At 42.5% G+C, this 46694-nt stretch carries 42 protein-coding genes, 1 tRNA gene and 2 pseudogenes; 26 read left to right on the top strand and 19 right to left on the bottom strand.

What is annotated here, in order from left to right:
• From K0O23_RS20625 to K0O23_RS18480, 4 genes and pseudogenes are all read left to right on the top strand, one after another.
• Nucleotides 1–113: pseudogene (locus tag K0O23_RS20625) on the top strand (IS1 family transposase); the annotation flags it as partial.
• A 66-nt stretch (nucleotides 114–179) separates the two neighbouring features.
• Entirely contained in the window at nucleotides 180–557 is a 378-nt protein-coding gene (locus tag K0O23_RS18490) for a DUF1622 domain-containing protein (protein WP_219878937.1), read from the top strand.
• Between the two features lie 107 nt (nucleotides 558–664).
• The gene (locus K0O23_RS18485) at nucleotides 665–2776 is read left to right on the top strand and encodes an ABC transporter substrate-binding protein (protein WP_219878936.1); all 2112 of its coding nucleotides are present in this window, start codon (nucleotides 665–667) and stop codon (nucleotides 2774–2776) included.
• Nucleotides 2777–2919: 143 nt separating this feature from the next.
• On the top strand, nucleotides 2920–3333 hold the full coding sequence (locus K0O23_RS18480; RefSeq protein ID WP_219878935.1) for a DUF6334 family protein: 414 nt from the start codon (nucleotides 2920–2922) through the stop codon (nucleotides 3331–3333).
• A 130-nt stretch (nucleotides 3334–3463) separates the two neighbouring features.
• Here the strand turns inward: K0O23_RS18480 and arsC are convergent, their stop codons facing one another.
• Nucleotides 3464–3805, bottom strand: coding sequence for an arsenate reductase (glutaredoxin) (gene arsC, locus K0O23_RS18475; protein ID WP_219878934.1), 342 nt, complete (start codon nucleotides 3803–3805; stop codon nucleotides 3464–3466).
• A gap of 112 nt (nucleotides 3806–3917) precedes the next feature.
• Here arsC and K0O23_RS18470 point away from each other — a divergent pair, with 112 nt between their 5' ends.
• A complete protein-coding gene (locus tag K0O23_RS18470; RefSeq protein WP_219878933.1) occupies nucleotides 3918–4691 on the top strand; it encodes a LolA-like protein in 774 nt (257 codons plus the stop codon).
• 292 nt (nucleotides 4692–4983) lie between these two features.
• Here K0O23_RS18470 and ung read toward each other — a convergent pair whose 3' ends face one another.
• Complete coding sequence (gene ung / locus K0O23_RS18465; RefSeq protein WP_219878932.1) at nucleotides 4984–5646, bottom strand: uracil-DNA glycosylase; 663 nt, start codon at nucleotides 5644–5646, stop codon at nucleotides 4984–4986.
• A gap of 84 nt (nucleotides 5647–5730) precedes the next feature.
• On the opposite strand from ung, the gene apaG reads away from it, so the two are divergent.
• Nucleotides 5731–6117, top strand: coding sequence for a Co2+/Mg2+ efflux protein ApaG (apaG, locus tag K0O23_RS18460; protein ID WP_219878931.1), 387 nt, complete (start codon nucleotides 5731–5733; stop codon nucleotides 6115–6117).
• Nucleotides 6118–6336: 219 nt separating this feature from the next.
• Complete coding sequence (locus K0O23_RS18455; protein WP_317195711.1) at nucleotides 6337–7116, top strand: O-methyltransferase; 780 nt, start codon at nucleotides 6337–6339, stop codon at nucleotides 7114–7116.
• On the opposite strand, the gene K0O23_RS18450 is transcribed toward K0O23_RS18455, so the two are convergent.
• The 3 genes from K0O23_RS18450 to K0O23_RS18440 form a co-directional block, all read right to left on the bottom strand.
• Nucleotides 7113–7880, bottom strand: a complete 768-nt coding sequence (locus K0O23_RS18450) for a DUF695 domain-containing protein (RefSeq protein ID WP_219878930.1) — start codon at nucleotides 7878–7880, stop codon at nucleotides 7113–7115. The two genes, K0O23_RS18455 and K0O23_RS18450, sit on opposite strands and share 4 nt — an antisense overlap.
• A 33-nt stretch (nucleotides 7881–7913) precedes the next feature.
• The gene (gene kdsA, locus K0O23_RS18445; RefSeq protein ID WP_219878929.1) at nucleotides 7914–8723 is read right to left on the bottom strand and encodes a 3-deoxy-8-phosphooctulonate synthase; all 810 of its coding nucleotides are present in this window, start codon (nucleotides 8721–8723) and stop codon (nucleotides 7914–7916) included.
• A gap of 190 nt (nucleotides 8724–8913) precedes the next feature.
• Complete coding sequence (locus tag K0O23_RS18440; RefSeq protein WP_219878928.1) at nucleotides 8914–9501, bottom strand: methyltransferase domain-containing protein; 588 nt, start codon at nucleotides 9499–9501, stop codon at nucleotides 8914–8916.
• A 204-nt stretch (nucleotides 9502–9705) separates the two neighbouring features.
• Between K0O23_RS18440 and K0O23_RS18435 the strand changes: the two genes are divergently transcribed.
• On the top strand, nucleotides 9706–10551 hold the full coding sequence (locus K0O23_RS18435; RefSeq protein WP_246597209.1) for a hypothetical protein: 846 nt from the start codon (nucleotides 9706–9708) through the stop codon (nucleotides 10549–10551).
• Between the two features lie 600 nt (nucleotides 10552–11151).
• Here K0O23_RS18435 and cphA read toward each other — a convergent pair.
• The 9 genes from cphA to tsaD all read right to left on the bottom strand — a co-directional run bounded on the left by cphA (nucleotide 11152) and on the right by tsaD (nucleotide 21467).
• Entirely contained in the window at nucleotides 11152–13779 is a 2628-nt protein-coding gene (cphA, locus tag K0O23_RS18430) for a cyanophycin synthetase (RefSeq protein WP_219878926.1), read from the bottom strand.
• Between the two features lie 366 nt (nucleotides 13780–14145).
• Nucleotides 14146–14216, bottom strand: a tRNA-Cys gene (locus K0O23_RS18425).
• Nucleotides 14217–14477: 261 nt separating this feature from the next.
• Nucleotides 14478–14747, bottom strand: coding sequence for a hypothetical protein (locus tag K0O23_RS18420; protein ID WP_219878925.1), 270 nt, complete (start codon nucleotides 14745–14747; stop codon nucleotides 14478–14480).
• 68 nt (nucleotides 14748–14815) lie between these two features.
• Nucleotides 14816–16705 (bottom strand): 30S ribosomal protein S1, encoded by a 1890-nt coding sequence (gene rpsA / locus K0O23_RS18415; RefSeq protein ID WP_219878924.1) that lies wholly within the window; start codon nucleotides 16703–16705, stop codon nucleotides 14816–14818.
• A 964-nt stretch (nucleotides 16706–17669) separates the two neighbouring features.
• Nucleotides 17670–18182, bottom strand: coding sequence for an HNH endonuclease (locus K0O23_RS18410; protein ID WP_219878923.1), 513 nt, complete (start codon nucleotides 18180–18182; stop codon nucleotides 17670–17672).
• 81 nt (nucleotides 18183–18263) lie between these two features.
• On the bottom strand, nucleotides 18264–19040 hold the full coding sequence (locus K0O23_RS18405) for a C40 family peptidase (protein ID WP_317195710.1): 777 nt from the start codon (nucleotides 19038–19040) through the stop codon (nucleotides 18264–18266).
• Between the two features lie 170 nt (nucleotides 19041–19210).
• Entirely contained in the window at nucleotides 19211–19678 is a 468-nt protein-coding gene (gene smpB / locus K0O23_RS18400; protein WP_219878922.1) for an SsrA-binding protein SmpB, read from the bottom strand.
• Nucleotides 19679–20098 carry a thioesterase family protein gene (locus K0O23_RS18395; protein WP_246597208.1) on the bottom strand — a complete coding sequence of 140 codons (420 nt, stop codon included), beginning with the start codon at nucleotides 20096–20098 and terminating at the stop codon, nucleotides 19679–19681.
• 361 nt (nucleotides 20099–20459) lie between these two features.
• On the bottom strand, nucleotides 20460–21467 hold the full coding sequence (gene tsaD / locus K0O23_RS18390) for a tRNA (adenosine(37)-N6)-threonylcarbamoyltransferase complex transferase subunit TsaD (RefSeq protein WP_219878921.1): 1008 nt from the start codon (nucleotides 21465–21467) through the stop codon (nucleotides 20460–20462).
• A 3-nt stretch (nucleotides 21468–21470) separates the two neighbouring features.
• Here tsaD and K0O23_RS18385 point away from each other — a divergent pair, with 3 nt between their 5' ends.
• The 6 genes from K0O23_RS18385 (at nucleotide 21471) to K0O23_RS18360 (ending at nucleotide 29685) form a co-directional block, all read left to right on the top strand.
• Nucleotides 21471–26015: a translocation/assembly module TamB domain-containing protein gene (locus K0O23_RS18385; protein WP_219878920.1), complete on the top strand. Its 4545-nt coding sequence runs from the start codon at nucleotides 21471–21473 to the stop codon at nucleotides 26013–26015.
• Nucleotides 26016–26119: 104 nt separating this feature from the next.
• A complete protein-coding gene (locus tag K0O23_RS18380; RefSeq protein WP_219878919.1) occupies nucleotides 26120–27016 on the top strand; it encodes a cell division protein FtsX in 897 nt (298 codons plus the stop codon).
• Nucleotides 27017–27018: 2 nt separating this feature from the next.
• Complete coding sequence (locus tag K0O23_RS18375) at nucleotides 27019–27237, top strand: DUF3098 domain-containing protein (protein ID WP_219878918.1); 219 nt, start codon at nucleotides 27019–27021, stop codon at nucleotides 27235–27237.
• A complete protein-coding gene (locus K0O23_RS18370; RefSeq protein WP_219878917.1) occupies nucleotides 27238–28071 on the top strand; it encodes an undecaprenyl-diphosphate phosphatase in 834 nt (277 codons plus the stop codon).
• 2 nt (nucleotides 28072–28073) lie between these two features.
• The gene (gene truB, locus K0O23_RS18365; protein ID WP_219878916.1) at nucleotides 28074–28769 is read left to right on the top strand and encodes a tRNA pseudouridine(55) synthase TruB; all 696 of its coding nucleotides are present in this window, start codon (nucleotides 28074–28076) and stop codon (nucleotides 28767–28769) included.
• Nucleotides 28753–29685, top strand: coding sequence for a bifunctional riboflavin kinase/FAD synthetase (locus K0O23_RS18360; RefSeq protein WP_219878915.1), 933 nt, complete (start codon nucleotides 28753–28755; stop codon nucleotides 29683–29685). Before truB ends, K0O23_RS18360 begins: the two co-directional genes overlap by 17 nt.
• A gap of 78 nt (nucleotides 29686–29763) precedes the next feature.
• On the opposite strand, the gene K0O23_RS20440 is transcribed toward K0O23_RS18360, so the two are convergent.
• On the bottom strand, nucleotides 29764–29922 hold the full coding sequence (locus K0O23_RS20440; protein ID WP_317195709.1) for a GxxExxY protein: 159 nt from the start codon (nucleotides 29920–29922) through the stop codon (nucleotides 29764–29766).
• Nucleotides 29923–29929: 7 nt separating this feature from the next.
• A complete protein-coding gene (locus K0O23_RS20435; RefSeq protein WP_317195708.1) occupies nucleotides 29930–30157 on the bottom strand; it encodes a GxxExxY protein in 228 nt (75 codons plus the stop codon).
• A gap of 322 nt (nucleotides 30158–30479) precedes the next feature.
• On the opposite strand from K0O23_RS20435, the gene K0O23_RS18350 reads away from it, so the two are divergent.
• The 3 genes from K0O23_RS18350 (at nucleotide 30480) to K0O23_RS18340 (ending at nucleotide 33560) form a co-directional block, all read left to right on the top strand.
• Complete coding sequence (locus K0O23_RS18350) at nucleotides 30480–31178, top strand: CoA transferase subunit A (protein WP_219878914.1); 699 nt, start codon at nucleotides 30480–30482, stop codon at nucleotides 31176–31178.
• A gap of 11 nt (nucleotides 31179–31189) precedes the next feature.
• Complete coding sequence (locus tag K0O23_RS18345; RefSeq protein ID WP_219878913.1) at nucleotides 31190–31846, top strand: CoA transferase subunit B; 657 nt, start codon at nucleotides 31190–31192, stop codon at nucleotides 31844–31846.
• Nucleotides 31847–32009: 163 nt separating this feature from the next.
• Nucleotides 32010–33560 carry a carbon-nitrogen hydrolase family protein gene (locus tag K0O23_RS18340; protein ID WP_219878912.1) on the top strand — a complete coding sequence of 517 codons (1551 nt, stop codon included), beginning with the start codon at nucleotides 32010–32012 and terminating at the stop codon, nucleotides 33558–33560.
• Nucleotides 33561–33615: 55 nt separating this feature from the next.
• Here the strand turns inward: K0O23_RS18340 and K0O23_RS18335 are convergent, their stop codons facing one another.
• Nucleotides 33616–34524: a chain length determinant protein gene (locus K0O23_RS18335; protein WP_219878911.1), complete on the bottom strand. Its 909-nt coding sequence runs from the start codon at nucleotides 34522–34524 to the stop codon at nucleotides 33616–33618.
• Nucleotides 34525–34973: 449 nt separating this feature from the next.
• Between K0O23_RS18335 and K0O23_RS18330 the strand changes: the two genes are divergently transcribed.
• From K0O23_RS18330 to K0O23_RS18290, 9 genes are all read left to right on the top strand, one after another.
• Nucleotides 34974–36284 (top strand): flippase, encoded by a 1311-nt coding sequence (locus K0O23_RS18330; RefSeq protein ID WP_219878910.1) that lies wholly within the window; start codon nucleotides 34974–34976, stop codon nucleotides 36282–36284.
• 7 nt (nucleotides 36285–36291) lie between these two features.
• Nucleotides 36292–36975 (top strand): FkbM family methyltransferase, encoded by a 684-nt coding sequence (locus K0O23_RS18325; RefSeq protein WP_219878909.1) that lies wholly within the window; start codon nucleotides 36292–36294, stop codon nucleotides 36973–36975.
• Between the two features lie 251 nt (nucleotides 36976–37226).
• Entirely contained in the window at nucleotides 37227–38165 is a 939-nt protein-coding gene (locus K0O23_RS18320) for a nucleotide-diphospho-sugar transferase (protein ID WP_219878908.1), read from the top strand.
• A 4-nt stretch (nucleotides 38166–38169) separates the two neighbouring features.
• Entirely contained in the window at nucleotides 38170–39423 is a 1254-nt protein-coding gene (locus tag K0O23_RS18315; RefSeq protein WP_219878907.1) for a glycosyltransferase family 4 protein, read from the top strand.
• A gap of 200 nt (nucleotides 39424–39623) precedes the next feature.
• Complete coding sequence (locus tag K0O23_RS18310) at nucleotides 39624–40466, top strand: glycosyltransferase family 2 protein (protein ID WP_246597207.1); 843 nt, start codon at nucleotides 39624–39626, stop codon at nucleotides 40464–40466.
• A gap of 46 nt (nucleotides 40467–40512) precedes the next feature.
• Complete coding sequence (locus tag K0O23_RS18305) at nucleotides 40513–41700, top strand: O-antigen ligase family protein (RefSeq protein WP_219878906.1); 1188 nt, start codon at nucleotides 40513–40515, stop codon at nucleotides 41698–41700.
• Entirely contained in the window at nucleotides 41666–42706 is a 1041-nt protein-coding gene (locus K0O23_RS18300) for a glycosyltransferase family 4 protein (RefSeq protein ID WP_219878905.1), read from the top strand. Before K0O23_RS18305 ends, K0O23_RS18300 begins: the two co-directional genes overlap by 35 nt.
• A gap of 1 nt (nucleotide 42707) precedes the next feature.
• Nucleotides 42708–43538, top strand: a complete 831-nt coding sequence (locus K0O23_RS18295) for a glycosyltransferase family 2 protein (RefSeq protein ID WP_246597206.1) — start codon at nucleotides 42708–42710, stop codon at nucleotides 43536–43538.
• Nucleotides 43528–44853, top strand: a complete 1326-nt coding sequence (locus K0O23_RS18290; RefSeq protein WP_219878904.1) for an O-antigen ligase family protein — start codon at nucleotides 43528–43530, stop codon at nucleotides 44851–44853. The genes K0O23_RS18295 and K0O23_RS18290 overlap by 11 nt, the downstream gene beginning before the upstream one ends.
• Before the next feature lie 37 nt (nucleotides 44854–44890).
• On the opposite strand, the gene K0O23_RS18285 is transcribed toward K0O23_RS18290, so the two are convergent.
• Both K0O23_RS18285 and K0O23_RS20620 read right to left on the bottom strand, forming a co-directional pair.
• On the bottom strand, nucleotides 44891–46372 hold the full coding sequence (locus K0O23_RS18285; RefSeq protein WP_246597205.1) for a sugar transferase: 1482 nt from the start codon (nucleotides 46370–46372) through the stop codon (nucleotides 44891–44893).
• Nucleotides 46373–46592: 220 nt separating this feature from the next.
• Nucleotides 46593–46694, bottom strand: a pseudogene (locus tag K0O23_RS20620) (IS982 family transposase); the annotation flags it as partial.

The raw sequence follows: 46694 nt of genomic DNA, 5'->3' as shown, positions 1-46694 counted from the left end.
GAACAAGAAACAGGAGAATAGTCAGGAAAACGGCCTGCTTCTCTAAAAAAGAGCAAAACCACTACGATGCTATGAAGCTAATATTCTATTACCGAAATCATCATACATTGTAGACCACAACCTAAATTTAATTGTATAGTCAACTCTATAAAACTGTATCTACTCGCCAGCGCTAACATATGGAAGGCATCAGGCATTACTTTGAATACATAGCTATAGCAATTGAGGCATTTGGTGTTCTAATTATTGCGATCGGGGCTGTTGTTGCATTGCTCCGTTTTATGGTCCCGATCTGGAACTCAGAGGTTAGGTCGTACAGGCAACTGCGCCAGGACCTGGGCAAGGCCATATTGCTGGGCCTGGAAATGTTGGTAGCTGCCGATATTATTGCCACTGTGGTAACGGAGCCAACCATGGAAAAAGTGCTCACCTTAGGCCTTATCGTTCTCATCAGAACATTCCTGAGCTTTTCGTTGCAGGTGGAACTGGAAGGCAAGTTCCCATGGCAAAACTATAAGTCCCCGGACAGATCTGACCACCTCGAGAAAGGGCCTTAACAGATTATTACTGCTTTTTATACCCATATTCGTATACTATGTAAATAATGGTCTGTTATGCTTTAAAGTATAACAGACCCTATTCCATACGTTTTTATTTGCCGATAATGCCCCGTATTAACCTACGCTTAAAACAGGTTGCAATTATTATTGCAGGGGTAATTCTTATTGGCTTTATACTTTACAACCATTATTACTCCCGGCCTTCGCTTAAGGGCCACTATACCATTGGGGTTATACTTAACAACATCGAGCTTACCCCAAACGACATGGAAGTGGTGCGGTATGTCGTTAAAAGAAAAACAGACCTGATAAACCAGCAGGGTGGCGTAAACGGAAGAGAACTCAGAGTTAAATACCTGGATGACAAAGGCAACCCGGAAGTTGCAAAACAGGTGGTGCAGGAAACCATTTCGGACAAAAACATGATCGGCTATGTGGGTTGCTGGAGCTCTACCAGATCCAAAGCCATATCTGAAATAGTTGGCCCTGCCCGGATGCCATTTATCGGAGGCTACGCCCTTACTACCCTTTTCGTGGATTTCCCAACCATGTTTACAGCAGAACAGAGTATAAAAGATGTATCGGCACGCTTCGACCTGCTGCTTAAATCTAAGTATAAGCGACCTGCCTTTATAGGTAAAACCAACGACCTTTACTCTATTGTCCTGCTCGAGCAACTAAGGGAGCTTCAAAAATCAGATCCTACTGTAAAAGTGGTGCTGGAGAAATGGTATCCAGCAGAGTATAACTTTACCCAAGCTAATTACGACTCCATCTCTGACATGCTTGCTAAGGAAGCCGATTTTTTACTACTTTCTTTTGAGAGCGGAATTACATCAGCCATTGTTAAAGAAATCCGTAAAGCCGGCATAACAGTTCCGGTCTTTACTGCCCTTGGCGACCTTGGTTTTGTAGTATCGCAAACGGATGGCAAGTATGCCGGCGAACTCTTTGATTTAAACGTGGTAGGCATACCCGGCACTTTTAACCTGAGGCTACAGGAACAGATACCAACCTTTATGAACGAGATAAGCGCCAGCGAAACACTGGAACTGCAGCTGAGTTTCAGTGCACGGCTGGCAGACAGCATCGGTATTATTGCAGAAGCTGCCAAAACAGGAGATGTAGAAATCGAAAATATAAGGGAGCGTATTAACAACGGAATGCAGAAATACATAGGAGGAGGGCGCATTTACCGCGGCTGGTTTGATGATTGGTACTTTACCCCGGACAGAGCCATAGCCGGTGATGTTTTGCTTGCCTGGAAACCTCCGCTTTTACCGCGCCCTATTCTGGCACCCGACCAGTACATGCGGGTAAACGATACGCTTGTGAAGATACCCGTTTTTTACACCCACATGAACATGGTGCAGATTAACAGGGTAAGCGACACAGAAGGAAGCTTTTATGCCACTTTTTACCTAGAAATTACCTCGCCCAGCAAAGTATCGGTGCAGCAAATAGACTTTACCAATGCGGCACGTAGCGAAACAAGCCACGAATACCTGTTAGATATCAAACCCATACGTACACAAGAGTTGCCAGGCGCACCGCCCTTGTATAACTATATGTATAAGATATCAGGCAAGTTCCTTTTCGAGCCAGACCTTAAAAACTACCCTTTCGATAAACAGAAATTTTCCATTCATTTTCAGCCAGCCAGCGCGGTGCAGCCGTTTTTGGTCCAACCCTCTACCACTGCCCTCAACGATTCTGTTTTTGATGTAAAAGGATGGCACTACCGCAACCAGTATGTAGGCTACGACCACGACATTATTAGTTTTGTGAACACCTTTACCGATAAGCAGCAAACCCTGCCGTTTTACAAGTTTAGTTACACATATGTGCTGGCCAGGGCGCGGGTAGATTTCTTTTTGAAGGTGCTCACCCCGTTGCTGGTTATACTTATCGTTACCTATTTTTCAATTTTTATACCCTTGCACCGCTTCGAAACCATGGAAGCCATGCAGGTAACCTCGTTGCTGGCCTCTATTGCCTTATACTTCTCGGCCTACAAACCCGAAATGGAATACGCCACCATTTCTGATAAGATCTTCATCTTCACCTACATTATGATCACCTCGCTTATCGGCACCTCTATACTACAGTTTGTGAAACGCAAAAAGTATAACACCGAAAGCCGGATTGCCAAAATTTACCAGCACTACATTTTCCCGATCATTATACTTTTGATTACCCTGGTGATTGTCTCGTGAGGTAGGTATAGTTTTTATAAGGTATTTGCTATATTTGATAAAGAACTTACCGGAAATAGTATGAAGAAGTATTACTCCATATATAGTGCAGATAGTGGGAGTAAGTACTCCTGCTAGCTGGTAGTTGGCGGTGAGTTAAATTTATGGAAGCACCCTTCAAAACAGATAATATTGCTGGAGAGAAAATAGAAGCAATCGCCATAGAGGTATGGGACCAGAATAACAATGGGCTTGACTGGGTAACGAAGGTATTCATTCAAACCACTAAAGAAACCTTAGTTATTTCTGTGAATCCAGACCTAGATAAATTGGAGCTAAAAACTGAAAGTGCTATCAATAAACCTATAGCAAGTGACAAGGAAACTTCAATTGTAAGTGTAGACGCAACAGCTCCATTCTCAAATTTGCTTGACAAGAGAATCGTATGGATCTGGACGCTAACTAATAATCAGGGCTATCAAGATGATGCTCAAATAGAAGTGGCTGACGGACAGTATAGGAAACGAATACAGTTTATGGCCGAAGGCTCTCAAATAAAGGTATACAGGCTAAAATAAAAGAAAACCCTACGCCGATAAGGTGCAGCTTTAACCCTTGCTGCGCTGCGGGCTTCTGCTGCACGAACACGTTACACTTCTACTCAAAAATATCATAAAGTCTCAAACTCCAACCTCCTCCCCTACAGTACTAAAGTATACTTAGCACATTTTCTGGAGGGCGTCCCAGTACGGCTTTGTTATCCTTTACCACAATAGGCCGCTCAATCAGCACAGGGTTTTCAGCCAATACCTGTATCAACTCCTCATCCGATAACTGCTGGCTTTTATACTTGTCTTTGTAGAGCTGTTCGCCTTTTCTAAGTATCTGCTCTGGTTTCAGGTTTAGTTTCTGCAGCAGCTCTTTCAGCTCAGTGGCAGTTGGCGGGGTTTTAAGATACTCCACTACTTCGGGTTGCTGCCCGGCATTTTGAATAAGCTCTAAAGTTTGGCGGCTTTTGCTGCAACGGGGGTTATGGTATATTCGGATCATAAGGCTTGAGTTTATCCGGACTAATTTACAAAATATGGAACAGGCTTAGCAAAAAAGTATAGCTATAGCCCTGCATTTTTTAGTAATTTGGCCGCTTAATCTACTAAACACTATGAAAAAAACATTACTTAGCTGGGCTGTAGCTATACTTTGCATAAGCCTGGCCAGCCTTAGCTTCTGGGGCTTCACCTCTCCCGGAAAAAACAAGACCATCACGAACGGCACCGACCTCGTAAAAGCCATGTACAGCCGCTGGCACAAAAAGTGGTATCCTAATTTTGCTTTCGATCAACGTGCTATTTTTTACGAAGGTGAAACCGTAACCAAAGAAGAAGTATGGCAGGAAGTATACAGCCAGCCGGGTTACTTGGGCATCCGTTTCAATGGCTTTGAGAGCGGCAACGGTGTAATTTTCAGGAATGACTCGCTGTATACTTTTAAAGACAACCAACTGCAGGGCAAAACCCCTCAGTTGCACCCGCTCCTGCTGCTGTGTTTCGATGTATACTTTCTGCAGCCTAATGTAAGTGCTGAAAAGCTGCAGAAATTAGGCTTTAACCTTACTAAAATGACAGAAGCTAAATGGCAGGGCCGCGATGCCTACGTTATCGGCACTACCGATGCTACAGACAATACAACTCCCCAGTTTTGGGTAGATAAGGAACGTCTTTACATTTTAAGGGTGCTTACCAACCCTAAAGGCACGCCACGCGATGTAGAAATAGGCAACTACCAGAAAATTGAAGGCAAATGGGTAGCAACAGAAGTAATCTTTAAAACATATGGCAAAACAACCATGCGCGAAGAATACTATAACATGCGCTTCCCGAAGGTTATGAACAAAGCCTGGTACGATCCGGCACAGTTTGTCAACACAACCTGGTAGGCTAAAGCTTTACTTTACCAACTGCCCCTCTCCCGAAACAAGTCCGGGATCGATGGCTTAACTAAGGCGGGGAGTTCTTGCCATTTCAAAATTCCCCTCTTGAGAGGGGTAGGGGTGTGTTTTTGCTCTGTAGCCGTTGCTTAACCTCCCTTCTACCAAGATCTTTTCAAGATGACAAAACGGGGAATGCCAAAACTATTAAGATGGCAGAAGAAGCAGTAGTAGCAGGCTCCCCTCCTTGGTTAAGTCAAAGATCCCAGACTTATTTCGGGGCAGGGGTGGTTGGTATTTACTACCAGTCAATCGGCTCTTTGTCATGCTCAACCAGGTAGTTGTTGGCCTTGCTGAAATGCTTGTTCCCGAAAAATCCCCTGTCGGCGGCAAACGGTGATGGATGGGCTGATTTTAGTACGAGATGCTTTTTCTCATCAATAAAAGCGCCTTTTTTCTGGGCATAAGCTCCCCAAAGCATAAACACCACATGCTCCTTTTTATCGTTAACCTGCTTTACCACGGCGTCTGTAAACTCTTCCCAGCCCTTTTTCTGATGCGACCCTGCATTGCCGGCCCGTACCGTTAGTGTGGCATTCAGCAATAATACACCTTGTTTTGCCCAGCGCTCCAGGTTACCGGTAGCCGGTACATCCTTACCCAGGTCACTTTTTATCTCTTTAAAGATGTTAATGAGCGAGGGTGGCGTACGAACCTGGTCACTCACAGAAAAAGCCAGTCCGTTAGCCTGGTTTGGGCCATGATAAGGGTCTTGCCCAAGTATGACAACCTTTACCTCATCGAAGGGGCACATTTGAAAGGCATTAAAGATCTGGTTGCCTGCCGGGTAAACTTTTTGAGAAGTGTATTCGTCTTTAACAAAAGAGACAAGATTTTTGAAATACGGTTTTTCAAATTCATCTTGCAGCACATTTTGCCAGCTTTCTTCTATCTTTACATTCATGAGCGTTAGGAATAGTGAGTTTGGTAAAATTATGGAACCATCGCTTTCCTTAATGGTTTCTAAGTATACAAAAAACTCTGTAACATGGATACAAAAACAACAGAAGGTGTAAAAGTTACCGTTACCACAAATTACCTTCCAGACTATTCCAGTCCTGTACAGCAGCATTATGTATTTGCCTACAAGATAAGTATAGAAAATAACTCTGAGTTTACAGTAAAGCTACTACGCCGCCATTGGTATATACACGATGCCACTGGTATAGTGCGTGAGGTAGAGGGCGAAGGCGTAGTAGGACAGCAACCAACCCTGGAGCCTGGCGAATCGCATGAGTATGTGTCGGGTTGCAATCTGAAAACAGGAATGGGTAAAATGCGCGGCACTTACCTAATGGAGCGGCTGGTAGACGGTAAAAAGTTTGACGTAACAATTCCGGAATTTAACCTAATCGTGCCTTACAAGCTGAATTAGAGATTGAATTGTTGAAGGTTAAATTGCTGCGGGTTGTAATATAAAATATTGAACACACCCCTACCTCTCTCAAGAGGGGAATCTTTTACCTGGTCTCTAAAAATTGATTTTCGAATAAAAATCCTCTGGACAACCCAACGGAGTATATAGTGATTAGGCCACTAACAATTAGCAATCAACAATTTAACCTCCAACCATTTAACAATTCAACAATTAAAAGTGCTTCACCTCGCTGCCCACTACCCTGTTTACAGAGCAAAATCCTTTAAGCTGCATGGCGTGCATTCGCCGTTTATTTTTGAGCTGTACCACAATGTCATTCTGCATGATGGCTTTTATGTGGCCTATGGTAACGTGGAAGCCCTAAGAAGCGAACTGTTACAGGATAATACAGAACTTGAGGTAACTGATTTTGGCGCTGGTCCTAAAGCAGGAAAAAAGCGAAAAAGGCTGTTAAAAGATATCGCCGCATCTTCAGCAAAACCGGCAAAGTATGGACAGCTGCTGTTCAGGCTGGTGAATCACTTTCAACCTACTACCATTTTTGATCTGGGTACCTCGCTGGGTATCACTACCAGTTACTTGGCCTCTGCGCGTAAAAATGGCAAGGTTTATACTTTTGAAGGATGCCCTAACATCACCAATACTGCACAGCAGAACTTTAAAAAGCTGGGGCTTGAAAATATAGAATTGGTGCAGGGCAACCTCGACGAAACGCTGGAAAAGCAGGTTAATCAAGTGCAGCAACTGGACTTTGTATTTTTTGACGGCAACCACCGTTATGAGCCTACGATGCGTTACTTTAACCTCTGCCTTACTAAAAGCCACGAGTACAGCGTGTTTGTGATCGACGACCTTTATTGGTCAGCGGAAATGAAACGTGCCTGGCAGGAAATAAAGAAGCACCCGAAGGTGCTTCAAACTGTTGATCTTTTTTATGTAGGGTTGGTTTTCTTCAGGACTTCGCAGCCAAAGGAGAACTTTACCTTATATTTTTAATCGTTCTCCTGCACGATCTGCGTCTCCCAACCATCATACTCGCCATCGTACTTTATGGCCAGTTGCATCAGCATTTCGGTGGTAAGATAAATGGTTTCCTCGTTGGCTTTGCTTTGGTTTGAAAGTATCAGCCTGTGAGGCAATTCCTCCTTCTCCTGATCACTCTCATCTTCTACTTCAAAACCGGCACCTTTTATTTCCTGTAGTGCCTCAGCCCTGTCTTTAGAGGTTCTAAAGTATAAGGTGTAGGTTATTTTGCGGGGAATATAGGCCTGGTCACCCTGCTCCTCCAGTAACTGCAGTATTTTGTTGTTCTGTATGCGCAACAGGCTTTCCTCATCCGGGAAAAGGTATTCAAAGTATACTTCCCAGTTTGGGTCTTCGGTAAGCTGATGTTCAAAAGTATATTCCGGAAAATGGCTGCGAAGTTCATCTACCATCTGCTCTACCAGCAAGGTATCGCCACTATAAAAGTATAAACCCCTGCGTCCACTGTTCAGCGTTTTACCTACAAATACAGCTTCCAGCTTCTCTTCAAAGCTGTTTACAAGCATGTCCTCAATCTCCTCCAGCTTGGTCCACTCCTCATTATCCGGAAAACCGTCTTCATTGGTAGTTTGTAACCTGGCAACAACCTCTATCAGGTTAGGTTTACCAGGCAATGGCGCCAGGTTATACAGCCCCAGGTCAACGGTAATAAAGGCCGGCGTATCTTCCAGGTAACAGAAATATACATCCCAATCGGCTTGGTGGGCGTTGCTCATAGGTGTGCAGTTTATACTTTAAAACTATACTGCTTAACGAATAGCCTCTCTGATCCGAATAAGCTTCGTAAGCAAATTCTCCAACTGGTCTAAGGGCAGCATGTTGGCGCCATCCGATTTTGCAATGCTCGGCTGCGGGTGCGTTTCAATAAACAAACCGTCAGTGCCAACGGCAATGGCTGCTTTGGCAATTGTCTCGATCAAAGCTGGTTTACCACCTGTAACCCCCGAGCTTTGGTTAGGCTGCTGCAGCGAGTGCGTCACATCCATTACCACCGGCACATTGTTAGCCTGCATTTCCGGCAGATTCCTAAAGTCTACCACCAGGTCGGAGTAGCCAAAGCTGTTACCCCTGTCGGTAAGTATAACCTTATCGTTACCAGACTGGCGTATTTTATCTACGGCAAAACGCATGGCCTCACCCGATAAAAACTGGCCTTTTTTAACGTTTACTACTTTGCCGGTATTAGCAGCAGCCACTAACAGATCAGTTTGGCGGCAAAGGAAAGCCGGTATCTGTAGCACATCCACAAAAGCAGCAGCCATCGCAGCCTCTTCTGTTTCGTGAATATCGGTAACAGTTGGCAGATCAAACTCCTGCCCTACTTTCTGAAGTATACGCAGTGCTTTTTCGTCGCCGATACCGGTAAAGGAGTCCAGCCTGGAACGGTTAGCTTTGCGATAAGAACCTTTAAAGATCAACGGAATCTGAAGCTTATCTGATAAAGCGGCTAATCTTTCTGCGATCTGCATAGCCATTTCCTCGCCTTCTATGGCACATGGTCCCGCCATCAGGAAGAAGTTGCCGCTGGCTGTATGTTTTAATTTAGGTATCTCGAACATAATTTTATACTTGGTTTACTGCCTTTCGGCACTGCAAAGGTAGCTAGAATTTAGAAAGAGTTAGAGAGTTTGTGTGTTAGAAAGTTAGAGAGGTAGAGAGGTGTAAAAGCCTCATAGTTTGAGGCTACACTTTTTCTGCCGCAAATTTAGCGGCAGAAAAAGTGTAGATGTGAAGTATTACCTTTTTACTTTACTTAACTTCCAAAAGTATAAACAGTTCGTTGCCCTGTCGTGGCGGAATGGAGTTATAAGCCAATTCGAAATGAAGGAAGTTAAAGTATGGCTCAAAGTATAACCTGTACTCTTCACGATTGCCCCCAAACGGTGGACCCGGTTTTTGAAAAGTAGTATTAAACAGAAGTCCTGCTAATTTACCGCCAGGCTTTAGCAATGAGGCTGCTTTCCTGGCATATTCAGGACGTAGGGCGGGATTTAGCGCGCAGAAAAAGGTCTGCTCCACAATAAGATCATACTCTCCCTCCAGCTCAAAAAAATCCTGGTGAAGCAGTTGCTCTACTGGAAAATCTGGTACTCTTTGTGCAAAGTTCTGCAGTGGACCCGGGGCAAAATCAACCAGGAAAACATTCTTAAATCCGTTTTGATAAAGATACTCTGCTTCATACGCATTACCACAACCTGGAATTAGTATGCGCAAAGCTTTGTTTTCCAGTTGATCGAAATAATCTTTGAGGGGAGTCGTTATGCTACCTGTATCCCACCCAGTATTATGCTGCGTATAACGTTGTTGCCAGTAATCGGCGTTAAAATCTTGCTTCATGCTAATTTGTTTATAGCGCAAATGTTTTATATTTGAAACTTACATAATACAGTATCGCCCAAAATACATTTTTTTCTTAAAAAACTAATTTAAACTAAACCCTTACTTATGTCAGTGAACACTCCTGAAAATAGAAGCAACCGCAAACTGTTAATCGGGGGCCTTCTTGTTGTCCTACTGAGCATCAATGGTATACTCATTTATATGAATTACCAGAAAAAAGAGAAAACAGAAGAGCAGGAAGAAATTATCCGGGTAAAAAATAGCGAGCTTGAGAATCAGATCAAAGTATACGAGGCCCTTAAAGCTGATTTTGAGCGCCAAAGCCAGGAACTTCAGGCTATGGGCCTTGAAAATGATTCGCTGGAAGCCAAAATCGCAGCTATTAATACTGATCTTAACCAATTGCGTGGCTTCAGAAAGAGCAGCTATAGTTTAGCAGACCAGCGCCGTTTCCGCGACAGGGCCAGTGCCTTTGAAAAACAGCTGAAGGAGAAGGACGCTGAAATTGCCAAACTAAAAGAGGACAACGAAGTTCTGTACACAGAAAACACCGGCCTGAAAGTTACGCAAAACCGTTTGTCGGATAGCCTTACCACCATGAAGACCACTAACCTGGATCTTTCTGAAAAGGTAAAAGTGGCATCCAGGCTGGAGGCGCAGAACATTAACGTTAACATTATAAACCAGCGCGGCAAAGAAAAAGAAGACAGCGATAGTGAGTATCGTGCCAAGCGTGTAGACAAGATCAGGGTAGTTTTTAAACTTGGTAAAAATGATGTTGCCACTAAAGAACCTAAGACTATCTATATGCGTTTAATTGAGCCTGACGGCGCTGCGCTATACAACCTTTCTATGGGTTCGGGCACGTTTGAAATCGACGGTGATGATATGTATTATACTGCCAAGCGTGATTTCGTTTTCGATAACACGCAGCAGCAGTTAAGCTTTTTATATGATAAGAACGCTGAGTATAAAAAAGGCCAGCATACTATCGAGTTATATGCTGATGGCTTTATGATAGGTAAAGCAAACTTTGTTCTTAAATAACAGCTTTAAACCTTAGTTCAGGAAAGCCTCTGCTCATAGCAGGGGCTTTTTTCGTTATTGTACTTTGGCTTACGGTTCGCAGAATTTTACCTTTATTTTTGTAGGGACAGGTCGTGACCTGTCCGCGCAAAAGGCCTGCCGATGTAACAACTGAGGTGAGAGCACCTTCAAACGTACTATCTGAAACAAATTTTCGCCTCGTACCAATCACTTCCCAACTTTTATACTTGACTTCCTTCAACAGGGGTTTTTGCTTTAGCCAATTGTGCTGTTTTATCGAAAGGCCGATCTGCGGACAGGTCACGACCTGTCCCTACAAAGGCACTACCTATAGAACTATTGTTCAATCAGCATCTCAGAAACTCTCTCTTGTAGGGTCCCTCGAATAAAGAGAGGGGCAGGGGTGTGTTAATACACCCACTACAAAAAACACCTCCCTACCCTCCTCAAGGAGGGAATTTTCCTTTAAGTCTTAGCTCCCTCTCCTGTTTTTAGGAGAGGGCTAGGGTGAGGTAAATCCATAAAAAAAGCCCCACTCCTGAGGGTGAGGCTTTAGTCCATCGTTCACATGTAAAAACAGCTCTAACGCGGACGTTAGAATTAATCAACAAGTATTTTACGGTCCTGTATTACTTTAAAGCTTTCAACCATCTTAACCGATTCGTGAACATCTTCGGTAAATATGGCGATAAATGAACCCGGCTCGCCATGCTCTAATGCATAGGCAATGGCTCGCATTTCTTCCGGTATTAGTTTTACAAGCTTATCAGGAGCAACATCTTCTATGCCCTGTAATATTGGCCCTGATATCTCCTCTGCGGTTTTCCCGCGCAGGTCATTATCCAGCCTTACAATAATTTCATCGAACGCCTCTCCTGCCACACGTCCAATCTCATAAAAGTCTTCGGTGCGTCTGTCGCCTACCCCGGCCACAATACCTACCTTCTTTGTCACATCCAGTGCACTCATAAAATCACCAATGGCTCTAAGTCCGCCGGCATTGTGCGCATAATCCACCAGCACCTCAAAATTAGGGAACTTGAACAGGTTCATACGGCCCGGCGTCTTGCTCGGTGATGGTATAAACGTGCGAAGTGAGGTTTTAATATCCTGAACATCGAAATGTGAAATATATCCTGCTAATGTTGCAGCTAAAATATTTTCGATGTTAAATTTGGCCTTCCCTCCAAAGGTTAAAGGCACATCTGCTACCCTGTCTATCCTGATCTTATAGCTGTTTTTGAAAATGGAGATGTAGCCGTTCTCGAAAACAGCAGCAAGGCCGCCTTTGGAGATGTGCTTTAAGATGCGCGGGTTATTTTCGTCCATACTAAAGAACGCTACCTTGCATTCTACTTCCTCTGCCATGGCGTACACCAGGTCATCGTCGGCATTAAGTATGGCATAGCCGTCTTTCCGCACACTTCTAGGGATAACCGATTTAAGCTTTGCCAGTTCTTCAAGGGTATCTATATCGCCAATCCCCAAGTGGTCCGAGCTTACATTGGTTACAATACCGATATCGCACTGTTGAAAGCCCAGTCCGGATCGAAGCAAGCCTCCACGGGCACATTCCAGTACAGCAAAGTTTACGGTTGGGTCTTTTAATACGAACTCGGCGCTGTAAGCACCGGTTGTGTCGCCTTTCTCAAGCAACTTGTCCTGTATATAAATACCGTCGGTAGTGGTATAACCAACCTGGTAGCCTTTAGCCTTCACCATATGTGCCACAAGCCGTGTAGTAGTAGTTTTACCGTTAGTGCCAGTTACAGCAATAATCGGGATGCTGCCCGGAGTACCTCTCGGAAACAGCATATCAACTACGGGCTCTGCTACATTTCGTGGCAGACCATACGTTGGTGAAATGTGCATCCTGAAACCTGGTGCCGCATTTACTTCCAGCACTGCACCGCGTGCCTCATTCAGAGGTATGGCAATATCAGTGGTCATTACGTCGATGCCGCAGATATCTAACCCTATAAGCCCTGCGATGCGCTCTGCCATCAGAATATTGTATGGGTCGATCAGATCGGTAACGTCGGTGGCGGTGCCACCAGTGCTAATGTTGGCAGTTGTTTTCAGAAACAGTTCTTCCCCGGCCGGCAATACAGATTGCGTGGTCAGGTTCAGGCTTTTGAGTATATTCTGTGTGTGCTTGTCTATTTTTATTTTGGTTAGCACCTTCTCGTGGCCGATACCGCGCCTTGGGTCTTTGTTTTCTTTATCGATAAGTTGCTTGATGGTTGATGTGCCATCTCCTGTTATCATGGCAGGAGTACGCTTTGCTGCAGCTACAAATTTACCGTTAATCACCAGCAGCCTGAAGTCAAACCCACTTATGTACTGCTCTACTATAACACTTTCGGAGTGCGTTTTAGCCTCATTAAAACCACGCTGCGCATCCTTCAGGTTAGTTATGTTAATGGTAGCCCCCTTGCCATGGTTTCCATCCAGCGGCTTTATTACCAATGGGTAGCCAAGCCAGTTAATGGCGTGCTTCAGTTCTTCCTGAGTTTGAATGGTAGTACCCTTTGGCACCGGAATACCGGCATCATCCAGTATGGCTTTTGTGGCGTTCTTATCTCCGGCAATTTCCACGGCAAAGCAAGCTGTCTGGCCTGTCATGGTAGCCTGAATGCGTTTTTGGTTTACACCATAACCAAGCTGTATCAGGGAGTGGCGGTTAAGCCTGATGTAAGGTATACCCCGGCTAACTGCTTCCGACACGATAGAATAAGTACTTGGGCCAAAATACTCATCCTCCCGGATATCGTGAAGACGGGCAATATCATCAGCTATTTTATACTTTTCGCCACTGACCAATGCATTCGTAATTCGTACGGCCGCATAGGCAGCATACTCCCCGGCACGTTCTTCCTGGTAAGAGTATACCACAACCTGATGGCCTTCTTCTTTTGCCGGATAACAGCGGCCATATCCGGAATCCATTCCTGCCAGTGTTTGCAGCTCAAGCGCCACATGTTGCACTACATGTCCAAAAGTAGTACCTTCTTCTAGGGTTTTAAAAAAGCCTCCTTCTACTCCTTCGGATGACCGGTGGCTTTGCATTCCCGGGAAAGCGGTTTTTAGTCGCTGGGCAAAATGTGGTATTTGATTGGTAAGTGTCTGGTTCAGATCCTCCAGAGCCAGTTTTAAAACGATGATCTTGGGGTGTTTTACCGACCAGTAGTTCGGCCCGCGCATCACGCGCAAATCTATAATCTTCATGTATCAGTAATTCTGCGTAAGCATTGCTATGTTCTCTTCATGTGTCGTTTATACTTCGCTTGCTGGTATAATTGTTATCCCTGAAGTATAAACTGTTTTAAACTTGTACAATCTGTCAGGCACAAGAGCAGTATACTTTTCTCCTTGATATGATGCTGAATATTTGAATTTTTGTTTAGATGAAGGTGCTGTTCTCCGTTTTGCGTACAGATGATTACGGTAAAAGACGCTAAAAGATTAAGCCGGAATCAAAATTTTTAGTGCAAGGACTTACTTTTTTAAAGAAGCTTCGGGTGGGATCGGCAAAAAGCAATGAGGGATAGGGACTTAAAAGAAAAGCCCCTGCAAGTAAATGCAGGGGCTTTGAGGTAACGAGCGGATTCGAACCGCTGTAGCAGCTTTTGCAGAGCTGAGCCTAGCCACTCGGCCACGTTACCGTGTGATTGGGTGTGCAAATATACGTAGAGAAGTATGTTTGTCAAACATTACAGGCACATTTTTTCAAAAAATGGGCTAAGTAGCTTATTGGCAGAGACCTGTATTTTCACTATGGCCCATACTTAAACCCTAACAAAGGAGAACCAACCAGACCTCAGCCTATTCTTTACGCTCACTATACAGTACCAGTTGCTTTACCATCTTCTCAGCTGTTTCGGTATAATCCTTTTTACATTTCTCCATCAGTTCATCTTTTGTGGTTATAACTCTTTTTGCCTGCTTTTCCCATAGTATAGGCAAAGTAGTAAAAGGTGAGTAGCAAAAGGTGGCAACAAAACCCCTGAGGCGTTGTAGAAGTTACTGGTGTTGGTTATTATGTGCTGGCCTCCGTCTGAATCGCCCGTAATCACAACGCCTCCTGCCTTTCCGCTTAGCTTCGACTCCTTCCCTTCCAGAATCTCGTCATGCAGTTCATCGAGCCGTTCTGTTACCCGTTGTATTTCGGAAGTCCGGTTGCTCCACCAGAGCACTCAGAAAACGCATAAAAACAAAAGGCCCCGGATTGCTCCGGGGCCTTTGCTATATAACAAGCTTAAAATTAAGCGTTGTTCTCTTCTTCAGAAGTCTCCCCTTCTTCGCTGTCAGTATCTTTTGCTTTTTTAGCAGCAGCAGCCTCCAGCTTCTTAACGCCAGCTTCTTTCTCGTTGCCCATCATTTTCTCTTTCAGAGCAGATAGTGCATCCAGGTCACCTAACGTAGACTTGTCAGCTTCTTTCTGTACTTTAGGAGCTTTCTCTTTCTTCTCACCAGCAGCAGATGGCTTCTTCGTAGCTTTCGCTATACGAGCAGCATCGGCAGTCTCAGTGTGTGTAGAAGTGTGAGAAAGGATGATCTTACGATCGTCTTTAGAGAATTCAGTTACTCTGAAATCAAGGGTGTCGCCAACCTCAACCTGAGAACCGTCTTCTTTTGCAAGACCTTTAGGGAAAGCAAAACCTTCGATACCGTAAGGTAGCTCAAGTACAGCACCACGCTCAGATTTCTCCAGAACAGTTGCTTTGTGTACAGAACCTACGTTAAATACAGACTCGAATGTATCCCAAGGGTTCTCCTCAAGCTGCTTGTGGCCTAATGCAAGTCTTCTGTTAGGAACATCAAGCTCCAGAACAACTACATCAAGGTTTTCGCCAACTTTAACGAACTCAGATGGGTGCTTGATCTTCTTAGTCCAGGACAGGTCAGAAACGTGTACAAGACCGTCAACACCTTCTTCAAGCTCTAAGAAAAGACCGAAGTTAGTCAGGTTACGAACGATGCCAGTGTGCTTAGTGCCTACTGCATACTTCGTTAACACATCTTCTTTAGTCCATGGATCTTCAGTAAGCTGCTTAATGCCCAGAGACATCTTACGTTCTTCGCGGTCAAGTGTCAATACAACTGCCTCAACCTCGTCGCCTTGCTTAATGAAGTCTTGTGGGTTGCGCAGGTGCTGAGACCATGACATTTCAGAAACGTGGATCAGACCTTCAACTCCTGGCATAAGCTCAAGGAATGCGCCGTAGTCAGCCACGTTAACGATTTTACCTTTAACTCTTGAACCAACCTCGATGTCAGCTGGAAGAGCATCCCACGGATGTGGAGTAAGCTGCTTCATACCAAGAGAGATACGCTTCTTGTCTTCGTCGAAGTCAAGCACAACGATCTGTACTTTCTGGTCAAGCTGCAATACTTCTTCCGGGTGGTTGATACGACCCCAAGAAATATCTGTGATGTGAAGCAAGCCGTCTACGCCACCAAGGTCGATGAACACACCGAAGTTTGTCATGTTCTTGATAACACCTTCCAGAACCTGACCTTTTTCCAGGTTGTTCAGGATGGCTGCGCGTTGCTGCTCCAGGTCTTTCTCGATAAGTACTTTGTGAGAAACAACTACGTTGTCGAAAGCGGCGTTGATTTTCACAACTTTCACTTCCATTTTCTTGCCTACGAACACGTCGAAGTCACGGATCGGCTTAACGTCGATCTGAGAACCTGGCAAGAAGGCCTCAACACCATGGATATCCATGATAAGACCACCTTTAGTTCTTCTCTTAACAACGCCTTCAAGAATGTTGTCATTCTCAAGTGCATCGTAGATGCTAGCCCAAGCAGAAACGATTTTCGCTTTCTTGCGAGACAAGATAAGCTGACCGTTTGGATCTTCCTGGTCTTCAATAAATACTTCAACTTCGTCGCCTACTTTCAGTTCAGGTAGATCTCTGAATTCTGAAACCGGAACCAAGCCGTCAGATTTGAAACCGATGTTAAGGATCACGTCACGATCAGTGATACCAACAACTGTTCCTTTAACAACCTCCTGCTCCTGTACGGTAGTCAGAGTGTCGTCATACATTTTTTCCATTTCGGCTTTTTCTTCTTTGCTGTAGCCGCCGCCGAAACCTTGAGACTCAAACTTGTCCCAATCGAAATTTTCTGGAGAATTACTCATATTGTTGTATTGCTCTGGAGTAGCCACCAGCGTAGAGCAATCCGCTGATTTGGTTTAGGTTATACATTTCCCCGAAGTGTTTCAGGGCCACTCACTTGAATGAGGTGCAAAAGTAATAAAATCTCTTATAAAAAACTACCATAAACCACATTTGCAAGTATAATTTATGATAAGAGGAAGATTATTTAAGTATAAAACAGAAGATTAGTTGTGAAGATGACAGAAACCTCACAGTGTCTTGTACACCTGTGACTGTTTAGTTAACTATGAAACAACAATTACCGGTGCAGACTCTCAAAGGTCTTTAAGACACTGTGAGGTCATCAGGACTTATAGTTATTCTTTATGCCTATACTCTTTTGTAGCAGCAGGTCGCGACCTGTCCCTACAGAACATTTCCTATTCCTCTCCTTTTGTCATCCTGAAAGTGGCACATCCCGGACTTGTTCTGGGGGATCTTGGTAGAAGGGAGATTAAGCTGGCGCGACAGAGCAAAAACACACCCCTGCCCCTCTAAAGAGCAGGGCCGTTTCATTCTCTAAAATTCTGCCGTAAGTTTTAAACTTGTGGTTTGTGATGGTGTTGAGTTTGTAACTCAACTGGGCCAGAGGCCCAAACTATAGCCGGTCACGAACGAAGACGCTCGCGCCATAAGTATAGAATTTGCCAGAATGAAACGATCCTGCTCTCAAGAGGGGAATTCAGAAATTAGTAAATCTACCTGCCTTAGACGAAGAGAGGCAGGTTGGTTAAAGCATTAAATCTGGAACCCAGACTTCTCATAAGTATAGTACAGATAGTGCCAGATAACAAGGGGGGCAGTAAAAGCAACAGCAACAACTGAGGTATGAGCCTTAAATCACACAGTTATACTTTATACTTCTATCTACACCTTATCCAGATTAACTTTACATCCTGATTACCCTATACTTATATAGAGCAAACTAAATATTTTAGCATTAACTTAATTCAATTCCTTAGCCACTCCCAGGTAATTTCCCCAGTCCTGGTTAAAGGAATTGAGATGTAGTTTAAGGAAATATTGAAGGGATGGTTTGATGGGTTTACGGTGCAGTTTAAGTCCTGCCTCTTCGGGAGTGCGGTCGCCTTTGCGGGTGTTGCAACGCATGCACGCCGTTACCAGATTCAGCCAGTTGGTCTCCCCTCCCCTGGAGCGTGGCAGCAAGTGATCTAATGTAAGGTTCTTAACTGAGCCGCAGTACTGGCAGCTGTAGTTATCGCGGCGCAATACGTTGTGCCGGCTCAATGCTATACCATAGTATGGCACCCGCACATAGTTCTGCAGCCTGATTACAGAGGGAACAGGGTAAGCATGGCTAATGGTACGTAGAAAGGCATCTTTTGACTTAGACACCATCTCGGCTTTATCGAGATAAACGAGCAGAAAAGCCTTGTGCACAGAGCAGACTGCTATGGCACTAAAATCTTGGTTAAGGATGAGTACTTTATCTTTCATGGCAGCTTCCGTAGCTTACAAAAAGCTTTTACGGAAAAAACCACAAAGACAGAGTATAAGTTTTGAGAAAAATATTAACCTTTAGAAAGTTATACGCTTGATTATTCGCAGGTTATGGGAATATCGTTTTCTCTCGGCGTTGTAAATTCCATTATGATCCAAGGTATCGATCCGCACCTCACCGTGTGCGTGCATAATGGTTTGCCCCTCCAGCACTATGCCCACATGGATTATGCGGCCCTCATCATTCGAGAAATAGGCCAGATCGCCGGGTTGGGCCTGTGTAACAAAATGCACCTCCTCGCCATGCGACACCTGCTGATAAGCATCTCGTGGCAGTTGATAACCGCAAATGCCGAAAACCTGCTGTGTAAAGCCTGAACAGTCTATTCCAAATATCGATTTGCCACCCCACAAGTATGGCGCTTTGATAAAGTTAGAGGCTATTTTAACTAACTGAGCTGTTGTGGCTGATGCCGTTGAATTGGAAGCCCGGCCATTATAAACCATGGTCTCATCGTTCACACGGATGCTCATGCCATCAAAAAAAGGAAGGTAACTACCAATACCTATCGGAATGCGCGTATCGTTGCCTGTAACCACCTGTACGAGGTCCATTACCCTGGGGTGCTTTGTACTTGCCCACTCCTGGTAGTAAGAACTTGTAACCGGGTTATGCTGCTTATGGTCGATCCATCCTTCATAACCATCTGTAGCCAGCTTCACGCGCACCCAGTTACCATCTCTGGCCACTAAATCATAGCACTCTCCAAAAAGCATCTGGGTCACTATTTCAGCCTTATCAGATGTCTCGGCACGCATTGGCACCAGGCTAAGCAAACAAATTCCGTATTCCACCTTTTTTCAATATGAATTAGTTAATGAGCGATTGAGTGAATGTTTTTCGAATTAATGATTGTAAAAAATGGATAAATAAATTAACACTGGATTACTTAGATCAATCATAAAATTACAGACTAAACCAAGAATAACTCACTCATCCACTCAATCACTCATTCAAAATCAGTTTAATATCCTGCCCTGTCCATTTCGCGTTTCACATCCTTTTCTTTGATATCTTGTCGCTTGTCGTACAGCTTTTTACCACGTGCCAGTGCAACCTCTACTTTAGCAAAGCCACGATCGTTAACAAAGATACGTGTAGGTATAATGGTAACACCCTGCTCCTCTGCCCCTGACTCCAGTTTGCGCAGTTCCCGCTTGTTTAAAAGCAACTTTCGGGGGCGCATCGGCTCGTGGTTGTAGTGGGTACCTTCGGTGTAAGTAGAAATGTGCAGGTTATGCAGCCACAATTCACTGTTCGTGAATACTGCATAGCCATCTTGCATATTTACCTTGCCTTCGCGGATAGATTTTATTTCAGTACCCTTCAGCATAATGCCAGCGGTATACTTATCCAGGAACTGGTATTCAAAGGAAGCCTTGCGGTTTACGATGTTAACGTGTTTCTGAATTCTGTCTTTATCTTTTGCCATTTATACTTTCTTCGGCGCCAAAATTCTGGCTAATTTTTCTTTCTTCAAAATCTTCTGCCCCGTCTGCCCTTCTGCTACTATCCTGTCTCCCACGGTGGCTTTGTAACTGCAGATCACTTCATACCCATCATACTTCTCCAGAGTAGCTACAATGGTTATACTTTCACCTTCAAAGGCAGGCGATTTATGATTGATCTCCAGACAGGTACCTATCCCTTCTTCATCCTCTGCTTTCATCTCCAGCACAAACAACCTGCCAGCCCATTCTGCTGCCTGTGCCAGCGAAAACGTAGAGCAAACCGCATGCACCAAGCCATCATCAAAGCGCGCAAAATCACCTGCAGTTACACGTTTTATGTAGGTACGGGTGTCGCCGGGTTGGATGTTCGTTGATCGTTGATCGTTGTTCGTCTTAACCACAGATTAAAAGTGATTTAATAGATTAAGTATGAATTTGGTTGAAAACTTCTAGCCACCATAAGTAGAGTTGCAACTACAAACGATATTGTCGCAATAAGTTTAGCAGAACTTAAGGCTGCACACAAATTATTACCTGAAACGACTGAAATACACCCTCCAGTACTTTCTGTTTCATACTTTATACTCACCATTATGTTTAAAATAGCAAAAGCACTTAACAGCGTAACCAAACACAGAACACAAATCAGCACCTTAATCCATTTCAACCTCATACTTCCTTATCAAAGTAAATCAATCAAAACATCATTGATCCACGGTACAGACCATCTTACTTAATCAGTCTAACCCCTTCAATCACCGGTCAAAACTTAAGCCTCGGCTCCGGACTCACATACTGGTCTGTAAAATCGCCTTTCAGGTACTGGAAATGAGCAGCCATAGCAATCATGGCGGCGTTGTCGGTGCAGTACTGGAAAGCCGGGATGTATACGTTCCATTTATACTTTACGGCATAATCCTGCAAGGTTTGGCGCAGCCCTGAGTTTGCCGACACTCCTCCAGCAATGGCGATCTCATTTATGCCTAAGTCTTTAGCTGCCAGTTTCAGCTTTTTCAGCAAAGTTTTGATCAGGGTCTTCTGTACGCTGGCGCAGATATCGTTGATGTTCTCCTCCACAAAGTTCGGGTTCTCCTTAACCCTGTCGCGCAGAAAGTATAGAACCGAAGTTTTAATGCCACTGAACGAGAAACTATACTCCGGCATGTTACCTACCGGAAACTGGAAAGCATCCGGGTTACCCAGTGCGGCCTTTTTATCCAGCATAGGTCCGCCAGGGTAAGGTAGCCCCAGCATCTTGGCAGTTTTGTCAAAGGCCTCTCCCACGGCATCATCGGTTGTCTGTCCGATTATTTCCATGTCCAGGTGGTCTTTGACCAAAACTATTTGCGTATGGCCGCCGCTTACCGTTAAACACAGGAACGGAAATTGCGGTTTAGGATCTTCGATAAAGTGAGCCAGAATGTGCGCCTGCATGTGGTTTACCTCAATTAAAGGTATACCCAGGCCCATCGCAAACGACTTGGCAAAAGAGCAGCCAACAAGCAAAGCGCCTAAAAGGCCGGGGCCACGCGTAAAAGCAACTGCATTTAACTCACTTTTATTTACATTTGCTGTACGCAAGGCCTCGTGTACCACAGGTATGATGTTCTGCTGGTGTGCTCTGGAAGCTAATTCAGGCACAACACCGCCATACTGCACGTGCACAGCCTGCGTTGTAACTATATTAGACAGCACCTTTCCACCGCGAATAACAGCGGCAGAGGTATCGTCGCAGGAAGATTCGATAGCTAAAATCGTAGGTTCAATCATCTTTTGGAAAAAGAACAGTCAACAAATTACCCCAAAGTTATAGGAAAAGCTATTCTAAAAATAGTTTTAGGGCTAATCCTGTTCCTTTTATTGCTGTTTGCGGGTGTTTTTGTGGCTATTCGCTTCCCGGGAGTCCAAACCCGTATAGTACAAAAGGTAGCAGCATACTTTTCCGATCGACTGGGCCACGAGGTAAGTATTGGCAGCGTTGATATCTTTTTTTTCAGTAATGTGGTGCTGGAGGATGTACTGGTAAAAGATTACCGCAACAATGAGCTGTTTTATATTGGCAGAGCCGAGGCAGAAATAGATACCTGGTCTGTATTTAACCCCAATACTTTACATATAGGTACCTTAACCCTGGACCAGCCCCGTGCCAGTCTGATAGTTTACGAGAAAACAGACTCACTTAACATCAGTCGTTTTATCTCCGCCCTCGGCGATTTGTTTGTAAAAGACACCACTAAGCCATCGGAGCCCTTTTACTTTACCCTCGATGAACTGGTACTGAACAATGGCCGCTTTATTTACGACGATTTCCGGAAAGCTCCAGCTGCAGAAGGCATGGACTATTTTCATATGACCTTCGAGAATATAAATGGCAGGTTTAACGAATTGCAACTGGAGGATACGCTTAAGGCAAACATCACCAACTTCTCAACCACAGAGACCCGCTCTAACACAAAGCTTCACAATCTGGATACCCGCATGACGTATGCCCCTACCTTCTGGGAATGGGATAAACTGGACCTGCAGGTAAACGACAGCAACCTGAAAGATTTTATACGCTTCGATTATGGGGAGTTCGGAAATTTCACCGAGTTCAACGATAGTATAAACATGACCGTTCGGCTTCAGGACTCCGAAGTATACTTTAAAGATATTGTTGTTTTTGCGCCTCAAATAAAAGAGTATGAAAACGAGGTTGTACTTGTAAACTCTGTAGACTTTAAGGGCAAGGTAAAAAACTTTAACGCAACAGATGTTGACCTGGAGTACGGTGAGGATACACGCATAATAGGAAGTATAAGTGCCGACGGCCTGCCAAATTTTAAGGAAACGTTTACCAACATGCGCCTGAAGTCCTCCACCATCAATGCCCGCGACTTAAAACGGTTTTTACCAAAGGATGCTTACGACATTGCTGCTCGGCTTGGTACTGTAAGGTTAGATGGCCGCTTTCTGGGCTTTTACAACGACTTTGTATCCAATGGCAATTTCTCGACAGCGCTTGGCAACCTCCAGTCAGACATTAACCTGAAGATAGATGACAACACAAGACGCTCATCTTATAGCGGTTTCCTGACCACCAACAGCTTTAACCTGGGTCGTTTGCTGGCAATCGAGGATAAGATCAAGACCATTTCGATGAGTGGGCGTTTGGAGGGTTCTGGCTTTACACTTCAGGATGCCAACATTAAAATGGATGCCAGAATTAACCAGGTGCAGGTGCTGGGCTATGATTACCAGAACATTATAGCAGACGGCACACTCAGCGGCCAGACATTTGTTGGAAAGGTATCCGTAAACGATCCGAACCTGATCTTTTCTGCAAACGGCGAAGTGGATCTGGCAAAACAAGAGCAAGCCTTTAACATGGTGGCAGACCTGCGCCGTGTTGACCTTCAAGCGCTAGGCTTGTCGGATGTTCCTTTCTCCATCAGGGCAAACGCCAACCTTAATTTTAAAGGCCTGCAGTTAGATGCCTTTGTGGGTACAGCACAGCTTGACAGCGCCTACATTAGTTATAAAGGAAAGGAACTTGCGTTGGACACCATCTCTGTAGACTCTGAAATTGTAAACGGCCAGCGCAGTCTGAACTTGAACTCTGACCTACTTGCCCTTAAAATAAATGGCAACTTTGATTACACCACGCTAATAGAGGATCTGAAAACACTAGTGCATGAGTATACTTTAAATTTTGAAAGCAACGATGCTGCCACCAATGCTTACTATGCCCGGAGGTCAAGGCAACCCAGCGAAGAGTATGCACTAACTTATAATATCAACTTAAAAAGGCCTCAGCCGCTACTCAATCTTTTTGTACCAGACCTTAGCATATCAACAGCAACAAACATAGAAGGCACCTTAAGGCACGAGAATACAGTAATCCTGACGCTATATACTTCTGTTGACACTGTACTTTACAAAGACTACGAACTGTACGGAAACGAAATAGAGCTTAACACTTCCAAAATCCAGTATAACCCGGATGTGTTGGCATCGGCACTCTTTACATCCAAAACGCAGCAACTGCCAGGTATAGGTCAGACACAGGACTTTTACCTGGAGGGTATCTGGAGCGAACGAAATATTGATTTTTCTACCAGCATCAGGCAGCCGGAGCAAAACAACCGCGCCTCTATTACAGGAGACCTTAACTTTTTACAGGACCAGATCCAGATCGTTTTCGACAGGTCTGACATCACACTGCAGAAAAACTCCTGGGCATTTAACCCCGGCAACACCTTATATATAAGCGAGGCGGGCAGGAAGCTGGTATTCGAAAACTTCTCTATACTTAATAAAGACCAGGTTATCCGGGCCGAAGGTGAGATATCAGAAGCACCGGACAGCAGGTTTATAGTTAACGTGGACAACTTTGACCTACGCAACCTGAACCCGCTCCTGACTATGCCAATTGCCGGCAAATTAACCGGCCAGGTAACCGCACAGGATGTATACGACGACACGAAGTTTGATGGCAGTATGCGCGTTGACTCCTTTTACCTGGACGAAGTATACATTGGCCATGTGCTGGGCAATACAAACTGGAACAACAGGCTGAAACAAGCTGTGGTGGACCTGGGGATTGAGCGCAATAATAAAAAAGTGCTTACTGTAACCGGAAACTACAACCCGCTTGTCGAAGATGATCAACTGGACCTGCTGGCTGTGCTGGACCAGACCAACCTGAAACTGGTGGAGCCTATACTTAAAGGCATTATGTCAGATCTGGAAGGAGAAATGGAAGGCCGCATCCGCGTGCTGGGCCGTCTCGATTATCCAATTCTGAAAGGATCTGTAATGGTAACGAAAGGCCAGTTTAAATTTGATTACCTGAACACCACTTATACTTTCTCCGACAGGATTTACCTCGACGCCAACAGCATCAGCTTCCGTAATGCGCAGCTACGCGATATTTTCGGGAACCGCGCCACAGTGTCAGGCGGTATCGCACACGACGGTTTCCAAGACATGGTACTTGATATTGAGGCCCGCTACCGCAATTTTATGATTCTGAATACCACAGAGGAGCAAAATGAACTCTTCTACGGTACAGCCTTTGCCTCAGGCTCGGCAAGCGTGCTGGGCCCTACCGATAACCTTCAGGTAAAGGTTAATGCCACCAGCAACGAGAATACACGAATCGTACTTCCCCTGGATTACCAGACAGATGTGGCCCGCAAAGATTTTATCCGGTTTGTAGAAAAGTCCGGTGCAGACACTACCGGGCTGGGCATAGCTGCAGAAGACCAACGCGTGGATCTGTCGGGTATTAACCTGGACTTTAACCTGGATGTAACCGACGACGCATACTTTGAAATTATCATAGACAGGACAACAGGTGATGTGATTCGCGGTACAGGCAACGGCGATATACAAATGACCATAGATACCCGAGGAGAGTTTAATATGTACGGCACTTTCGAGATAACCAACGGTGCCTACAACCTGAACCTGCTGGAGGGCCTGGTAAGCCGCGAATTCAAGATTGTGCCCGGCGGTACCATTTCCTGGAACGGCGACCCCACAGCCGGTGTCATGAACCTTTCAGCAGAATACACCCAGTTAGTGTCGCTTGAGCCCCTCACCCCTTCAGCGAGTGTAGGCAGGCGTGAGCCGGTTACAGTAGAAATTGGCCTAACCGGACCATTGTTAACACCACAGGTTAACCTAGGCCTGAGAACAGAGCAAAGCAGCGATGCATCGTACATCGTTAACAACATTAAAAACGACGAAGCAGAACTTAACAGACAGGTATTTAGCTTACTCGTACTCCAAAGGTTAACACAACCAGGCTCTTTAACGCTGGAAAGCGGGGCCGGCGCAACTGCCGTTGGCGGTAGTTTAGGCAGCCTGCTATCTGGCCAACTCAACACATTCCTGAGCAGCATAGACAGTAACCTGGAAATTGACATCGGGCTTACAGGTATAAATCAGGAGTCGTTATCGGTTTTGCAGTTGCGTTTGAGCTATACTTTTTTTGAGGGCAGGCTACGGGTTACAAACCAGACGGGCTTTGGCAACAACGATATAAACGGGGCAACTGCCAACAATAACTACATCGGAGACTGGTTCCTGGAATATTATATAACACAGTCCGGGGAGCTCAGGTTAAGGCTGGAGTACAGTACAACTCCAAGGTCATACTTTGATAACAGAACATCGGTATCGTCGCGGCAAAGGCTTAGCTTGCTGCACACCAAGCGATTCGACACGCTGGAGGAGCTATTTGGCAGTAACCGCCGCGAACGAAGGCAGCAAGAGCGCGAACTGCAGCGGGAACTCATCATACTCGACTCAGACCCACGATTAAATTTATAAGTATAAAAGGCCCGGAAAGTATAAATCCGGGCTTTTTGCTTAAGAAGGCGCTTTGCCACTACATTTCTAAATAATATTTCTATTTTTGTGAGGAAGCACGTAGTATGGCAAAAAATATCAGACACATCAAGAAAAAGAAACTCGGAAGTTACCCACACCTGATGGTGGTGTTCAGCATATCACTTGCCCTTTTTGTGATCGGCCTGTTTGGGTTGTTGCTGATCCATGCCGGTAAGCTTTCGGAAAAGGTAAAGGAAAGTATAGAAATGCAGGTTTACCTGGACCGTAACCTTACAGAAGTACAGCTTACCCGACTACAGAAAACCTTTGCCGCCAAAGAATACGTCGCCTATAGAAACGACACAGCTCAGGTACGCTTTATCTCCAAAGAAGAAGGCGCCAAGGCATTTCTGGATGAGACAGGTGAAGACTTTATGGAGTTTCTGGGAGAGAACCCCCTTCGCGATGCCTATGTGCTTAACATTGATGCAGAACACTCCAGCTCGCCGGAGCTTAAAAGTATAAAACTGGATCTGCAGGATGTAAGCGGCGTGTACGAAGTGCAGTATGTAGAGAGCCTGATCGAGTCTATCAACTCCAACATCGAGAAAATCAGCATTGTGCTGCTTGGTTTTGCGATTATACTTATACTGGTGGTAATCATCCTTATCAACAATACTGTAAAGCTGGCCCTGTTCTCGCAGCGTTTCCTGATTCGGAGCATGCAGCTGGTAGGTGCCACCTCCTTTTTTATACAGCGTCCGTTCCTAAACCGCGCTACCTGGCAGGGTATGATCAGCGGCATTGTTGCCTCAGTTATGTTGTTTGCCCTGATGCAGTACGCCTACCACGAGGTTGAAGAACTTAAAATTTTGCGCAACGACGAGCAAACCTACCTGCTGATGGGTGCGTTAGTCATCATCGGCATTATTATAGGTTTTATGAGCTCATACAGAGCCGTACGAAAATACCTTCGCTTATCTTTAGATGAACTATACTAACCATGGAAGAAAATAAAGACAGACTGGCCTTTGGCAAAAAGAACTACACACTTATGCTGATTGGCATACTGGTGCTTATTATTGGCTTCTTTATCATGACGCTGGACAACCAGGATTACGGTTTAGGCTTTATGGGCATTACACTTGGCCCGATTGTAGTAATGGCAGGCTTTATTATTGAGCTTTTTGCTATCATGGTTAAGGATAAAACGCACAAATAAATGAGTATTTGGCAGGCTATTATTTTAGCCATTGTTGAAGGGCTTACCGAGTTCTTACCTATTTCGTCCACCGGACACATGATTATCGCCTCCAGCCTGATGGGCATTAACGAGTTGCCGATAACCAAAATTTTCACAGTAAACATACAGTTTGGTGCCATACTTTCGGTAGTGGTGCTGTACTGGCGCAGGTTTGTGCAGGGGCTTGATTTCTATTTTAAGCTTTTTATTGCCTTTATACCCGCAGCAGTACTGGGCTTTGCCTTTAACGATGCCATTGATGCGATGCTGGAAAGCGTGGCTATAACGGCAGTTATGCTGGTAATTGGCGGTGTTGTGCTCTTGTTCGTGGATAAATGGTTTAGCAATGCTAATAAAGACAGGGTAAACTACAAAAACGCTTTCCTGATCGGTTTGGCCCAGTGCCTCGCCATGATACCGGGCGTTTCCAGGTCTGCTGCTTCAATTATTGGTGGTATGGCGCAAGGCATCGACAGAAAAACTGCTGCAGAGTTCTCTTTCTTTCTGGCTGTGCCAACTATGCTGGCAGCTGCAACTTATAAATTGCTAACAGACCTGTTGGGCTTGGAATTGTCTGACCTAATCGCCTTTGACATCGTTAAAATAACAAACAGCTTTGAGGTAATTACATCCGATGATTTGCAGCTTTTGCTGATCGGTAACTTTGTGGCCTTTATTGTGGCTATGCTGGCGATCAGTTTCTTCATCAGCTTTCTGACAAAGTATGGCTTTAAGTTGTTTGGTTACTATAGAATTGCGCTTGGCATAGCTATACTTGCATTGCTTGCCATGGGCGTTGACTTAAGAGTATAACTATGGAATACGATTTTGCCGCTGGCGAAATACTGCTCATCAATAAGCCACTAGACTGGACTTCGTTTGATGTGGTAAAGAAAGTACGGAACACCATCCGGGTTAAAAAAGTAGGCCATGCTGGTACCTTAGACCCCCTGGCTTCCGGCTTGCTTATACTTTGTACCGGTAAATTTACCAAGCGCATTGATGAGATACAGGCTCAGGAGAAAGAGTATACCGGCACCATACGCCTTGGAGAGATAACCCCCTCTTACGACCGCGAAACAGAGGTAACTGAAACCTGCGATATAAGCCACCTGACAGCAGACGAAATAAAGGCAGAAGCCCAGTCTTTTGTAGGAACAATAGAACAGATCCCTCCTATTTACTCGGCTGTAATGGTAGACGGCAAACGTGCTTACGACCTTGCCCGCAAAGGCAAGTCGGCAGAGCTAAAGCCACGCACAATTACTATTAAAGCGTTTGACGTTACAGCTATAGAAGGCGCGGAGATCCATTTCAGGGTAGTGTGTACCAAAGGCACCTACATCAGAAGCCTAGCACACGACCTGGGTCAGAAACTCGGTTGTGGTGCACACCTCTCCTCCCTGGTACGCACACGCATCGGTGAGTACAAACTGGAGGACGCCCTTACCATAGAAGATATTCAGGAGATCAGAAGAAAGCAGCTGGAAGCGAATGGAAGTAATTCGTGATATTGCGGCATTCCCTCACCTGAGTTTTCCCGTTGTTACCAGCGGAACATTCGATGGCGTGCATATTGGCCACCAGAAAATACTTAAACGCGTAATCGAGCGCGCCAAAGAAAAGAATGGGCAAAGTGTGGTAATCACGTTCTGGCCTCACCCCCGCCTGGTCCTTTTCCCGGACGACAATAAACTAAAGCTTCTTTCTACTATCGAAGAAAGAATTGAACAGTTGGAGAGTTTTGGCATTGATTATTTGCTGATCATCCCGTTCACGAAAGAATTCTCACGCACCAGCTCCCGCACTTTTATTACAGATATACTTGTTAAAGCACTAAATACAAAGCTGCTGGTAATTGGCTACGACCACAGGTTTGGCAAGAACCGAGAAGGCAGCTTCGAGAACCTGAAAGCACGTTCGCAGCAATACGGGTTTGAGGTAGAAGAAATACCACGCCAGGACATAGATGATGTAGGTGTAAGCTCTACCAAAATACGCAAAGCTCTGGAGAACGGCGACATAGAAACGGCCAGTTTATACTTAGGCCGCAGGTACACTATAACCTCTGAGGTTGTTGAAGGCGATAAAATAGGAAGAACCATAAGTTACCCTACAGCCAACCTGGCCATTCCTCCAGCTCCTAAGTTAATACCGGCCAATGGTGTTTACGCTGTATGGGCCCATGTAGAAGGAACGCGCTACCCTGCCATGATGAACATCGGGGTGCGACCAACTGTGTCCGGCAAGAACCTTACACTGGAAGTACATATTATAGATTTTGGCTCAGATATTTACGGTAAAAGTATAACGGTTGAGTTTGTAGAGCACCTCCGTAACGAAAAGATGTTTGGCGGGCTGGAAGAATTAAAATCACAGCTTGCAAGAGATGAGGAAGATGCCAGAAAAGTACTGCATATTGTCTGAACTGTGATTTATTTGATTGATGTGATAAACATAAATATGGGTTTTCATCATTATCCGCGTTTATCACATCCATCACAGTCAGGGGCGAAATTTCTTATTGTTTAGCCTGTGGAATTGGAGTTTCGTATTACCAAAATTTATCAGGAGACCAATGGGTAGGTTAAATGCTTTGAGATAGTTTATTGCCTGGGCCAGGTATACGGGTTCTAGCTGTATGAGTGCTTTTAGCTCTACCACGATATTACTACCAACTAAAAAAATCTACACGCCGGATGCCAACCTGATTTTGCTTATAAATTACAGGTATCTCCACTTCTCTTGCAAAATCTAACCCCTGCTCTTCCATTTCGTACTCCAGAGACCGCTGATATATAACCTCCTGAAATCCGTTGCCTAAAGCTTTATGCACCTCCATGGCACAACCAATGATTTTCGTGGTTTCGGCAGAGTATAAGTATTGGTCTTTAATCATAACTAAAGCATGAATTACAGGATATGGTTGAGATACATGATTTCACACGTTAAATTTCAGAGTCTGTTCACTTTATTTAAAGCACTGAATTCATGCTTCATTCACACTTATCATACTCATCACAGTTAAGACACTTTTCACCTGGATTAAAACTTATTTCATACAAAAACGAAAAGCCATACATTGTATATGGCTTTTTTTCTATCTAAATTACCCAATGTAAAATTTGAAGGTTAATGTGTGTAAATGTGAAAGCACAAGTATAAGTGCGAATACTTTTTTATACATCAGCACATTAACTCATTAACACATTATTCAACCTATGATAAATAAAACTGTTAAAAATGCACAGGAGGCGCTGCAAGGCGTGCAGGATGGTATGACTTTTATGCTCGGTGGCTTCGGTTTGTGCGGCATTCCAGAAAATTCCATACAGGAGCTACTCAGACTTGGTGTAAAAGACCTAACGTGTATTTCGAACAATGCCGGCGTTGACGACTTTGGTATAGGCCTGCTGTTGCAAAAGCGTCAGGTTAAGAAGATGATATCAAGTTATGTAGGCGAGAACGCTGAGTTCGAGCGCCAATTACTTTCCGGTGAATTGGAAGTTGAGCTATTACCTCAGGGTACATTGGCAGAGCGCATACGTGCAGGCGGTGCTGGCATTCCTGCTTTCTTTACTCCTGCCGGTTACGGTACCGAGGTTGGCGAAGGCAAAGAGAGCCGTGAGTTCAACGGTAAAATGTACCTGATGGAAGAATGGCTAAAGGCAGATTTTGCTTTCGTGAAGGCCTGGAAAGGCGACACCGCCGGCAACCTGATCTATAAAGGCACTGCTCGCAATTTTAACCCCATGATGGCTACAGCCGGAAAAATTACCGTGGCAGAGGTAGAAGAACTTGTGCCGGCCGGCGAACTTGATCCGAACATGATCCATACTCCGGGCATTTACGTGCAACGCATCTTCCAGGGTGAAAAGTATGAAAAGCGTATCGAACAGCGTACAGTAAGACAGGCTTAAATCAGAACAAAATGGCTTTAGATAAAAATCAGATAGCAAAGCGAATATCAAAAGAAGTTAAGAACGGCATGTACGTTAACCTGGGCATAGGTATACCAACGCTGGTGGCAAACTACATACCGGAAGGCATTGAAGTGGTGTTGCAGTCGGAGAACGGCCTATTGGGTATGGGCCCCTTCCCTACCGAAGATCAAGTTGATGCGGATATGATTAACGCCGGAAAACAAACAATAACCACACTTCCCGGATCTTCTATTTTCAGCTCAGCCGATAGCTTTGGCATGATCCGTGGCGAACACGTGGACCTTACCATACTAGGTGCTATGGAAGTGTCGGAAGACGGTGACATAGCGAACTGGAAAATACCCGGAAAAATGGTAAAGGGCATGGGTGGTGCTATGGACCTGGTGGCATCTGCAAAAAACATTATTGTAGCCATGCAGCACACCGCACGTGACGGTTCATCTAAACTATTAAAGGAATGCTGCTTACCTATTACAGGCTTAAAGTGCGTTAGAAAGATCGTAACCGACCTGGCTGTGCTGGAGGTAGTAGATGGCGGTTTTAAACTGTTGGAGCGCGCACCTAGTGTGTCAGTAGAAGATATCAAAGCCGCTACAGAAGGCAACCTGATTGTAGAAGGCGAAATTCCTGAAATAGAAGTATAGCTTATCAGCTTATATTAAAGAAGCGCGGTAAACCAACTGCGCTTCTTTGTTTATTTACACTTTAAAAGTTATAGTACATACTTGTACTTTAGTTACATTATATCAAAACCATACTTACTACACGTATATTAGTAGCAAGTATAAATTGCGACGATAAACACACATGAGCGAAAGAAACGAAACCAGTTTTGAGCACAGGCTTTTGCTGCGCCAGCTTGAACTGAAGGACTACAAAGAAGTAAAAAACATTATGGACCTGGTGTACTCTAACATAGATGGCGCCTGGACCAGAAAAGAGTTCTCTAACCTGCTAAAGAAATTCCCTGAAGGCCAGATCTGTATCGAAGACAACGGAATTGTAATTGCAGCTGCTCTAAGTCTTATTATTGACTACGATGAGTATGGCGATAAGCACACTTACGACCAGATAATTGACAAAGGCTCTTTTAAGACACATGACCCAGAAGGCGATACCCTTTATGGCATAGATGTGTTCGTACACCCCGACTACCGCAACCTGCGCCTGGGTCGCCGGCTTTACGATGCCCGCAAAGAGATATGCGAAAAGCTAAACCTGCGCGGCATTATTGCAGGAGGCCGTATACCAGGGTATAAAAATTACGCCGACAAGCTAACACCAGCCAAGTATATTGAGATGGTTCGCAATAAAGAGCTTTCTGACCCTGTACTCTCCTTTCAGCTAAGTAACGAATTCCACGTACGTCGAATTCTGAAAGGCTACCTGCCAGACGACAGAGATTCCAGGGCCTATGCTACGCTGCTGGAATGGATTAATGTATACTATGAGGAAAAAGAGAAGCTTATTGGAGGCAAGAAAACCGTTGTGCGCATAGGTATTGTGCAATGGCAGATGCGTGCCGTTAAGTCATTAGACGACATGATGCAGCAGATCGAATTCTTCGTAGATACGGTTAGCTCTTATAAATCGGATATGGTGGTGTTTCCGGAGTTCTTTAACGCTCCGTTGATGGCCCTTGCTAACGAAGAATCTCCTTCCGAGGCAATCAGAAGTATGGCAGAGTATACCGAGGAGATTCGTGAACGAATGGTGCAGATGGCTTTATCGTACAACATTAACATCATTGCCGGAAGTATGCCGGAGTATTATGACAACAAATTATACAATGTAAGTTATCTCTGCCGCCGTGACGGCACCTATGATGCACAATATAAGCTACACGTAACACCAGATGAGTCTCATTACTGGGGTATGCGCGGAGGCCACAAGCTTAAAATATTTGACACAGACATCGGAAAAATAGGTATCCTGATCTGCTATGATGTAGAGTTCCCGGAATTGGCACGTATGCTTTCGGATATGGACATGAAGATCCTGTTTGTACCATTCTGGACAGATACAAAAAACGCTTACCTGCGGGTACGCCGTTGCGCCCAGGCACGTGCCATCGAAAACGAATGCTATGTAGCCATTACGGGTAGCGTTGGTAACCTGCCAAAGGTAGAGAACATGGATATCCAGTATTCTCAATCGGCTGTCTTCTCCCCTTCCGACTTCGCCTTCCCGCACGATGCCGTAGTTGCAGAAGCCACTCCAAATACAGAGATGACGCTTATTGCCGACCTGGATTTGGACTTACTTAAGGATTTGAATACTGCAGGTAGTGTGAGAAACCTAAAAGATAGAAGGAAAGACCTGTATAACCTGAGTTGGGTGATGCGGAAGGAAGAATAAAGTTATTAGGCATAAAAAAACCGCTACTGTTAATGGTAGCGGTTTTTTTATGTTATTAAATCAAACGCCTTTGTAAAGCATTCTCTTTTCTAACAACATACATTAGCCCTATAAAGAAAAAGGCAGCTGCCCCTATAAAAAGATACTTAAGTTTATTAGGCCCTGTTGGTTTTAATCTAGGAGAGAAGCCATTCACGACTTGAATGTTATCAAGTCTCTCTAATTCTGCTTCCATTTGTATTTGCTCCTTATACATACTTATACCTTCTCTGTAAAGGTTAGTGGGATCTATGGGTTCGCCATAAACAAATCCATTTACAGGACCTCGAGGAGAGGTAACAGTCATTTTAATACTATCAAGAGAGGTAATTTCGTTTTTAAGCTTGCTTATCATGCTTTCAACCCGACGCTGCTTTATTCTTTTCTGCTTAGAGAAATAACGGTTATTTTCAAGATAATTGGCTATAGCTGGCTCCATCGAAGTAAATGCCTCATTATCATACAAAGACAACTCTATCTTAAATGGCGAACCTGTAAGTATACTGTCTTCTGAAATTCTTTCCTGGTCCAGGTTAGTAAACTTCATATTTTTGATCTGGCTGGCAGTAACTACGCTCACATCTAATCTGGTAGCAACTTCTTCAAAGTTGTTATCCTCAATCATACCAGAAAGTTTTAACAACTGGTCTTCAACAAACTCATTCCTTATCTCTGAAAGCACAAGAGTCATGGATGAGGTGTAATATGGTTTAGTTACATAATACAGGAGATAACCAACACCAGCACCAACAACCAAAAATAACAGCATTACTAACATGTTTGCTTTAGCTGCATGGATAGTAAAAGCAATTTTGTCGCCAATCTTCTTGAAAAAGCGTGTTAAATAATTAAAAACGATTGTTAAGTCAATCTCATCTTTGTGTTTTGACATTTGCTTAAACTCCTGCTCTTCTAACTGTTGCATGCTTTAAATTTTTGCCAAATATACAGCTAAAGTTTCAGAAGCAATAATAGACTTATTCAATTGCACTAAATTAAATAAGCTTTAGGCAGGCTAGCCTTTTTCTTAAATAAACTAAATAATTGTGCGAATATCTCTGTACACTACTATATAGTTCAAGTACTGGCTCTGCTCCCAAGCAAAGCATAACTTTTTGGTTTTCAACATGCTGTTATTACACAATAGGAGTTGTGATAAGTTAAAGTTAAATTACAAAATATTGATCTTTATATATTTTATCTACAGACTAACCAAGGATACTCATTCTAAACAAAGTCTGCTCCCGCCCCAATTAAACACTCTTTAGTTTTGCTGAAGGATATCGCAAATTAATTAGCTTGTATCAACTGCTTAAAAAGCAATATTGATTTGTACATTTGCAGCTAGATTATCGCAGCAAGTACACGTCCTAAATGACCTCATTGATTCTCAAGCTTATTAACACAAATTCAGGCAAGATCCTAAATAACATTATCTGGTTACTTTTAGATAAAGGTGTTAAGATGGTTTTAGGGCTATTTATCGGTATCTGGATTGCAAGGTATCTGGGGCCTGAACAATTTGGTAAACTAAATTATGGACAGGCTTTTGTGGCTATTTTTTCCTCTCTAGTAAATCTGGGGTTAGATACTACTCTTGTAAAAGAATTTGTAAGCAAAGATTTTGCAGAGAATAAGCTAATTGGAACAGGGTTTTTGCTTCGTTTGTATGGAGCAGTTGTAGGTATTTTATTGGCAGTATTAACAGCATTAATGCTTGAATTTAATACAGACCAACTTTCCTTTCTTATTATAACTGCGCTCAGCATCGGGTTAATTTTTCAGGCAGTAGATGTTATCGATTTATATTTACAGGCTCACTTAAAATCAAGGATATCAGTAATCATTAAGAATTTATCCTACCTGTTTTCTTCTATATTCAAAGTATACCTTATCATATATAATTTCCCGGTCATATACTTTGCAATAGCAATTGTATTTGATTTAGGGCTAGCGTCTATTCTAATGTTAATTTATTCTAATAAAAAATTAGCAATAAACTTAAAAGATTGGATGTGGGATTTGGTAGTTGCAAAGACTTTGCTAAAAACCAGCTGGCCTTTGATCATTTCAGGGCTTACTGTTATTATGTATATGAGAATGGATCAAATAATGCTAAAAAACTATTTAGGGTCTTTTGCTGTTGGCAATTACTCTGCAGCTGCCAGGGTTACTGAGCTGTTTTTTATTTTGCCCATGGTCATTTCCAACTCTGTTTTCCCTTCACTGGTTAAATGCAAAGATGATATACTTTTATACCGTAATAGGTTAATCAAACTTTATAGTACTCTTATTTATATCAGTATCTTATTATCCATTTCTATCCTGTTCTTCAGCAATTACATTATTAATATCCTATATGGGCAGCAGTATCAAGATGCAGTATCCGTTTTAAATATACATATTTGGTCTAGTATATTTGTATTTATAGGAGTTGCTAGTAGTCAGCAACTGGTGCTCGAAGGGCGGTCAAGTATATCACTTTACAGAACTGTTTTGGGATTAGCCACAAACCTTATATTAAATATTATACTTATACCAACTTATGGCATAAAAGGTGCGGCATTTGCGACATTGGTTTCATATGCTGTCTCTTCTTTCTTTAGCAACTTCTTGTTTAAAAGTACAAGAGGAATAATATATTTGTATTTAAGATCTTTATTACCATTTAAGAAAACAAACTAACTTTATAATGATTGAAAAAGCGTTTCGATTATTTCGCAAAGTCAAAGATTTAAGATTTGGCAGAATATCATACTCTCAGGAAGCTGAGGACCTCATACTTGAAAGAATTTTTGAATTCTACCAAAGTGGTTTCTACGTTGATGTAGGTGCCCATCATCCGAAAAGATTCTCTAATACCTATCTATTTTATAAAAAAGGATGGAACGGTATTAATATTGATGCGATGCCTAACAGTATGCGATTGTTCAATAAAATCAGGCCGAAAGATATTAACCTGGAGTTAGGTGTGTCTCAATCAAAAAAATCTCTATTGTATTACATGTTTGATGAGCCAGCGCTTAACGGCTTTAGCGAAAATGTATCAGAAGATAGAAACAAGAATACATCTTATAAAATTATAGGAAAGCAGGAGATTTCCACGTTGCCTCTCTCTGAAATATTGAATCAATATGTAGAAGGCGATCAGGCAATCACATTTCTATCTATTGATGTAGAAGGACTTGATTTAGAAGTTTTAAAATCAAATGATTGGAATAAATACAGACCTGAGATCATACTTGACGAAATCCTCCATTCAAGAGTAGAAGACATACTTAATTCTGAAATCAACTTATACTTGCAGGAAAAGAACTACGCTTTTTACTGTAAAACTCCGAATACTGTATTTTATAAAAACATCGCCTCTAATTAATCGCTTGGTGCCAGCAAACTGATAATGTAGTACTAGAAAAAATAGTTTGAAGCCTCAAAGCAAATGATACTGTTTATATAGTGAGCATTTGTTTCGATGTTTGTCTTTCGTTGAACTACATCCTGTTATTTACTTAGGCACTCATACTTTTTGAACTTTATTCCGGCTTTCTTAAATATCTCCTTAAAGGAGCATATATTTAAGGATAATCTTGAATTTTAAACTTTCATTAAATTGAAAGAATATCTCTAATGAATAACAACTATAATTCACCCCTCTCATCTGCCCTAAATACCCCTGTACTTTTTATTGTTTTTAATCGCTTAGGTACAACCAAAGAGGTATTTAGCGCCATACGAGAAGCCAAGCCGACCAGGCTTTACGTTGCCGCTGACGGCCCCAGGGAGAGCAGACCCGGTGAAGACAAAAAGGTACAGGCCGTACGTGAATTTATATTAGAGAATGTTGACTGGAAATGTGAGGTTAAAACGCTCTTCAGGGATCAAAACCTAGGCTGCGGCAATGCAGTAAGTGGAGCCATATCGTGGTTATTTGAGCATGAAGAAATGGGAATCATTCTAGAAGATGATTGCTTGCCCAGCCAGAGCTTTTTTACATTTGCTGAAGAAGCTTTGATAAAATTTAAAGACCACGAAAACATTTATGGCATTACCGGGGACTATCGTGGTCCAGTAAATCCCGAAATTGCTCACAACATATCTTTAATCAGTTTCCCTTTAATCTGGGGATGGGCAACCTGGCGCCGTGTTTGGCAAAACTATGATAAAAGCATGGCAGGTTGGACTGGAACTATTAACGACCTACCCAAACTTAAAAATGCTTCTAGAGATACTAAAAGATACTTCCAGAGATCGTTTAGCAAAACTGCCGCTGGTGAAATAAATACCTGGGATTACCAACTCTCTTTCCAGATCCTTAAAAACAATGGAAGCTTTATTTCTCCCAACCTCAATATGATCTCAAATATTGGGTACGGTGAAGACTCTACACACCTAGTTAATTTTGACCCAGCCAATAATGGGTTGCCAATACACGAGGTTAAAGTAGATTTGAGCAAATTTGTAGATAATGGGTATGATGCCTGGCTTTGCAGAAATGCATTTAATCGTAAGTCTGTACCAGTTAGGGTTATAAATAAGTTAAAACGCGTCGTTTCTGGGAAGAAGTAAGTAGATGAAAGTAGTACACGTTAACACTTCAGATACACAGGGAGGCGCAGCTCGCGCTGCCTCTAGATTGCATCAAGCACTACTTGAGGTAAATGTAGATAGCTTAATGCTTGTACAAACAAAGTCTGGAGATGATTTTACAATTCAAGGCCCTCAAACTAATTTACAAAAAGCTGCAGCTGTTTTACGTCCATTTTTAGATAGGCTGCCAACCAGAAAGTATAATGCATCTGCCAGCTTACCATTTTCACCTTCGTGGGTGCCATTTAGTGGTGTAGCAGAAAGAATTAATGCATTAGGCCCCGATATAGTTCATCTGCATTGGATTGCCAACGGTATGATGAGCATAGAAGAAATAGCGCAAATCAAAGCACCAATAGTTTGGTCTTTGCATGATAGTTGGGCCTTTACAGGAGGTTGTCATGTGAGATTTGATTGCGAAAAGTATATACAGGGTTGTGGTGCATGTCCGGTTTTAGGATCTGATAGACAAAATGATTTAAGTAAAGCCATTTTTGACAGGAAGAGCAGGACTTATTCCAAAATCAAAAATTTAACTGTTACAGGCCCTAGTCGCTGGCTCTCTAAATGCGCCTCTGAAAGTTTATTATTCAAAAACAGGAAAGTAGTAACGCTACCTATTCCACTTGACACAGATACTTTTTCGCCTGTTGAAAAAGGTAATGCAAGGAGAATATTAAACCTCCCATCTGACAGAAAGCTAGTTCTATTTGGCGCAAAAAACGGAACGGAAGATGTTAACAAGGGTTTTAAACAACTGATAGAAGCTCTAGACAAAATAGAGAACAATAATGTAGAATTATTGATTTTCGGCAGCAGTAAACCCAAAAATCCAACAGATTTTAAGTTTAAGGCCAATTATATTGGTAGTTTACATGATAATGTTTCTCTAAAGCTTCTTTACAGCGCAGCAGATGTAATGGTTGTGCCTAGTATACAGGAGGCTTTTGGGCAAACTGCGTCTGAATCACTAAGCTGTGGTACACCTGTAGTTGCCTTTGGAGCAACAGGATTGTTAGATATTGTTGATCATCAATCCAACGGCTATCTTGCAGCGAATTACAATACTAATGATCTAGCAAAAGGAATCGATTGGGTATTATCTCATCCTGACTATTCTGAATTAAGCTTTAATGCACGCCAGAAAGTGCTAAAATCTTTTGATTCTAAGATCATAGTACACGATTATATCAGGCTTTACAACGATATAATTTCAGAATCTATACAAAGGGCGTAGTCTTGCTTATTTAACCGGATCTAAGTAACGTCAGCACAAGATTTGGATTATCTAGTCTTAATCTAACTTCTAATTAATTTAAATTGGGTAGGACAAACTTAAAGGTAATAGCTTTCAACGTCAGCTTTAATCATTCTACCCCATTTAAGTCGATCTTCCTAAATTTGTACATCTACTTTCGCTTTATCTACTTGTAACTAATGAATAAATCACCCGAAGGAGGCTACCGCTTAAATAAAGAAAATAAAACGCTAACAGACAGGATTCTTGTATCTGTTGTAACGATTGTTTACAATGGTGATCAGTTTCTGGAGCAAACTATTTTAAGTGTATTAAATCAGACTTATACCAACATAGAATATATCATTGTTGATGGAGGATCTAAGGACAATACTCTAGAAATCATCAGAAAGTATGAAGATAAAATAGCATACTGGAAAAGTGAACCAGACAAAGGCATCAGTGATGCTTTTAATAAAGGAATTGAGTTGGCAACCGGCACACTGGTAGGCATTTTAAATGCAGATGATTGGCTCGAACCAGATGCTATAGCAGCTGTAGTAGCAAATTACAAGCCGGGATGTGTTCTCCATGGCAATATGCAGTACTGGAACCCTGACGGTAGTAAAGGGATGCATGTAATGCCAAACGCTGCCTTACTTCCAATAGAAATGACTATTAACCATCCTACAGTATTTATCGATATAGAGACTTATAATAGATTTGGCGCCTTCAGTACTGACTATAGACTTGCAATGGATTATCACCTTCTTTTAAGGCTGTACAAATCTAACGTTTCGTTTATACATGTAGATAAAACTATAGCTAATATGCGCTCTGGCGGTGCATCAGGTAATTGGGTCAATAGTTATATTGAAGTTAGAAAAGCAAAGGATGAGATTCTTGGAAAGAGCCTTAACCATGTGCTTACATATTATTGGCAAGTACTACGCAGGCATACTTCTGAAACTATTGCAGACTCGCCCTTATCTTTCATAAATAAAATTTACCGTAGGTATTTTTCCCCTATGAGAAAACTGTAAGCCGCATAAATACTTTATCTTTGTATTTTGGTTTAATGTAAAACTTTTGGAATCAACTTTTTATATTAGAAACAGATCATTAAAGCTAAACAGCAATTATTTTATATTGATTCTGCTTTGCTTTGGTGCTCTATTTATTAAAAACCCTAAATTTTTTGGTATTGCGATAACCGATATCTCTATACTTTTAGGAACACTGATCGCTTTTACTTACCGCTATCCTGCAAAGGCTAGAATCTCAACTTTAGCACTGCTATCAATAATTCTGTTATTAATACTTTATGTCGGTATAGGGGTATTTAAAGTACCTGATAAAGTAATATTCCTAAAATATTATGCCCGCATCTTAAAGTCTTTTTTAGTAGGCATTCTTGGTTATATTTTTTTTATCAGGCTTAATACAGAACTACAACTACGCATATTAAAATTCTTCTTTTACTTAGCTGTTGTTTCCATCATCCTGGATACTATATACTCGTTATATTATTTTAGTACGCGGGAATATGTAAACGTTTGGGCACTTTATAGTTCTTTGAAAGTAAGTTACCTGTATGCTGACAAAAATATGGTAGCCTTTACTATATCCATGTTAATGGTTATTTCCTATAGATTTTTGGATAAGAAGTATTTGTTCCTATTGTTGTTCCTCACCATTATCTCATTATCCAGAAGTGGAATTCTTATTAATTCTTTAATTCTCTTTTACATTATGGGCTTTAAGCTGATAAAGCCATCTGTGCTTATTATCCTGATCTCTACCCTTGTAGTAACAATAGGCTTGGTTTATGCATTGGATTTGAGTCAAATGTTTATAGACCGCCTTAGCCTGAATCAAGATTTAAGTATGTCAGGCCGCTTGGGGCTGCAAAGAATGGGCTTAAATATGTGGCTGGATTCTCCTTTGACAGGTAAAGGACTTAGTGGATACGAGCAATATTTCTATAACTACTTCAAAGGTGGAGAACATACTCCTTTCCCTCATAATCTATTTATCTACATATTAGCAGAACTAGGACTTTTGGGCTTTATTTTGCTAACAATAATTCTCATGGTGATCTGGCATAAATTAAACAAAAAAGGGTTAGGCATGCTTGTATTGGCATATTTGATGTTTGGTATGTTTTTGTTTAATCTTACTGAGTACCACTTCTTCTTCCTGATTGGATTACTATTAGCCTATAACTCCAAATCTTATCAACTTGAAAATCGCATACATTCTACCATCCCTTGCTAATAAAGGACCAATACTAGTTGCTAAAGACTTAGTAACTTTTCTGAAAGACAAGGCCGATATAACAGTATTCTATTTTGATTCAATTGAAGAAGTAGATTTTGAATGTCCCACCATCAAAATCAGTCTTTTTAATAGTGTTAATTTTTCAGAATTTGACATTGTACATTCACACATGCTTAGGCCTGATGCTTTCTTATATTTAAATAGAAAAAAAATTACCGGAAAGTGTGTTAGTACATTACACAGTTATGTGGAGATGGACCTGAAAAATACGCACAATAGTATTGTATCATACCTGTTTACCAAGATATGGAGTCACTTGCTGTCCAAACATGATAAGCTCGTAGCGTTATCTCTGCATATGCAGGAGTACTATAGAAATTTGTATAGCAATAAAAAGCTAACATATATCTATAATGGTAGAGAGCTTGACACCAAGGCTATCTCAACCATTCCTGACGAAGACCTGAAAAGAATTAATCTATTTAAAGGTGATTCAATGTTGCTGGGTGTATCAGCTTTGCTTACAGAAAGAAAAGGAATTGATCAGAGTATCCGACTGTTGGCCAGAATGCCCAATCTTAAGCTATTAATAGTAGGCGATGGGCCCGCTAAAAGGCAACTGCTCAAGTTAGCTCACGAGCTAAAGGTAACAACTAGATGTCTTTTTTTAGGTTACAGAAAAGAGGGTCACCGTTATTACAGTTTGTTTGATATTTATACCATGACCTCGCGATCTGAAGGATTTCCATTGGCTTTGATAGAAGCTGCTGCTTACGGTATTCCTACATTAGCATCTGATTTGCCAGTGTTCCAGGAGACTTTCAGTACCAGCGAAGTCAGCTTTTACAAATTAGATGATATAGACTCCATGCAGAAAGCAATCGAGTACCTGATTACAAACAGGAAAAGTTTTAGTGAAAATATCCTCTGTAAGTATAAGCTAAACTATACTGCACAAGAGATGGCTTCTAATTACTATAACCTATATAAACAGTTAGTATAAGTTGAAATATCAAATAACAGCCTCCATTGTAACTTATAACAACAACAGGGAGGTTCTACTGCAGGCCATTAACAGCTTTCTTGATACATCGTTAGAGATACACCTGATCCTGGTAGATAACTCACCGGCGAATACCCTGTGTGACATAACTTCTGACAGTCGTGTAACTTATATCTTTAACAATGCCAACTTAGGTTTTGGGGCTGCTCATAATATTGCAATCCGACAGGCACAGAAACTGTCAGAGTACCATATCGTGCTAAACCCAGATGTATACTTTAACAAAGGTACTATTGAAAAACTTTACCAGTACATGAACCAGAAATCTGGAGTTGGCCTGGTAATGCCAAAAGTTTTATATCCGGATAACTCTATTCAATATCTCTGTAAGCTATTACCAACTCCCAAAGACCTTTTTCTAAGGCGCTTTATGAAAGGGAATAAGGATGCATTGGACAAAAGAAACCAGATTTTTGAGCTCAGGTTCACGAATTACACAAATGAAATGAGTGTTCCGTATCTATCAGGTTGCTTTATGTTTCTCAGGTGCTCAATTTTAGAGGAGGTTGGCTTGTTTGATGAGCGAATTTTTATGTATTCAGAGGATCTTGACTTATCGCGCCGGATACACCAGAAATATGACACAAAGTTCTATCCTGAAGCTATGATTTACCACCATTTTGCGAAAGGATCCCATAAAAGCCTGAAACTCCTTTGGTACGCCATTCAAGGCAACATCATATATTTTAATAAGTGGGGATGGTTCTCTGACCGGGAGAGAGACAGTATAAACGAAGCTGCTTTAGAGAAACTTGAGGCCGATGTTAAGTGAGAAAAACAAAATCCTGATAGCTGGTATAGGAATAGCGATACTGGCTGCAGCGGCACCGCTTTCTACCAAGCTTACCAGCATCGTAAGCATCCTGCTCGTGCTTGCCTGGATTCTGGAAGGTAAATGGAGATTTAAATGGCAGGCAATTAAAAAGAACTACCTTCTATTAATTTTCATTTGTTTTTACCTGCTCCATATAATTGGCCTACTTTATACACAAGATGTAAATAGCGGTCTCTTTGACCTTGAAAAGAAACTCTCTTTAATCTTACTACCTTTAATTATCGGCAGCAGCATGCTGCTTAGGGAGGATAAGCATTTAAGAGAACGGCTACATACCTGGTTTGTGGTATCTTGCTTTGCAGCTATACTTTTTTGTCTGGGCCACGGTTTTTACCGTTATCTGGCAGAAATTCCTCCGGTTTCGTCTGTATACGGTGGCTTTGAGGCAACCCAGCAATTTCGTACAACGCATAGTGGCGCATCCGGTATCTGGGAATATATCACCTATTCAGAACTGTTGCTGCCCCTTGGCACACATCCCACCTACATGGCTATATACCTGCTAATGTGCATAAGCATACTTATAGAGAAGGTTTCTTATTTTCAGCAATACAAAAAACGACAGCATTTATTTCTACACCTTATGCTATTAGTATTTTTTACAGTAGCAATTTTCCTTCTTGCGTCAAGGGTGGCTATTATACTCTATGTTCTTGTTATTAGCTTCTATTTGTTCAAATTTTTCCGAAAACAGCTTTCCTGGAGATTAATCTTACCGATTGGTGTTGCTTCTGTGATTGCTCTTGCAGTACTAGTCAATTATGTTCCGGTTGTTAAACATCGTTTCGTCAACGATTTTACAATGCTAGGCCAGTCGCACAGCACTGATAATCCGGGTACGGGCATGTCAATGCGTATTGCTTTTTGGAAAACAGCACTTGCTGTATTAGAAAAATACCCAACCATTGGTGTAGGAACTGGAGACTTAGAAGAAGCTATGAGTGTTGAGTATATAAACAACGAATTAAGCGACCTTCAAGGCTATAATCCCCATAACCAATATCTACAGACAGGCATTATGCTCGGTATTACAGGTGTTGCTCTGCTGCTTCTGTTACTGCTCTACCCTTTGGTTATGGCCTTGCGCAGAGGCGATAGCATCTATATTGTTTTTATACTCATCGTGTCAGTGTCCTTTCTCACAGAGTCTGTACTTCAGTCAAATAAAGGTATTGTATTTTTTGCCCTGTTCAACTCAGTGTACTTTATAACCACTAAATACATAAAACAAGAAAGGGTTGGCAGCAATTAAAATGCGACCAACCCTCATTCATTTTCTAATATCAGAACTACATTCCTTTAAATCTAACCACAACGCTTATCGTTTTAAGCAGCACCTTTACGTCCATCATAATAGACCTGTTCTTAAGGTAATACAGGTCATACTGCACCTTCATCAAAGCATCTTCGGAGTTAGACCCATACTTGTAAATGGCTTGTGCCCATCCTGTAATGCCAGGTTTAGCCAAATGACGGGTATCATAGAATGGAATTTCTTTTTTTAACTGCTCCACGAAGACAGGGCGCTCAGGTCTTGGTCCAATAAGGCTCATATCTCCCTTTAGTACGCTCCAGGCCTGTGGCAATTCGTCTATCCTGGACCTGCGTAAAATCTTACCTACTTTTGTGATTCGGTTATCGTTCTTTTGAGCCCAGGCAGCACCGTTTTTCTCTGCATCAACCACCATGGAGCGGAACTTTGTAATTTTAAATGTTTTACCGTAAAGGCCAACACGTTCCTGACTATAGAAAAGCGGACCTTTGCTGCCAATAAGGTTGGCTAAATAAACAAACGGAATAAAGAAAGCACAAACTGTTACACCAGCGATACCAAACATAACATCCAATGTTCTGGAAAAGAACAAGTAGGCAGTTCTAAACTGGTTTCTGTTGTAAGGAAAAGCTAAGCTAAAATCTCTGGCTGTATTATGTACAAGCACACGTCCTGTTATATTTTCATAAAAATCAGGAAGCGCCGTAACAGCAATACCTCTTTTGCGGCAATTAGTTAATGCTCGCAAAGATTCCGCATTATTTTCTTTATGGCTTGATTCATCGACAATAATTTCATCGATCTTCAATCGTTTAGCCAGCTTGGCAAGGTTTGATGTACCATTGATGATGCGCACTCCCTTATATAGCGTATTAGCATTATCCTCGTCTATTACCCCAACAATTTTGTACCCCAGATGATAGTTGAAAATATCACCGTTTGCGAACACATCAATTAGCGCATTGCTAGACCAGCCTGACCCCACAATAAGTATACGCTTTAAGAAAAGAGGCCTGTCCAGCAAGCGGGAATAAGCATACCTCCAGATGGTGAGTGAGGCTAATAGGTTAAAGTAAAATAGAAAGATAAGTAATCGGGATGGCAATGGTGGAGTAAACCAGGGTATAAACACATAACTGATAACAGTAAGTGTAGCCGCTATAAAAAGATATTTTACTGTAGAATAAAAGTTATTGATGTTCTCCAGGTTATAGAGGTCAAAAACGTAGGAGAAAAAACTCCATAAGAGGGTAATAGAGATAAAATACGTGTAGTATTGCTTTATCATCTGGCTTAAATTTAGCCCTGGTTCTATACCTAGGCAATAAATGAAAGCAGCTAATAATACTAACGACAAGTCCAGCGTAAATAGCAGATACTTACGATCATTTATTTCAAATGACAAGACTCTCTTATCCACTAAAAATGTTATAAGCTTTAAATAAAGTGGATTACTTACGTAGTTTGTTTCCTTTAGTTTGGTGGCGCTAATGTTCATTGTGTTACTTTAATATTACCTCTATTAAAAGCATTCTAATCTAACTAACATAAGACCCTCTGCATCATAAAAGGGTTGCATGCCGGATTTAAATATTATGCTCTGAATAGAGTTACTGGGATGATGCGCGAAAATAGAGTATTTTTTTAGTATTACAAAAGGATACAGTGTAACTAAAGTATAAAAGTATTAAAACATGCTAATTAACTCAAGTTGCGAGCTACTCAATTACTTGAGCTAGCGTGTAGGCGAAGATAAAGAGGATTAGCTTTAGGATGAATCCTTCGGCTGTGACGGCATGGATCTTCCTGGGGAAGAAGCC

It is taken from the genome of Pontibacter aydingkolensis (genome assembly GCF_019443125.1).
Classification (GTDB): Bacteria; Bacteroidota; Bacteroidia; order Cytophagales; family Hymenobacteraceae; genus Pontibacter; species Pontibacter aydingkolensis.
This window is presented reverse-complemented; position numbering and strand designations above follow the sequence as displayed.

Bases quoted from the DNA above. Each gene is read 5' to 3' on its own strand.
- K0O23_RS18490 (WP_219878937.1), top strand. From the start codon at position 180: ATGGAAGGCATCAGGCATTACTTTGAATACATAGCTATAGCAATTGAG.
- K0O23_RS18485 (WP_219878936.1), top strand. From the start codon at position 665: ATGCCCCGTATTAACCTACGCTTAAAACAGGTTGCAATTATTATTGCA.
- K0O23_RS18480 (WP_219878935.1), top strand. From the start codon at position 2,920: ATGGAAGCACCCTTCAAAACAGATAATATTGCTGGAGAGAAAATAGAA.
- arsC (WP_219878934.1), bottom strand. From the start codon at position 3,805: ATGATCCGAATATACCATAACCCCCGTTGCAGCAAAAGCCGCCAAACT.
- K0O23_RS18470 (WP_219878933.1), top strand. From the start codon at position 3,918: ATGAAAAAAACATTACTTAGCTGGGCTGTAGCTATACTTTGCATAAGC.
- ung (WP_219878932.1), bottom strand. From the start codon at position 5,646: ATGAATGTAAAGATAGAAGAAAGCTGGCAAAATGTGCTGCAAGATGAA.
- apaG (WP_219878931.1), top strand. From the start codon at position 5,731: ATGGATACAAAAACAACAGAAGGTGTAAAAGTTACCGTTACCACAAAT.
- K0O23_RS18450 (WP_219878930.1), bottom strand. From the start codon at position 7,880: ATGAGCAACGCCCACCAAGCCGATTGGGATGTATATTTCTGTTACCTG.
- kdsA (WP_219878929.1), bottom strand. From the start codon at position 8,723: ATGTTCGAGATACCTAAATTAAAACATACAGCCAGCGGCAACTTCTTC.
- K0O23_RS18440 (WP_219878928.1), bottom strand. From the start codon at position 9,501: ATGAAGCAAGATTTTAACGCCGATTACTGGCAACAACGTTATACGCAG.
- K0O23_RS18435 (WP_246597209.1), top strand. From the start codon at position 9,706: ATGAATTACCAGAAAAAAGAGAAAACAGAAGAGCAGGAAGAAATTATC.
- cphA (WP_219878926.1), bottom strand. From the start codon at position 13,779: ATGAAGATTATAGATTTGCGCGTGATGCGCGGGCCGAACTACTGGTCG.
- rpsA (WP_219878924.1), bottom strand. From the start codon at position 16,705: ATGAGTAATTCTCCAGAAAATTTCGATTGGGACAAGTTTGAGTCTCAA.
- K0O23_RS18410 (WP_219878923.1), bottom strand. From the start codon at position 18,182: ATGAAAGATAAAGTACTCATCCTTAACCAAGATTTTAGTGCCATAGCA.
- smpB (WP_219878922.1), bottom strand. From the start codon at position 19,678: ATGGCAAAAGATAAAGACAGAATTCAGAAACACGTTAACATCGTAAAC.
- tsaD (WP_219878921.1), bottom strand. From the start codon at position 21,467: ATGATTGAACCTACGATTTTAGCTATCGAATCTTCCTGCGACGATACC.
- K0O23_RS18380 (WP_219878919.1), top strand. From the start codon at position 26,120: ATGGCAAAAAATATCAGACACATCAAGAAAAAGAAACTCGGAAGTTAC.
- K0O23_RS18375 (WP_219878918.1), top strand. From the start codon at position 27,019: ATGGAAGAAAATAAAGACAGACTGGCCTTTGGCAAAAAGAACTACACA.
- K0O23_RS18370 (WP_219878917.1), top strand. From the start codon at position 27,238: ATGAGTATTTGGCAGGCTATTATTTTAGCCATTGTTGAAGGGCTTACC.
- truB (WP_219878916.1), top strand. From the start codon at position 28,074: ATGGAATACGATTTTGCCGCTGGCGAAATACTGCTCATCAATAAGCCA.
- K0O23_RS18360 (WP_219878915.1), top strand. From the start codon at position 28,753: ATGGAAGTAATTCGTGATATTGCGGCATTCCCTCACCTGAGTTTTCCC.
- K0O23_RS20435 (WP_317195708.1), bottom strand. From the start codon at position 30,157: ATGATTAAAGACCAATACTTATACTCTGCCGAAACCACGAAAATCATT.
- K0O23_RS18350 (WP_219878914.1), top strand. From the start codon at position 30,480: ATGATAAATAAAACTGTTAAAAATGCACAGGAGGCGCTGCAAGGCGTG.
- K0O23_RS18345 (WP_219878913.1), top strand. From the start codon at position 31,190: ATGGCTTTAGATAAAAATCAGATAGCAAAGCGAATATCAAAAGAAGTT.
- K0O23_RS18340 (WP_219878912.1), top strand. From the start codon at position 32,010: ATGAGCGAAAGAAACGAAACCAGTTTTGAGCACAGGCTTTTGCTGCGC.
- K0O23_RS18335 (WP_219878911.1), bottom strand. From the start codon at position 34,524: ATGCAACAGTTAGAAGAGCAGGAGTTTAAGCAAATGTCAAAACACAAA.
- K0O23_RS18330 (WP_219878910.1), top strand. From the start codon at position 34,974: ATGACCTCATTGATTCTCAAGCTTATTAACACAAATTCAGGCAAGATC.
- K0O23_RS18325 (WP_219878909.1), top strand. From the start codon at position 36,292: ATGATTGAAAAAGCGTTTCGATTATTTCGCAAAGTCAAAGATTTAAGA.
- K0O23_RS18320 (WP_219878908.1), top strand. From the start codon at position 37,227: ATGAATAACAACTATAATTCACCCCTCTCATCTGCCCTAAATACCCCT.
- K0O23_RS18315 (WP_219878907.1), top strand. From the start codon at position 38,170: ATGAAAGTAGTACACGTTAACACTTCAGATACACAGGGAGGCGCAGCT.
- K0O23_RS18310 (WP_246597207.1), top strand. From the start codon at position 39,624: ATGAATAAATCACCCGAAGGAGGCTACCGCTTAAATAAAGAAAATAAA.
- K0O23_RS18290 (WP_219878904.1), top strand. From the start codon at position 43,528: ATGTTAAGTGAGAAAAACAAAATCCTGATAGCTGGTATAGGAATAGCG.
- K0O23_RS18285 (WP_246597205.1), bottom strand. From the start codon at position 46,372: ATGAACATTAGCGCCACCAAACTAAAGGAAACAAACTACGTAAGTAAT.